The 57,671-nt window shown below is 55.0% G+C and carries 50 protein-coding genes, 3 pseudogenes and 1 riboswitch (2 of these 54 running past the window's edge); of the genes and pseudogenes, 21 read left to right on the top strand and 32 right to left on the bottom strand.

The features are described 5' to 3' along the window. From DFO57_RS03300 to DFO57_RS03270, 7 genes are all read right to left on the bottom strand, one after another. Positions 1-865: the 5' portion of a YchO/YchP family invasin gene (locus DFO57_RS03300; RefSeq protein WP_110015075.1), read on the bottom strand. 608 nt of this gene lie to the left of the window's left edge; the window shows 865 of its 1,473 coding nt (coding positions 1-865); it begins with the start codon at positions 863-865; its stop codon lies beyond the left edge, outside the window. A 138-nt stretch (positions 866-1,003) separates the two neighbouring features. After that, on the bottom strand, positions 1,004-1,798 hold the full coding sequence (locus DFO57_RS03295; protein WP_110015074.1) for a glucose 1-dehydrogenase: 795 nt from the start codon (positions 1,796-1,798) through the stop codon (positions 1,004-1,006). A gap of 12 nt (positions 1,799-1,810) precedes the next feature. Continuing rightward, a complete protein-coding gene (locus tag DFO57_RS03290; RefSeq protein WP_110015073.1) occupies positions 1,811-2,878 on the bottom strand; it encodes an ABC transporter permease in 1,068 nt (355 codons plus the stop codon). A 17-nt stretch (positions 2,879-2,895) separates the two neighbouring features. Next, complete coding sequence (locus tag DFO57_RS03285; protein WP_110015072.1) at positions 2,896-4,422, bottom strand: sugar ABC transporter ATP-binding protein; 1,527 nt, start codon at positions 4,420-4,422, stop codon at positions 2,896-2,898. Positions 4,423-4,432: 10 nt separating this feature from the next. Continuing rightward, entirely contained in the window at positions 4,433-5,044 is a 612-nt protein-coding gene (locus DFO57_RS03280; RefSeq protein WP_014605983.1) for a DUF2291 family protein, read from the bottom strand. Between the two features lie 45 nt (positions 5,045-5,089). Next, on the bottom strand, positions 5,090-6,025 hold the full coding sequence (locus tag DFO57_RS03275) for a D-ribose ABC transporter substrate-binding protein (protein WP_110015071.1): 936 nt from the start codon (positions 6,023-6,025) through the stop codon (positions 5,090-5,092). Between the two features lie 54 nt (positions 6,026-6,079). Then, positions 6,080-6,874: a GolD/DthD family dehydrogenase gene (locus DFO57_RS03270; protein WP_013025548.1), complete on the bottom strand. Its 795-nt coding sequence runs from the start codon at positions 6,872-6,874 to the stop codon at positions 6,080-6,082. A 342-nt stretch (positions 6,875-7,216) separates the two neighbouring features. Here DFO57_RS03270 and DFO57_RS03265 point away from each other — a divergent pair, with 342 nt between their 5' ends. Then, positions 7,217-8,029 (top strand): DeoR/GlpR family DNA-binding transcription regulator, encoded by an 813-nt coding sequence (locus tag DFO57_RS03265; protein ID WP_013025547.1) that lies wholly within the window; start codon positions 7,217-7,219, stop codon positions 8,027-8,029. Positions 8,030-8,059: 30 nt separating this feature from the next. Here DFO57_RS03265 and cobA read toward each other — a convergent pair whose 3' ends face one another. The 7 genes from cobA to DFO57_RS03230 all read right to left on the bottom strand — a co-directional run bounded on the left by cobA (position 8,060) and on the right by DFO57_RS03230 (position 19,994). Further along, complete coding sequence (gene cobA / locus DFO57_RS03260) at positions 8,060-8,881, bottom strand: uroporphyrinogen-III C-methyltransferase (RefSeq protein WP_014605984.1); 822 nt, start codon at positions 8,879-8,881, stop codon at positions 8,060-8,062. Continuing rightward, positions 8,878-11,499 (bottom strand): nitrate reductase, encoded by a 2,622-nt coding sequence (locus tag DFO57_RS03255; protein WP_110015070.1) that lies wholly within the window; start codon positions 11,497-11,499, stop codon positions 8,878-8,880. The genes cobA and DFO57_RS03255 overlap by 4 nt, the downstream gene beginning before the upstream one ends. Then, positions 11,496-15,569, bottom strand: a complete 4,074-nt coding sequence (nirB, locus tag DFO57_RS03250) for a nitrite reductase large subunit NirB (RefSeq protein WP_110015069.1) — start codon at positions 15,567-15,569, stop codon at positions 11,496-11,498. Before nirB ends, DFO57_RS03255 begins: the two co-directional genes overlap by 4 nt. A 10-nt stretch (positions 15,570-15,579) precedes the next feature. Continuing rightward, complete coding sequence (locus DFO57_RS03245) at positions 15,580-16,368, bottom strand: ABC transporter ATP-binding protein (protein ID WP_013025543.1); 789 nt, start codon at positions 16,366-16,368, stop codon at positions 15,580-15,582. A 10-nt stretch (positions 16,369-16,378) separates the two neighbouring features. Continuing rightward, positions 16,379-17,251 carry a nitrate ABC transporter permease gene (ntrB, locus tag DFO57_RS03240; RefSeq protein ID WP_014605988.1) on the bottom strand — a complete coding sequence of 291 codons (873 nt, stop codon included), beginning with the start codon at positions 17,249-17,251 and terminating at the stop codon, positions 16,379-16,381. Between the two features lie 11 nt (positions 17,252-17,262). After that, positions 17,263-18,513 (bottom strand): CmpA/NrtA family ABC transporter substrate-binding protein, encoded by a 1,251-nt coding sequence (locus DFO57_RS03235; protein WP_064352574.1) that lies wholly within the window; start codon positions 18,511-18,513, stop codon positions 17,263-17,265. Between the two features lie 257 nt (positions 18,514-18,770). Further along, positions 18,771-19,994 (bottom strand): nitrate regulatory protein, encoded by a 1,224-nt coding sequence (locus DFO57_RS03230; RefSeq protein WP_110015068.1) that lies wholly within the window; start codon positions 19,992-19,994, stop codon positions 18,771-18,773. 487 nt (positions 19,995-20,481) lie between these two features. Here DFO57_RS03230 and DFO57_RS03225 point away from each other — a divergent pair, with 487 nt between their 5' ends. The 8 genes from DFO57_RS03225 to DFO57_RS03190 all read left to right on the top strand — a co-directional run bounded on the left by DFO57_RS03225 (position 20,482) and on the right by DFO57_RS03190 (position 29,431). Further along, positions 20,482-20,970 (top strand): SH3 domain-containing protein, encoded by a 489-nt coding sequence (locus tag DFO57_RS03225; protein ID WP_015700446.1) that lies wholly within the window; start codon positions 20,482-20,484, stop codon positions 20,968-20,970. A gap of 70 nt (positions 20,971-21,040) precedes the next feature. Continuing rightward, positions 21,041-22,258 carry a type IVB secretion system protein IcmH/DotU gene (gene icmH / locus DFO57_RS03220; RefSeq protein WP_014593565.1) on the top strand — a complete coding sequence of 406 codons (1,218 nt, stop codon included), beginning with the start codon at positions 21,041-21,043 and terminating at the stop codon, positions 22,256-22,258. Beyond that, positions 22,258-24,366, top strand: a complete 2,109-nt coding sequence (tssM, locus tag DFO57_RS03215; protein ID WP_110015067.1) for a type VI secretion system membrane subunit TssM — start codon at positions 22,258-22,260, stop codon at positions 24,364-24,366. Before icmH ends, tssM begins: the two co-directional genes overlap by 1 nt. A gap of 13 nt (positions 24,367-24,379) precedes the next feature. After that, a complete protein-coding gene (gene tagF, locus DFO57_RS03210) occupies positions 24,380-25,078 on the top strand; it encodes a type VI secretion system-associated protein TagF (protein WP_110015066.1) in 699 nt (232 codons plus the stop codon). A 34-nt stretch (positions 25,079-25,112) separates the two neighbouring features. Beyond that, positions 25,113-26,240: a type VI secretion system-associated FHA domain protein TagH gene (tagH, locus tag DFO57_RS03205; RefSeq protein ID WP_013025535.1), complete on the top strand. Its 1,128-nt coding sequence runs from the start codon at positions 25,113-25,115 to the stop codon at positions 26,238-26,240. Beyond that, on the top strand, positions 26,237-27,013 hold the full coding sequence (locus tag DFO57_RS03200; protein WP_013025534.1) for a PP2C family serine/threonine-protein phosphatase: 777 nt from the start codon (positions 26,237-26,239) through the stop codon (positions 27,011-27,013). The genes tagH and DFO57_RS03200 overlap by 4 nt, the downstream gene beginning before the upstream one ends. A 13-nt stretch (positions 27,014-27,026) precedes the next feature. Then, the gene (locus DFO57_RS03195; protein ID WP_110015065.1) at positions 27,027-27,974 is read left to right on the top strand and encodes a hypothetical protein; all 948 of its coding nucleotides are present in this window, start codon (positions 27,027-27,029) and stop codon (positions 27,972-27,974) included. A gap of 44 nt (positions 27,975-28,018) precedes the next feature. Next, entirely contained in the window at positions 28,019-29,431 is a 1,413-nt protein-coding gene (locus DFO57_RS03190; protein ID WP_013025532.1) for a serine/threonine-protein kinase, read from the top strand. A gap of 60 nt (positions 29,432-29,491) precedes the next feature. Here DFO57_RS03190 and DFO57_RS03185 read toward each other — a convergent pair whose 3' ends face one another. Both DFO57_RS03185 and chaB read right to left on the bottom strand, forming a co-directional pair. After that, positions 29,492-30,166, bottom strand: a complete 675-nt coding sequence (locus DFO57_RS03185) for a gamma-glutamylcyclotransferase (protein WP_024472169.1) — start codon at positions 30,164-30,166, stop codon at positions 29,492-29,494. A gap of 452 nt (positions 30,167-30,618) precedes the next feature. Next, complete coding sequence (gene chaB, locus DFO57_RS03180) at positions 30,619-30,849, bottom strand: putative cation transport regulator ChaB (protein ID WP_014605995.1); 231 nt, start codon at positions 30,847-30,849, stop codon at positions 30,619-30,621. 365 nt (positions 30,850-31,214) lie between these two features. On the opposite strand from chaB, the gene chaA reads away from it, so the two are divergent. After that, positions 31,215-32,306 (top strand): sodium-potassium/proton antiporter ChaA, encoded by a 1,092-nt coding sequence (gene chaA / locus DFO57_RS03175; protein ID WP_013025529.1) that lies wholly within the window; start codon positions 31,215-31,217, stop codon positions 32,304-32,306. Between the two features lie 62 nt (positions 32,307-32,368). On the opposite strand, the gene kdsA is transcribed toward chaA, so the two are convergent. Genes kdsA through hemA form a run of 6 tightly spaced genes read right to left on the bottom strand, consistent with a single transcriptional unit; the run spans position 32,369 to position 37,718 of the window. Continuing rightward, positions 32,369-33,223: a 3-deoxy-8-phosphooctulonate synthase gene (gene kdsA, locus DFO57_RS03170; protein ID WP_013025528.1), complete on the bottom strand. Its 855-nt coding sequence runs from the start codon at positions 33,221-33,223 to the stop codon at positions 32,369-32,371. 25 nt (positions 33,224-33,248) lie between these two features. After that, entirely contained in the window at positions 33,249-34,058 is an 810-nt protein-coding gene (gene sirB1, locus DFO57_RS03165) for an invasion regulator SirB1 (RefSeq protein WP_014593560.1), read from the bottom strand. Further along, on the bottom strand, positions 34,055-34,453 hold the full coding sequence (locus tag DFO57_RS03160) for a SirB2 family protein (RefSeq protein ID WP_013025526.1): 399 nt from the start codon (positions 34,451-34,453) through the stop codon (positions 34,055-34,057). Before DFO57_RS03160 ends, sirB1 begins: the two co-directional genes overlap by 4 nt. 41 nt (positions 34,454-34,494) lie before the next feature. Next, positions 34,495-35,337: a peptide chain release factor N(5)-glutamine methyltransferase gene (prmC, locus tag DFO57_RS03155; protein WP_064352580.1), complete on the bottom strand. Its 843-nt coding sequence runs from the start codon at positions 35,335-35,337 to the stop codon at positions 34,495-34,497. Further along, a complete protein-coding gene (gene prfA, locus DFO57_RS03150; protein WP_013025524.1) occupies positions 35,337-36,419 on the bottom strand; it encodes a peptide chain release factor 1 in 1,083 nt (360 codons plus the stop codon). Before prfA ends, prmC begins: the two co-directional genes overlap by 1 nt. A gap of 42 nt (positions 36,420-36,461) precedes the next feature. Continuing rightward, positions 36,462-37,718: a glutamyl-tRNA reductase gene (gene hemA, locus DFO57_RS03145; protein WP_110015064.1), complete on the bottom strand. Its 1,257-nt coding sequence runs from the start codon at positions 37,716-37,718 to the stop codon at positions 36,462-36,464. A 217-nt stretch (positions 37,719-37,935) separates the two neighbouring features. Here hemA and lolB point away from each other — a divergent pair, with 217 nt between their 5' ends. The 4 genes from lolB (at position 37,936) to DFO57_RS03125 (ending at position 41,872) form a co-directional block, all read left to right on the top strand. Then, a complete protein-coding gene (gene lolB, locus DFO57_RS03140) occupies positions 37,936-38,559 on the top strand; it encodes a lipoprotein insertase outer membrane protein LolB (RefSeq protein ID WP_014605999.1) in 624 nt (207 codons plus the stop codon). Next, positions 38,556-39,413, top strand: a complete 858-nt coding sequence (gene ispE, locus DFO57_RS03135; protein ID WP_029568703.1) for a 4-(cytidine 5'-diphospho)-2-C-methyl-D-erythritol kinase — start codon at positions 38,556-38,558, stop codon at positions 39,411-39,413. Before lolB ends, ispE begins: the two co-directional genes overlap by 4 nt. Positions 39,414-39,549: 136 nt before the next feature. After that, the gene (gene prs / locus DFO57_RS03130) at positions 39,550-40,497 is read left to right on the top strand and encodes a ribose-phosphate diphosphokinase (protein ID WP_006118899.1); all 948 of its coding nucleotides are present in this window, start codon (positions 39,550-39,552) and stop codon (positions 40,495-40,497) included. 220 nt (positions 40,498-40,717) lie between these two features. After that, entirely contained in the window at positions 40,718-41,872 is a 1,155-nt protein-coding gene (locus DFO57_RS03125) for a GGDEF domain-containing protein (protein ID WP_110015063.1), read from the top strand. On the opposite strand, the gene ychH is transcribed toward DFO57_RS03125, so the two are convergent. Then, positions 41,864-42,142, bottom strand: coding sequence for a stress-induced protein YchH (gene ychH / locus DFO57_RS03120; protein WP_013025519.1), 279 nt, complete (start codon positions 42,140-42,142; stop codon positions 41,864-41,866). The two genes, DFO57_RS03125 and ychH, sit on opposite strands and share 9 nt — an antisense overlap. 260 nt (positions 42,143-42,402) lie before the next feature. Between ychH and pth the strand changes: the two genes are divergently transcribed. Together pth and ychF are read left to right on the top strand one after the other, a co-directional pair. Then, complete coding sequence (gene pth, locus DFO57_RS03115; RefSeq protein WP_014606001.1) at positions 42,403-42,990, top strand: aminoacyl-tRNA hydrolase; 588 nt, start codon at positions 42,403-42,405, stop codon at positions 42,988-42,990. Positions 42,991-43,096: 106 nt separating this feature from the next. Continuing rightward, a complete protein-coding gene (ychF, locus tag DFO57_RS03110; protein ID WP_013025517.1) occupies positions 43,097-44,188 on the top strand; it encodes a redox-regulated ATPase YchF in 1,092 nt (363 codons plus the stop codon). 364 nt (positions 44,189-44,552) lie between these two features. On the opposite strand, the gene DFO57_RS03105 is transcribed toward ychF, so the two are convergent. Together DFO57_RS03105 and DFO57_RS03100 are read right to left on the bottom strand one after the other, a co-directional pair. Then, positions 44,553-44,945 (bottom strand): hypothetical protein, encoded by a 393-nt coding sequence (locus tag DFO57_RS03105; RefSeq protein WP_110015062.1) that lies wholly within the window; start codon positions 44,943-44,945, stop codon positions 44,553-44,555. A 129-nt stretch (positions 44,946-45,074) separates the two neighbouring features. Continuing rightward, on the bottom strand, positions 45,075-46,094 hold the full coding sequence (locus tag DFO57_RS03100; protein WP_024472142.1) for a magnesium transporter: 1,020 nt from the start codon (positions 46,092-46,094) through the stop codon (positions 45,075-45,077). 73 nt (positions 46,095-46,167) lie between these two features. Continuing rightward, positions 46,168-46,341: riboswitch (M-box (ykoK) riboswitch) on the bottom strand. Positions 46,342-46,911: 570 nt separating this feature from the next. Here DFO57_RS03100 and DFO57_RS03095 point away from each other — a divergent pair. After that, the gene (locus DFO57_RS03095; protein ID WP_110015061.1) at positions 46,912-47,463 is read left to right on the top strand and encodes a GNAT family N-acetyltransferase; all 552 of its coding nucleotides are present in this window, start codon (positions 46,912-46,914) and stop codon (positions 47,461-47,463) included. A 111-nt stretch (positions 47,464-47,574) separates the two neighbouring features. Further along, entirely contained in the window at positions 47,575-48,999 is a 1,425-nt protein-coding gene (locus DFO57_RS03090) for a trehalose-6-phosphate synthase (protein ID WP_015700467.1), read from the top strand. A gap of 173 nt (positions 49,000-49,172) precedes the next feature. On the opposite strand, the gene DFO57_RS03085 is transcribed toward DFO57_RS03090, so the two are convergent. Further along, on the bottom strand, positions 49,173-51,137 hold the full coding sequence (locus DFO57_RS03085) for a methyl-accepting chemotaxis protein (RefSeq protein WP_199226562.1): 1,965 nt from the start codon (positions 51,135-51,137) through the stop codon (positions 49,173-49,175). Positions 51,138-51,495: 358 nt separating this feature from the next. On the opposite strand from DFO57_RS03085, the gene DFO57_RS03080 reads away from it, so the two are divergent. Continuing rightward, positions 51,496-51,792, top strand: a complete 297-nt coding sequence (locus DFO57_RS03080; protein ID WP_078828623.1) for a hypothetical protein — start codon at positions 51,496-51,498, stop codon at positions 51,790-51,792. A 129-nt stretch (positions 51,793-51,921) separates the two neighbouring features. Here the strand turns inward: DFO57_RS03080 and DFO57_RS23045 are convergent. From DFO57_RS23045 to DFO57_RS22845, 6 genes and pseudogenes are all read right to left on the bottom strand, one after another. Further along, positions 51,922-52,317, bottom strand: a pseudogene (locus tag DFO57_RS23045) (IS30 family transposase); the annotation flags it as partial. 83 nt (positions 52,318-52,400) lie between these two features. Next, positions 52,401-53,579, bottom strand: coding sequence for a Gfo/Idh/MocA family protein (locus DFO57_RS03075; protein ID WP_024471205.1), 1,179 nt, complete (start codon positions 53,577-53,579; stop codon positions 52,401-52,403). A gap of 14 nt (positions 53,580-53,593) precedes the next feature. Next, complete coding sequence (locus tag DFO57_RS03070) at positions 53,594-54,517, bottom strand: sugar phosphate isomerase/epimerase (RefSeq protein WP_015700472.1); 924 nt, start codon at positions 54,515-54,517, stop codon at positions 53,594-53,596. A gap of 18 nt (positions 54,518-54,535) precedes the next feature. Beyond that, positions 54,536-55,981, bottom strand: coding sequence for a sugar porter family MFS transporter (locus DFO57_RS03065; protein ID WP_014593545.1), 1,446 nt, complete (start codon positions 55,979-55,981; stop codon positions 54,536-54,538). A 195-nt stretch (positions 55,982-56,176) separates the two neighbouring features. Then, a pseudogene (locus tag DFO57_RS03060) lies at positions 56,177-56,612 on the bottom strand (hypothetical protein). A gap of 163 nt (positions 56,613-56,775) precedes the next feature. Beyond that, positions 56,776-56,937, bottom strand: a complete 162-nt coding sequence (locus DFO57_RS22845) for a hypothetical protein (protein WP_233255847.1) — start codon at positions 56,935-56,937, stop codon at positions 56,776-56,778. 402 nt (positions 56,938-57,339) lie between these two features. Here DFO57_RS22845 and DFO57_RS22840 point away from each other — a divergent pair. Together DFO57_RS22840 and DFO57_RS03045 are read left to right on the top strand one after the other, a co-directional pair. Beyond that, positions 57,340-57,522 (top strand): annotated as a pseudogene (locus tag DFO57_RS22840) (hypothetical protein); the annotation flags it as partial. 90 nt (positions 57,523-57,612) lie between these two features. Next, positions 57,613-57,671, top strand: the beginning of a protein-coding gene (locus DFO57_RS03045) for an MFS transporter (protein ID WP_110015058.1). Its footprint extends 1,120 nt past the window's final position; only the first 59 of its 1,179 coding nucleotides appear in the window; it begins with the start codon at positions 57,613-57,615; its stop codon lies off the right edge, out of view.

The following is a 57,671-nucleotide window of genomic DNA, read 5'->3' as shown; positions in this document are numbered from 1 at the left end:
CCAGCGAGAGCGCCGCCGGGTTATGGTAACGGTTGCCGCTGTTAAACAGGTCAACCTTTTCCCCCAGATATTGCTGATAGCTGAATGATACGCCCAGCTGACGATAGAACGGCAAATAGCTTTGGGTGGTGATGTCGTAACCTTCGGCCATGCGGGACTGCTGGCTGTCACCGCGATTACGCCATCCGGACAAGGGATGATAGTAGTTAGCAGAAAAGCGCAGATTGTTGCTCCAGGCCTCAGTGCCCACCGAGGCGCGCTGAAGTCCAGTGCGAAAGCTACGATCGATAAAACTGTTGTACCCCAACAGCCAGTTGCCTGCGTCCCAGCGCTGACCCAGTCCGGCATTACCTACCACGCCTTCAACAGAGTCGTGCAGCCCAAGCTGACTGAACGTAAGGTAGCGATTCTCATCAGCCAGCGGGCTAAACAGATTGCCGCCGGTGCCGTCAAAGTTGCCGGCCATGTCCACGTTTAAGTTGAACTCGGCGTTGCCATAAGGCGACAGTAAAGACTGCCCTTCACTCTCAACCCGCGTCGCCACTTCGTCGCGCAGTCGGTCAAAAGCCCACTGCCCGGCCTGCTCGCCCAGGGTCAGATCACTGCTGCTTTCATTGGCTTCCGCAATACTTTTAGCCGCCTTCGCCAGCTTTTTGCTCCAGTCATGGTTATCTTCGACGTTGCCAAGAGAAGGAAGATCGTCCAGTGACTGGCGAAAACGCGTGGGATCGCTAAAAGGGGTTTCCGACACCTGATGATCCGTTTGCAGCGCACCGGCGGGCAGCGCCAGAAGCGCAGTCAGAGCAGCGAGAGAGAAAGTCACAGGTCTAAACATCAAATCATTACGTCCGGGCATAAAAATCATCAGGTGGTTTCTCAATGAGAATGATAAAACCAGCGCTAATTATTTTAGCATAATGTGACCCAGATTCATGACTTAACTCGATATTTGTGCATCTGCGAGCCGCCTGGCCGCATGTCGCGGCCAGACAACCCGCTTGTTTCAGGAAAAAATTAGCCCGCCATCAACATTAACGGTTTGTCCGGTAATGTAGCGCGCATCATCCGATGCCAGAAAGGCGACCAGCCCGGCAACGTCCTGTGGCTGCCCGGCCCGTTTAAGAGGAATGTTCTCTACCCACTCCGCCATCAGCTCGCCTTTACCATAGGTTTTTTGTTGCGTGCTCAGAATTTCGCCCCAGACGCGATCGTTGTAATCCCACATTTCGCTTTCGATGATGCCAGGGCAAAACGCATTAACCGTGATATTCCAGCGGGCCAGCTCCAGCGCGAGACTTTGCGTGATGCCAATGACGCCCATTTTGCTGGCAGCATAGTGCGGCGTGTAGATAAATCCTTTACGCCCCTGCCCTGAAGACGTGTTAATCAGGCTGCCGCCGTTTTGCTGCACCATGTATTTAGCGGCTTCACGACAGCACAGCCAGACGCCCGTGGTGTTCACCGCCAGCACGCGTTCGAAATCGCTTTTGGGCATATTCCCGAAGCTATCAATCGTAATAATGCCCGCGTTCTGAACCGAAACGTCAATGCGGCCAAAGCGCTCAAATGCCTGCTGATACACCTGCTGCACATCGTTCTCATCGGTTACATCCGCCTGCAGGGCCAGAATCGCGTTGGCGATGGGCCGCAGGCTGTCCGCCGTAGCAAAAACACGTTCAGAATTGGATACCATCACCAGGTTTGCGCCGTCTTGGGCAAACCTGGCGGCAATGCCTGCGCCGATACCGCGACAGGCGCCGGTGATGACGACCGTTTTCCCACTAAAATCCCGGTTCATTGTGTTCTCCTGTTATCCATGACGAATGTCAGCATGGGGCACCGCCGGCGGCTGCTTATCATGGCGGCGCAGTAGTATCACTTTGCTTTGTAAACGCTGCTGGAACTGGTCAATCACCACGGCGGTGACAATCACCACGCCCTTGATCACCATCTGCCAGAAATCACTGACGCCCATCATCACCATGCCATCGGCCAGAAAAACAATCACGAAGGCACCGATAATGGAGCCCGACACGCGGCCACGGCCGCCTGCCAGCGCCGTGCCACCCAGCACCGTGGCACCGATGGCATCCATCTCAAACATGTTGCCTGTCATGGGGTGCGCGGTCTGCAGCTGAGAAGCCACCACCAGCCCGACTAATCCGGCACACAGCCCGGAAAAAGCGTAAACAAACACTTTGACTTTGATGATGGGCACCCCCGCCAGCCGCGCCGCCGACTCATTGCCGCCGGTGGCATAGATATAGCGCCCAAGCGGCGTTTTCCGTGTCAGGTACAGGCCAAGGAGTAAAAAGCCGATCATCAGCCAGATCGGAATAAAAACCCCCAGTACGGTGCCGGAACCCAGCAGTGCGAAACCGGTATTGCCCAGCGCGGGCATGCCAACCAGATTGGCGTAGGTGGCGCCATCGTTAAACAGCAGCGCTGCGCCACGGGCCACATACATCATGCCCAGCGTACAGATGAAAGGGGCAACGCCGAGGCGAGTAATTATCGTGCCGTTGACGATGCCCACCAGCGTGCCAAACAGCGCGACCGTGGGGATCACCTCCGGCACATTAAGAAACAGTCGCGCGCCATTCCACAGCGGCACGCCCGACGTCAGTAACGCGCCCGCCACCATGCCGCAGATCCCGGCGACGGCACCGACAGACAGATCGATACCTCCGGTCAGGATCACCAGGGTCATGCCGATGGCCAGCAGCCCGGTAATCGCCACGTGCTGGGTCATAATCAGCATGTTCGACGGCGTGAGGAAATTAGGCACCATCACGCTAAAAAAGCCGACCACGATCAGCAGCGCAATAAAGGTACGCGCCTTGAGTAAGTACATGTACAGCAGATATTTTTGATTCATCTTATTCTCCGGCAACCTCAGGCTTGCGGGGTGGATGCACTAATCAGTTTTTCGCGCGTGGCAGCGGCACGGGGCAAATCGGCAGTAATACGGCCATCGGCCATGACCAGAATCCGATCGGCGAGCGCCATGACCTCATCCAGTTCGGACGACGAAAACATCACCGCCAGCCCCTGCTGCGCCAGTTTGCCAATCAGGTGATACACATCGGTTTTGGCCCCGACATCAATGCCGCGGGTGGGCTCATCCAGCAACACCACCGCAGGTCCGGTCATCAGCGCTTTTCCCAGCACCACCTTCTGCTGATTGCCGCCGCTTAACGCGCTGATAGGCAACTCGCTGTCGCTGATTTTAATCGCCAGGTGCTGAATCATTTCATTGACACGCTGCCGTTCTTTGTCAGGGTGCACGATGCCCAGCGCCCGGCGAAAGCCGCGCAGGCTGAGATTCGACAAGGTCATATTGGCGCTAATCGACATCAGCTCGATCACGCCTTCACCTTTACGATCCTCCGGCACCAGCGTGATGCCGCGCTTCAGTCGCTGCTGGAAACTGCAGTTGTCCAGCCGCTGTCCACCTAACTGAATCTCCCCACGCTGACAAGGCAGTAACCCGGTTAATCCCTTAAACAGCTCTGTTCGTCCGGCGCCCAGCAGGCCATAAATACCAATCACTTCGCCTTTGCGCAGGCTGAAACTCACCGCATTGAGCCGGTAGCCACCGTTCTGATGCAGTGCGGTGAGCCCCGCCACCTGCAGCACCGTCTCCCCCTGCGGCGCGGGTTGATAGTCGAAGTGCTTTTTCTTGTCGCCAACCATTTGTTCAATGATCCAGGGCACGCTGACGTCGCGCACCTCACGCGCGGCGATGAAACGCCCGTCCCGGAAAACCGTAATGTGGTCGCCGATCTCCATTAGCTCTTCCAGCCGATGGGAGATATAGATAATGGTGACGCCGCGTCGCTTGAGCTGTTCAATGACGTTGAACAGCACTTTAACTTCCGACTGACTCAGGGCGCTGGTCGGTTCATCCATAATCAGCACGCGCGTATCCTTCGACAGCGCGCGGGCGATCTCGACCAGCTGTTGATGACCAATGCCCAGCGCATCCAGCGCAGCATAGGGATCGACGTCCAGTTCCAGCCGTTCCAGCAGTGCTTTGGCCAGCTGATACTGATACTTTTCGTTGATGACGCCGCGCTGGAAGAACTCATTGGCGATAAAGATGTTGTCCATCACGTTCATATTCGGGAACAGGTTCAGCTCCTGAAAGATAATGCTGATGCCCAATTTTTCGGCCTGTTGGGTGGAGTGAAGCGTCACAGGTTTGCCATCCAGCAGAATCACGCCTGACGATGGGGTTTCCACCCCGGCCAGCATCTTCATCATGGTGGATTTGCCGGCACCGTTTTCCCCGATGAGCACATTGACCTTGTTGCGATAAACCCGGTAGTTAACCTGATCCAGGGCGGTCACGCCGGGATAAACCCGCGACAGGCCGCGCGTCTCAATAATGACGTCGTCTTGCTGTTCAGTAACATGCATGATCACCTCCTCACTGACGCGTGATCTGGGCGGGCGTAATATCGGGTAGCGCGTGGGAAATGTCCCAGCTGCTAAAAACGCCGACCACGTCAACCCGGTCGCCCGGTTTTACGGCGGCGTTATGTATCATGGTGACCGCCTGCTGATTGATGGCTTTACCAAAGTCGCTAAACATCACCTGATCGTTAAAATCCTGATAGCTGGCCCCTTTGTAAGCATCCCGCAGCGCCGTCCCACGAATGATGGGCCCGATCTGAATAGTGACAGTGTCACCTGATGCCGCTTTAACTTTCATTTTGCCGTTGCGTGAGGTGGTATCCAGCGCCGTGACTTCCCCACTCACGCTGACGCTGAATATGCAGGGATTCTCGCTCTGCGCCCGGTAGCCCAGGGCGCGACAGGCGCTGTCCAGATCCTTCTCTGACTGCAGGCGCTGAGTGAGCTCGCCCAACGGCTTTGCCTGCGCCACGATCTGTGGCACCAGCTTCTGCTGCCAGAGTTGCCCGATATTGGCCATGTGAGGATTCGGGGGATTCTTGAGGTCGGCCAGTTCCTGCTGCGACACAATACGACAGCTACCCAGTGCTATCACGATCGGTATCAGCCAGAGTCGGTTGTACATGACATTCTCCCTGGCGCCCGTCAGTACGGGCGCGACAACAATGGATTACGACTTGTAGTTAAAGTCCTGTACGTTTTTTGCATTGTCCGGTGTGATCAAAATGCCGCGAAACATCACGCGCTGCTTCTCAGGCTTCACGCCTTTCTGAATGTAATTATCAAGATCGGTTACGCCCTGAGCGGCAATGGCCTGCGCCTGGAGCATCACGGTGGCTTTTAACGTTCCGGCCTGCACCGCATCGCGTTCATCGTTACTGCCATCAATGCCGACGACCACGACATCATTGCGTCCGGCTGCTTTCAGGGCGGCAATGGCGCCTAACGCCACCGGGCCGTTACCACAGATAACGCCTTTTACATCCGGGTGAGCCTGCAGAATACTGTCCATGATGCGCTTGCCGTCGATCAACATGCCTTTGGCATCCTGACGCGCGACGCTTTGCATATCCGGATACTGTTCCAGCACCTGATGGAAGGATTTCGAACGGGTGACGCAGTTATTGTCGGCGAGGTTGCAGGTCAGCTCGGCGTATTTCCCTTTCTCTCCCATTTTCTCAACAAACACGTTGGCCACATCAGAGCCCGCCTGGAAGTTATTGTGGGTAATCTGTTCCAGCGCCACGTCATCTACCGGAATTTCACGGTTGATCAGCACCACCGGAATACCGGCCTGTTTGGCTTTTTGGATGGCCGCCACGCTGGCCGTGGAATCCGCGTTGTCCAGGATAATGCCCTGCACTTTTTTGCCGATAGCCGCATCAATCAACTCGTTCTGCTTCTTAACGTCTTCACCGTGAGAGAGCACCGAGGTTTTGTAGCCCAGCGCCTGAGCTTTCACGTTGGCGCCCTTGGCCTCCGAGGCGTAATAAGGGTTATCCAGTGAGTTAACCAAAATCATAATGGTGCCTTTCTCAACCGCCAGCGCGGTGTGAGAAAACAAACAGGCCGCAAGCGTGGTGCAGAGCAACGTCGTTTTTTTCATGGTGTGTCTCGCTATTAGGGTGTTGGCAGAGGAAAACGAAGCCTGGCGGTGGCCTTACCAGATGGTAAAGCCACCGTCGATCATCAGGTCGGCCCCGGTAATCATGTCGCTGCCGTTGCTGGCAAAAAACAGCACGGCGGCGGCGATCTCGTCGGTGTAGGCAAAGCGGCCTAACGGGATCAGTTTTTTCATTTCGGTGCCCTTCTCACCGCGCCAGGCTTTTTCCCCCATCGGGGTCAGCACCACAGTGGGCGACAGGGTATTCACGTTAATGCGGTGCGGAGCAAACTCTTTCGCCATCACTTTGGTCATGCCCAGTAACCCGGCTTTGGCGGAGGTATAAGCGACGTGGTTGTCGATAGCGATGGACGCCGCCTGAGAGGCGATATTGATGATCTTGCCGCCGTTGCCCGCCTTGACCATCTGCTTGCCCGCAGCCTGTGAGCACAGAAAAGGCCCGGTCAGGTTCACGGCGATCTGCTTTTGCCACTCGGCAAAATCGGTTTCCAGCACGGGCTGAAGCATCACGTAGCCGGCACAGTTCACCAGAATGTCGATATGACCGTAGTGATCAACAATGGCGTCGAACGCCTGCTCAACGTCGGCAGGATCGGTTACATCGCAGCAAATAAACTGCACCTGTCCGGCCAGGGCTGCGCGCGCACTGTCGACCTTATCCGCTTCAAAGGGCGGATAAAGCAGCGCCAGGCTCGCCCCTTTCTCCAGCAGCATCTGATTACTGGCCATGGCGATGCCGCCCAGCCCGCCCGTCACCACGGCCACTTTGCCGCTCAGATTCATTGTGGTGTCTACGCCATAGCGCAGGTTAACGTCATATTCACCGCTCATCCGACTGTCCTCTCTGGTATTTTATTTGCCGCATTCATTTTCGAACAAAAATATAAGCTATCGAATTGATGGTTAATGTGGCTAAGATCAAATTTCACAACACTGCGTGCCTGGCGGCGTGATTCGCTTCAAAGCGCGTGATCCCGGTTGCAAAACGCCTGAGTAATATGGATTGTGTTGCTGTCGCGAAGGTGAAAGGGATAAAGCATGGCGCATATTGACTTTCGAACGAAAATAAACATCTTTTCATGCTGACTCGCAAAGGCGAAATCTGCGGGTTAAACTCTGCGACAACGCGTTATCGCTATAAGCCCGATGCGATTAAAAGAGGGAGCGTTTCGATTGAAAAGCAAGACTGAGCAGCTAGCTGAAATGCAGCAGCGTCGTGACAAGATCCTGGAGATGATTCGGGAGGACGGGACGGTGACGGTGAAAGCGCTGACGAAAACGTTCGGGCTGACCGAGGCCACGCTGCGAACCGACCTGCGGATGTTGCAAAAACAGGGTTTCGTGCAGCGCTACCACGGCGGCGCGACCCTGATGACCGGCAAACAGAATACCGGCCTGCTGCAGCTGGAACGTCAGACCCACATGGAAGAAAAAGACGCGATTGGGCGCCTGGCTGCCCAGCATATCGAAAACGGTGATACGGTGATTTTCGATTCTGGCACCACCACCACGGCTATCGCGGATGCCATCAGCCACATCCGGCGTTTATCGGTAGTGACCACCGCCGTGAATATCGCCCTGAAGTTGGGCGGCGAGCCCGGGATCAATGTGCTGCTGACGGGCGGGACCTTTAAATTTCCGACGCTTTCAACGTCCGGAGACAAGGCCGCCAGCTTCTTTGAAAACGTGCTGTCAGAAAAACTGTTTCTCGCCACCGCCTGTATCTCGCCACGGCTCGGCCTGAGCTTTCCCAGCGAAACCGACATCAAAGTAAAAATGGCGATGATCAAATCCGCCAGCACCGTCTACGTCGTGGCCGACTCCAGCAAGATTGATAAGGTCTCGATGTTTGCGCTGCCCTGCGACTGGAGCCACATCCACTACCTGATTACCGACAGCGGGATCAGCCAGGCGCATATCTCCGCGTTTGAGGCATTGGGCGTTAAGGTGCTGGTTGCGCCCTTACCCGCTCGCCGCGCCCCCTGATGTTAACGCGTGGCCTTGGCAACCTGATTATCACGCCTGGCAAATGGCCGCCTCTGCGCCCAGCCTGACAAGCAGGTCGGCTCGATAGTAGCGAACCACGTCTCCGACGATCAGCAACGACGGCGACACCGGTTTATGCTGCGCGATCGTCTCTGGCAGCCCTGCCAGCGTGGTCACCAACACCCGCTGATCCTGGCGCGTGCCGTTTTCGATAATGGCGACCGGCGTATCCTCCCTGCGGCCATACTCACGCAGACGGCTGCTAATGATGCTGCTCCAGCTCAGCCCCATGTAAAACACCAGCGTCTGATTACTGGCTGCCAGCGCGGCGGCATCCAACTGAGGCTCACCGCTGCGCCCGTGTCCGGTAATAAAGCGCAGGGACTGGGCGCAATCCCGGTGCGTCAGCGGAATCCCGCTTGCGGCGGCACAGCCGACGGCAGCCGTAATGCCGGGCACGACCTCACAGACAATGTCAGCCTGCTGCAGGCACACCATCTCTTCGCCACCGCGACCAAAGATAAAGGGATCGCCGCCTTTCAGGCGCACGACGTTGCGCCCGCTGAGCGCCAGATCCACCAGCAGTTGATTGATCTGCGCCTGTTTCAGGCCGTGGTGACCGGGCCGTTTACCCACGTCGATGCAGAGCGCGCTGTCCGGCACTTCCGCCATGACCGCCTCACTCACCAGGCGATCGTAAACCACCACTTCAGCGCCGTGCAGTAAACGCAGCGCTTTTACCGTCAGCAGGTCGACATCGCCCGGCCCGGCGCCCACTAACCAGACGCGGCCGGGGCGGGACGCGTTTTCGGGCGCCAGCAGTTTATCTAAGGTGTGAATAGCCAGCGTCATAATTCCTCCGGGACAGAGACGGAAAGCAGAAGGTGTTTTAGCTCCGGCAGGCAGGAGCCACAGTTGGTGCCACATTTGAGCGCTTTGCCCAGTGCCTGGGTGCTGTGGCAGCCCTGACGAATAGCATCAAGAATCGTTTGTTCGCCCACGCCATAGCAACTACAGATAATGCGACCGGTCGCCGGGGCCTGCGCCGCCTGGCCTGCAAGCAGCGCGTGGCGTTCAGCGGCGTCCGCCGGTGCCTGACGAAAGGCCTGAGCGACCCTGTCGTGCTGGATTTCAGGTAAGCGCTGGTCAGCATAGAAGGCCAGCTGCAGTTCACCGTCGCGCCATGCCAGAAGTCGATAGCTGTGGCCGCCATCGCTGGCGGTTTGCAGTTGCAACCCTTCAACGCTGAACTGAGACGCCAGCCAGCGCTGCGGCTGGTCCTCTCCGGCCAGCGCAAAGCGATGCGCGCCCTCATGCGGGGTGCGCGCCCAGTAACGCAGCCCGGCCGGTGGCGCACTGTTTCTCTGCCAGAGCCAGCCCTGCCAGCGGGGTTGTAATAACTGAATTCGCACCGCTGTCTGTTTAAAGGCGGGCTGAGCCGAAACCGGGCAGCGGGTCGCGGCCACTAAACCCCCGACGTTACCCTGCAGGCTGAACTGACGGTTCCAGTGCATCGGCACAAACAGCTCCCCGCGCCGCAGACCGCTGTCCAGCGTCACGCGCACCACCATCCATCCCCATTCAGACTGCACGCGCGCCAGCGCGCCGGCAAACAGGCCATAACGGCGCGCCTCTTCCGGATGCAAGGCGGCAAAAGGTTCGTCACAGTGCTGCATCAGGCGAGGCACCAGGCCGGTGCGCGTCATGGTGTGCCACTGATCGCGTACGCGCCCGCTGTTCATCAATAAGGGATAACGAGCACTGCGCTCTAAAGGCGGCGGCGTGGCCGGTGGCAGCAGCCGTGCCTTGCCATCGGGATGATAAAAACGCCGGTCGCTGAACAGCCGGGCACAGCCTTGTGGGTGACGGGCATTGACGGGCCACTGAACAGGCGTCAGCGCATCCCACTCGGCATCGCTGAGCTGTGCCAGGCCGCTGATATCAAAAGCGCGTTCGCCGTGGTTCTCAAAGCCGGACAGCGCCGCATGCTCGCGGAAAATCGCCGCCGGATGGGTCCAGTTAAATGCCTGCCCGAAGCCCAGCCGCTGCGCCACCTGCGCCAGCAGCCACCAGTCGGGTTTGGCTTCCCCGGCGGGTGCAACAAACGCACGCTGACGGGAAATACGGCGTTCAGAATTGGTCACGGTGCCGTTTTTTTCGCCCCAGCCCTGGGCGGGGAGCAGAATATGGGCAAAGGCTGTGGTATCCGTGTGCGCCAGCACGTCGGAGACGATCACCAGCGGACAGTTGGCCAGCGCCCGGGCCACGCGATTGCCTTCCGGCATTGACACAGCCGGATTGGTGCCCATGATCCAGACGGCTTTAACCTCTCCCCGATCGATGGCGTCAAACAGCGCCACGGCGGTTAGTCCGGGCTGGCGGGCAATGGTCGGGCTGTGCCAGAAACGCTGTAAACGATCGCAGTCCGCTTCGTTAAAGCTCATGTGTGCCGCCAGCTGGTTGGCTAAGCCGCCCACTTCACGTCCGCCCATGGCATTGGGCTGGCCGGTGAGTGAAAACGGCCCACAGCCGGGACGGCCTATTTTTCCGCTGAGAAGATGCGCATTAATTATCGCATTGTTATTGTCACTGCCGCTTTGTGACTGGTTGATGCCCATGCACCACAAGGTCAGGACCCGATCACGCTGGGCAAACAGCTGATAAAAGGCCACCACCTGCGCATCGCTGAGATCGCAGTGTTCCGCAACTTCAGCTATTCCCCACTGGCTGGCTGCCTGCAGGGTGGCTTCAACGCCGTCCAGGTGCGGCAGCATTGTCGCCTCAATGCCCTGATTCTGGGCCAGCCAGTGCAGCAGGCCTGAAAACAGAGCCGGATCGCTGCCCGGCCGCACTGCCAGGTGGAGATCGGCGATATCACAGCTGGCGGTGCGGCGCGGATCGATCACCACCACCTGCATCTCCGGCCGCTGCTGTTTCGCCTGTCTGAGTCGCTGAAAGATGACCGGATGGGCCCAGGCCGCGTTGGAGCCGACCATCACAATCAGATCCGCCTGCTCCAGATCCTCATAGCAGCAGGGTACCGCATCCGCCCCGAGCGCCCGCTTATAGCCCACCACCGCTGAAGCCATGCAGAGGCGCGAGTTGGTATCGATATTGGCGACGCCAAGAAAGCCTTTCATCAGCTTGTTGGCCACGTAGTAATCTTCCGTGAGCAACTGGCCTGAGCCATAAAAGGCCACGGCCTCAGGGCCGTGCTCTGCGATAATCTTCCGGAGCCCGTCAGCGGCGGCATCCAGCGCCGCCGCCATGCTGACCTGCTGTTGATGAATACAGGGATGCAGCAGGCGTCCCGTCCGGGTCAGCGTTTCACCCAGCGCGGCCCCTTTAACGCACAGTCGCCCGCCGTTGGCCGGATGCAGCGGATCGCCACTCACCTGTGCAGATTCGCTGTGTTGCAGGGTCACCTCGACGCCACAGCCCACGCCGCAATAGGCACAGGTGGTTTTCATGATGCCTGCGCCATCAGGTTAAGCGGACGGTTAGCGACCCAGACCTGGCCATCCTCCAGCTTCACCGGCCAGCAGCGCAGCTGATGCTGCGGATCATCCAGACTTTGGCCGTCGCGCAGGCGCACGCGCTGTTTGTAGAGCGGTGAAATAACGACGGGTTCACCGGCCACATCGCCGAGAATGCCCCGCGACAGCACGCTGGCGTCGCTGCCCGGCTCGCGATCTTCCAGTGCATAACAGTCGTCGCCGAAACGGAACAGCGCAATGCGCACGCTGCCGAGGCGCGCACCGATCCCCGCTTCGGCCGGAATGGCATCCAGCGAACAGACTTCGCTCCAGGTTTCGGCGGGCAGGTGCATCAGCGGAATACTGCTGGCGGCGTGCGGCTGACGCTGACCGCGTACGCGCGCATAGTGCAGCGTTTCATCCGGCTGATCGCTGTTCACGGTGGCGGTAAACAGCGCCCGGCGCGATGGCTCTGCCAGCGTGGTCTGCCATTCACACTGATACGTTTCCACAACCTGCTGCATTTCCTGCTCCAGCACTGCGGCAATACCGAGGCTGTCATTGATCACGACGTCGCGCAGGTAATCCAGGCCGCCTTCCATGTTATCCATCCAGACGCTGGTGCGCTGTAAGCGCTCCGCCGTGCGCACGTAGAACATCAGAATGCGATCGACATAGCGGATCAGGGTTTCATCATCCAGATCGCTGGCAAACAGCTCGGCATGGCGCGGTTTCATGCCGCCATTGCCGCACACGTACAGGTTCCAGCCCTTTTCTGTGGCGATCACCCCAATATCTTTGCTCTGCGCTTCCGCACATTCGCGAGTACAACCCGAGACGGCCATTTTGATTTTGTGCGGCGCGCGCAGGCCTTTGTAGCGATTCTCCAGATCGATGGCGAAGGCGGTGGAATCCTGCACGCCGTAGCGACACCAGGTCGAGCCCACACAGGATTTCACCGTACGCAGCGACTTCCCGTAGGCATGGCCGGTTTCAAAGCCTGCTGCCAGCAGGGTTTCCCAGATCTCAGGCAGTTGATCCAGCCGTGCGCCAAACAGGTCGATGCGCTGACCGCCGGTAATCTTGGTGTAGAGATCGTAACGTGCCGCCACTTCGCCAATGGCGATCAGCCCCTGCGGCGTGATCTCCCCGCCCGGCACGCGCGGCACGACGGAATAGGTGCCGTCTTTCTGGATATTGGCAAAGTAGCGATCGTTGGTATCCTGAAGCGGCAGATGGGCCGGTTTCAGCAAATAGTCATTCCAGCACGAGGCCAGCAGAGAACCGACCAGCGGTTTACAAATCTCGCAGCCGCAGCCGCGCCCGTGGCGCGCCAGCAAGTCATCAAAAGTTTTGATTTCATGGATGCGAATCAGGTGGTAAAGCGCCTGGCGTGAATAGGCAAAATGTTCGCAGATGTCTTTTTTCACCTCAACGCCAAGGTTTTCCAACTGACATTCCATCACCTGTTTTACCAGTGCCGAGCAGCCGCCACAGCCCGTCGCGGCTTTGGTGCAGCTTTTAATGCTGGCCATATCGCCACAGCCACTCTGCACCGCCTGGCAGATATCGCCTTTGCTGACGTTGTGGCAGGAGCAGATCTGGGCGCTGTCGGGCAGCATGGCAACGCCCAGACCTTTGGCTGGCGCACCCTGCAGCGCAGGCAGAATCAGCCCTTCCGGCGCCTCCGGCAGCGGCATCGCGTTTAACATCATCTGCAGCAGCGTGGCATAGTCGCTGCTGTCACCGACCAGCACACCGCCCAGCAACCGCTTACCGTCAGCGCTGACCACAATTTTCTTATAAATGCCTTTCGGACCATCGGCCCAGTAGTAGCTCAGGCTGCCTGCCGTTTTCGCGTGCGCATCACCAAAAGAGGCCACTTCCACGCCCAGCAGCTTCAGTTTGGTGCTCATATCGGCCCCGCTGAACCGGGCTGGCTCGGCGGCCAGATGCCCGGCCAGCACGCGCGCCATCTGATAGCCCGGCGCCACCAGGCCAAAAATTTGTCCGTTCCACAGGGCACATTCGCCGATAGCGTAGATATCGTCATCGCTGGTCTGGCAGACGTCATTGATCGTAATGCCGCCGCGTGGGCCAACGCTGATATCGGCGGTGCGGGCCAGCTCGTCACGCGGCCGGATGCCCGCAGAGAACAGCACCAGATCGGTGGCCAGTTCGCCACCATCGGCAAAGTGCAGCACCAGGCTTCCGTCTGGCTGGGTCGCAATCTGTTCAGTCTGCCTGGAGGTGTGAACCGTCACGCCCAGTGAATCAATTTTCTGCCGCAGCATCAGCGCGCCGCCTTCGTCCAGTTGCACGGCCATCAGGCGCGGCGCAAACTCAACGACGTGGGTTTCCAACCCCAACTGCTTCAGCGCATTGGCGGCTTCCAGCCCCAACAGGCCACCGCCGATGACCACACCGCGCTGGCTTTTACCGGCACAGGCGGCGATCGCATCCAGATCGTCCAGCGTGCGGTACACAAAGCAGCGTTCGCCCTCATGTCCCGGCACCGGTGGCACAAACGCGCGCGAACCGGTCGCCAGCACCAGTTTATCCCAGCACAGTGCTTTGCCGTCGCTGTCGTGCAGGCTACGCTGCTGACGATCGATCGCCTCCACCCGACAGCCGCTGCGCAGTTCAATGCCGTGTTGGGCAAAAAAGTCCTCGCCAACCAGCGAGAGCTGCGCGGCCTCTTTGCCGGTGAAGTACTCAGACAGGTGCACGCGATCGTAGGCCGGATGGCGCTCTTCGCCGTACACCACGACGTGATACTGCTGATGCAGATCACGCGCTACCAGCTGTTCCAGAAAATGGTGGCTGACCATGCCGTGACCCACGACGGCTAATACAGGTTTAGAGTGATTCATCACGGGGTTTCCTGCAGCCTGCGGCTGCGTTTCAGGTTCATCAAGGCCAAACAGCGTATTGACAGAAACCTGCCTGGCGTTATGCAGTTGGTTCAGCAACGCGGCACCCTGCTGGCAGTCGCCATACAGCAGCACACCGTTGAGCCGCCCCTGTTTGAGAAAAAGACGTCGATAGTGACCGGAAAGCGGATCGAAACTGGTGACGGAAGGGGCTTCACGGATATCACCCGCGCTGAACAGCGCGATCCCGCTCACCTTAAGACGCGTGCCGGTGGCTTCACTGTAGAAATCAGCCTGAGGACATCCCGCCAGCTGAGCGGCCAGCACCGCCGCCTGCGCCAGGCAAGGCGCAACCAGGCCAAAGGTTTCTCCGCTAATTTCACAGCATTCGCCGACCGCATAAATCCCGGCATGGGCGGTGCGTAACTGCCGATCTACCAGAACGCCGCGCTGACAGGGAATGCCTGAGGCCTGGGCCAGGGCGATGTCTGGCTGCACGCCCGTTGCGATAACGACCTGCGCCGCCGCCAGCTTTCGGCCATCGTTGAGAGTCAGTGACTGCGGGCCGATTTCTGCGACGCTGCAATTCAGTTCACAGCGGATACCGCGTGCGCTGAGCTGGGCAAGCAGTAATTCCCCTGCCATGGCGTCCAGTTGCCGGTCCAGTAAGCGCGACTGACGATGTACCAGCGTGACATCGCGCCCTTGCGCCTGAAGGGCTGCCGCGGCCTCAATGCCCAGAAAACCGCCGCCGGCGACCACGACCGGCCCGCTACCGGCCAGCAGTAAATCCACATCCTCCAGCGTGCGGAAAGCCGTTACGTGCGGCAGATCGATGCCTGCCACCTGCGGCATGCGCGGTTGCGCTCCGGTCGCCAGAATCAGACGATCCCAGTGCAGCAGGCGCTGGCAGGTGCGCAACGTGCGCGCCGCCACATCGATCTGCTCAGCCGTTTCCCCGGCCAGCAAGGTGATGCCCTGGCGCGCGTACCAGTCACGATCGTGAATCTGGATTTGCTCCACGGTTTTTTCGCCAGCCAGCAGCGGCGACAACAGCACGCGGTTGTAGTTACCGTGTGGTTCACGGCCAATGACCGTAATGTCATAACGCTCCGGCGCCAGCTGCAACAGCGTTTCCACGGTGTGCATGCCCGCCATCCCGTTACCGACCACCAGCAGCCGTTGTCTCATGGTGTTTTCCTTACGCCGCCGAGGTCTGTTTTTCGTAGAGAAAATGCAGCACTTTTTGGCGCAGCTGGTGATAGCGCGCATCCTCAGCCAGCGCCACGCGCGAACGCGGTCGGGGTAAATCGACGGTAAGTATGTCCCCCACCTGGGCGGCGGGGCCGTTGGTCATCATCAGGACCCGATCAGAGAGCAGCACGGCCTCATCCACGTCGTGGGTGATCAGCACAATGGTGGTATTTAACTCCTGTTGAATACGCATCACGCTGTCCTGCAGGTGCGCGCGGGTTAACGCATCCAGCGCGCCGAACGGCTCGTCGAGCAGTAAAACGCGCGGCTTCATTGCCAGGGCGCGGGCGATGCCGACGCGCTGCTTCATCCCGCCAGAGATCTCGCCGGGACGCTTGTGCAGGGCATGGCTCATTTGCACCCGGTTGAGGTTGTGCTCGATCCAGTCGTGCATCTCCGCCTTGTTCATCTTGCCTTTAAAAACCTGCTGCACCGCCAGTTCGACATTCTGAAACGCCGTCAGCCACGGCAGCAGAGAGTGGTTTTGAAACACCACCGCCCGCTCAGGGCCGGGACCGGTGACCTCGCGGTTATCGCACAGCAGCACGCCGCTGGTGGGTCGGGTCAGGCCGGCAATCAGGTTAAGCAGCGTGGATTTACCGCAGCCGGAGTGACCGATCAGACTCAGGGTTTCGCCCTGATGAATATCGAAACTGACGTTGTCCAGCGCCAGAAAATCGCCGCCCGAGGTGGTAAAGCGCTGGCTGACCTGTTGTACGCGAATGATAGGTTGCATGATGTTCCCCTTATTTATCCCAGCTAAAACGACGCGCCAGCAGCATCAGTCCCTGCTCAAGCAGCAGGCCGACCACACCAATCAGCAGAATGGCAATCAGGATGTTTTCAACGTTCAGGTTGTTCCATTCGTTCCAGATCCAGAAGCCAATGCCCAGACCGCCCGTCAGCATCTCCGCCGCGACAATCACCAGCCAGGCGATGCCAATCGAGAGGCGAACGCCGGTGAGGACGGCAGGCAGCACGGCGGGAAACAGGATGCGGCGCATAATGGTCCATTCAGAGAGCTGCAGCACGCGCGCCACGTTGAGATAATCCTGAGGAATGCGCTGCACGCCTTCTGCGGTGTTGATGATCATCGGCCAGATCGAACAGATAAAAATGGTCCAGCTTGAGGCCGGTTCCGCCCGCTGGAACAGCAGCAGACCGATAGGTAACCAGGCCAGCGGACTGACCGGACGCAGCAAGGCGATAATGGGATTGAACATGCGCGCCACAAAGGTGAAACGCCCCAACAGAAAGCCGGCGGGAATGCCCACCAGCGCCGCCAGACCGAACCCGATGGCCACGCGCTGCAGCGAGGCCAGAACGTTCCAGCCAATGCCCTGATCGTTAGGGCCGTTGTTATAAAACGGATCGGCAAACAGGACTTTCGCCGCCGCCCAGGTCGCGTAAGGCCCCGGAAAGCCCTGGCTGTACAGCGCCGCGATCTGCCATACCAGAAGCAGGAGCAGGACACCGCACAGCGCCGGAATACAGCGCTGTAGCAGCGGACGCAGGCGCGCAGGCGGGCGCACTTTTTTAGGCGTAACCTGGAGGGAAACCACCGTTGCCTGAGTGGGCGTATTGACCGGCTGCGCCAGTGGACGAGTCTGGGTTTTCATCAGGGCCTCTCTTAACGTTTGATCGCGAAGCTGGCGGCGTAGGCGGCGGGATCGGTGCCATCCCATACTTTGCCGTCCAGTAAAGTGCTGCTGCGCATGTCGCTGCCGGGCAGCGTGACGTTGCCGACCGCGCTGGCAGCCTGTTTGTAGATATCAATACGGTTAATCTGCCTGGCGACTGCCAGATAATCGGGATCGCTGTTGAGCATGCCCCAACGCTTAAGCTGGGTCAGGAACCACATGCCATCGGAGAGATAAGGAAAGCTGACGCTGCCGTCGTGAAAGAAACGCATCGCATGGGGATCCTGCCATTTTTGACCCAGTCCGTTTTCGTACTGGCCCAGCATGCGCCCTTCCAGCGTCTCGGGTTTGGTGTTGATCCAGGCGCGTCCGGACAGTACCTGCGCCGTTTCACGTCGGTTATCGTCTGACGCATCGATCCAGCGCGCGGCTTCCAGCACCGCAGACGTGAGCGCGCGGGCCGTATTCGGGTTCTCTTTGACCCACTCTGCGCGGGTGCCCAGAATTTTTTCCGGATGATCCGGCCAAATCTGCTGGCTGGTGGCGGCGGTGAAACCAATATTGTCGCTGATCGCCCGCTGGTTCCACGGCTCTCCCACGCAGAAGCCGCTCATGTTACCAATCTTCATATTCATCACCATTTGCGGTGGCGGAACCACGACGGTGCGCACGTCCTCAAACGGGTTGATACCGGCGTTAGCCAGCCAGTAATAGAGCCACATGGCATGGGTGCTGGTAGGAAAGGTATGCGCGAAGGTCATGCTGCCCTTCGCCTGGCTGTCGATAGCCTTTTTCAGGCTGGCGCCATCGGTTACCTTCTGCGCCTTGAGCTGGTTTGACAGTGAGATGGCCTGACCGTTGTTGTTTAACGTCATCAGGTTCGCCATATCGTGCTGAGGACCGGCGACGCCCAGCTGCAGGCCATAGATCAGGCTGTAAAGTACGTGTGCTGCATCCAGTTCACCCGAGGTGAGTTTATCGCGTACCGCCGCCCAACTCGCTTCTTTGCTGGCCTGCAGCGTCAGGCCGTATTTCTTGTCAAACCCCTTTACCGAGGCCATAACTACCGGCGCGCAGTCGGTCAGTGGAATAAAGCCGACGCGCACGGTCGGTTTTTCTGGCGCGTCGGAACCTGCCGCCCATACCGCGTTGCGCAATCCCGGCAGCAGCCAGAGTCCACCGACGGCGGCGCCGGATAACAGCAGTTGACGACGAGAGAGTGAAACTGGCGATTTGCTCATCTTTACCACCCTGAAGAAATAAAAAAAGGCGTCCTCCCCACTGCTCTCGCAAGGGGACGGACGCCTTTATCCAAAGCACTCGCTCTACCGCCGTTGGCAAAGCAAATACGTACACTCTTTAAGGTAAAGCAAACCGCGTGCCAGAATTATTTGCCGTCACGTCTGCCCTGCGCGGCGAGAGGTGGCGGATTTTTAATCGTTTTTGCACGTTGGTGACGCAGGTCACGCACAAGCGTTGTGCAGCTAACCCTTTCGGGTTAGCGCTTCACTGTGGCCGCGACCGTCACGATCGCCTGGGCGATTTCCGGCAGCCGTTTGTTTTGATCCATCGCGCTTTTGCGCAGCGTCTGCCAGGCCTTTTCTTCGCTCAGGCCATGCTGCTGCATCAGCCAGTTTTTAGCCTGATCGAGCAGCTTGCGCTCTTCGAGCGTGGCGCGCATGGCGGCCAGCTCATTGGCCTGGCGCTGCAGATGCTGAGACTGCTCACCAATCAACGACAGTAACGATCGCCCCAGCTGTGGGGCGAGGCCCTCGCTGTTAAGCGCGGTGGGCCGGGTAGCCAGCCAGTCTGCGCCAGACACATAGAGCGTGAAGTCACAGCCTGACGGCGCCACGCTCAGGGGCGCGCCAGCCTGATGCTGCGCCAGGGCGATAGCGTCCCGGCAGTGCGCCATCAGCACAGCAGACAGTTGGTCCTCCAGCGACTTCATTTGATCGATGCGCTCAGATAGCAGCGAGAACCAGTGCAGCGCCCCGCTGTCGTCGCGCCTGCCGTCGGTACAGGCGATGCGCCTCAGCCGCTCAATTTCCCGGCTGGGCTGCGCCAGCGGCTGCCAGTTGCGCAGCACGGTCTCATCGGCAAACTGCTGAAAGGTAGTAAAGCTCTGTTCCTGCGCCTCAATAAGCGCCACCATCGTGCTGCGCTGTTCGGCCGTAAACTCCCCGGCCGCAAATCCGGCCGCGCCCTGGGCCCGCTCCTGTCCCGTCAGCTCTTTGCCCTGCATAAAGCTGAACAGGGCGATAAGTGCCCGGGTAATTTCCGGATGGCTGGCGGTGTCGGCCGCTTCAAACACCAGATTAAGCAGGCTACGAATAATCGCATTGAACGCCGCCATCGCCTGCGCATGTGTGACGTCCTGACGGGCGATCTTCTGGCGCAGAACCGGCAAGTCTGCCAGTGCCTGTAACGCTGTCGCGATCAGGTTGCAAAAGCGGCTGTATCCGGGTTGAGCCTCCGCTCTGGGTAATGCCCGGCTGAACGCAAGCTGGCTCCGGCTGACATCCTGCTCACTTGCACTGCGCTCCTCGCCATACAGCCGCCCTTGCGAACAGATCCACAGGTTGCTGGCCCCCCGTTCGCGCTGCAACTGATGAACCAGCTCGCTGACCGTAGTAATTAATTTACCGGTCTGCCGAAGTCGCTCCAGACTGGCAATATCGCTTTGCCGTGAGGCCTGCAACCAGCTCAGTGCGTCATCCATTGCTCAACCCTCTGAATGCAAAAAAAGAGTCAAGCAAAAGCCGTGCCGCTTCCGATCGCAGGGCCATAAGGATGAGGGTGCCTGAACAATGACCGCCAGGATCGCAGTCCAGGCAATGCGTGCTGTTAAATTGTTATTGGCGCTTAGGCTTTTTTTTGCCTGTCATCTGACTGTGCCACTATCCAGCCCGACGTGTCTGGCTGGCCTCGGCATGTCTGCTTTGCCCTGTGCGCGACAAGGTGAAACCGACACGACAACGCGGTGTGATAAGAAGGTGATGAACGCGCTTTACCATGCTATATCATTGGGTGCAATGGTTTGAATTCTCAAAAGTCTTAGGTAGACTGAGCGCTGTACAGGATAAATGTCATTTACCGCATTATCTTAACGGCTTACCTACCCGACTGCGCTTCCTCCCCAGTGAAGGTGAACAGCCGTGTTCTGATAAACAACATGCAGGTATATTGATAATATCGTGAGGAAAAAGGTGAAAAAAAATTTAGCGTTTATCCTGTTAGCGGGACTTTTATTGTCCGGCTGTAAAACGCCACCGCCTGCGGTGAATGATGACACCCTGGTCACCAGTGATGTGAACGGTGTGAAACTGGTACACCGTCATGCCGTGGCGGCACCAACAACCTTTACGCCCATAAATCAAACCTGGCGCGCCCTGTACAAGGCGTCGGTGATGACCCAACCCGATTACGGCGGCAAGGTTGTTCGTTACCTGGAGGCGGGCAAGTCTTTTGAGGTTCTTGGCAGCGTTGAGAACCACTGGCTGGCCATTGCTGATAAGCCGGATGGCATGTTAACCGGTTACGTGCCGCTGAAGGCGGGCGTAGAAAGTCATCGTTATGATGACACGTTACGCAATGACCGTCCGCGTCCGCGAAAAACTAAACAAGTGTGCGTTGACGTCGGAGGCGACAGCAAAGCCTGTCGTAATACCGCGACGGCGACCTGGATTCTGAACTAATGAAATTAACTACCTGCCGTGCTGGTCACGTTGCCAGAAACGCTATCTGTCGCGGGAAGAACACACAGTAATGAGCGTGGAATCCTCACCGCGAGAGGTCACGACCTCGGGTACCGAAAATCTTTTGCTTAAAGCGGCCGCGCCACTGCTGAATGCGGTGGTGCAGATTCGTCAGGCCGCCACGCACGACGATCCTGCGGGTTTACGTCAGTCACTGATTGATGAAGTGCGCGTCTTTGAACAGCGCTGCAAGCAGGCGGGTTTGCCGTTTGAAATGATCATTGGCGCACGTTACTGCGTCTGTAGCGCGCTGGATGAGGCGGCCGCGCAAACGCCCTGGGGCACGCGCGGCGTCTGGTCCGGTAACGGCATGCTGGTCACCTTTCACAATGAAAGCTGGGGCGGTGAAAAATTCTTTCAGCTGCTGTCTCGCATCTCGCAAAGCCCTCAGCAACATCTCTGGCTGCTTGAAATCATCCATTACTGTCTGTTACTGGGTTATGAAGGTCGTTATCGGGGCAGTGAAAAAGGCCGGGCGCAGTGCGACAGCCTGCGGGCACGACTCAAGGCCCTGATTGATGAAACCCGCGCTCAGCAAAGTACCGATTCCGCCCCGCTGGTGCAGGTGCATCCGCTGGTCAGCACGCTCGCGCGGCCGATGGTGCCGCTCTGGGCCTGTGCGATGCTCGTCGCCCTGATCGGCTGTCTGATTTACAGCGGGCTGAACTGGCGACTGGGCAATGCGGCCGAACCGCTGCTGCGCAGCCTCTACAACATGCCGCTGCCGCAAATCACGGTAAATCGCCGCCCTTCCTCGCCGCAGGCCCTGCTGGATTTACGCCAGCGGCTCAATGACGTGATCGCCGCCGGTCAGCTGGAGGTCAGTGATGGCGCGTTTGGCAGCAAGGTGATTATTCCTGCTGACAAGCTGTTTGCCGAGCAGGGAACGGTCATCAACCCGGTTGGACGGGCCATCCTGGCGCGGGTTTCCAGCGCGATGAAAGATGTGAAGGGCACGATTCTGGTGTCGGTGTTTACCGACGACAAGCCCGTGGACGGCAGCCGCTTTGCCTCCAGCTACGAATTTTCTTTTGCCCGGGCGCGTTCCGTCAGCCAACTGCTGCAGGTGCAGCTCGCTGACACCCACGTTATCCGCTCTGAAGGACGCGGTGACAGCGATCCCCTGCTGCCGAACGACAGCAGCGAGAACCGAACCCGCAACCGCCGTGTTGAAATTACGCTGTTCGCCGCACCTGAAACACTGAGCACTCACCAAGGAACACACTGATGCGCGCTTCTTTTCGCTTATTTTTAACGCATCGACTGCTGTGGAGCTTTATCGGTGTAACAGCACTGAGTTGCCTGTTGTGGATGCTGGGGCCGCTTATCACCTGGAATGAAACCCGTCCGCTTGAACCCGCCCTGCACCGCGAAATCGCCGTGAGCACGCTTTATCTGCTTTGGATCGTGCTTCAGTTAATCCCTGCGGTTTACCGTGCCTGGTATAACAGTCGTCTGCTGGATCGGCTGCAGGTGGTTGAAAGCGACGATCCCGCCGAGCGTCAGGCGACGGAAGCCCTGCTGAGTCAGCGTTTTAGCGAAGCGGCCATGCGCCTGAAACGCACCCATTTTGGCCGGCGTCAGGGCAGCCTGTGGGCACGCATCAACGCGAATTATCTTTACCAGCTTCCCTGGTACCTGATGATTGGCGCGCCGGGTGCCGGAAAAACCACCGCGTTGCTGAACGCCGGACTGAAGTTTCCCCTTACCGATACTTTTGGTAACGAGGCTGTGCGCGGCGTCGGCGGAACACGCAACTGCGACTGGTGGTTCACCGACAGTGCGGTATTGATCGACACAGCCGGACGTTATGCGTTACAGGAGAGTCAACGCGCCCGTGATGCCAGCGAGTGGCAGAGCTTTATTAATCTGCTGAAGCGCTATCGTGCCCGACAGCCGATCAATGGCGTTATCATGAGCATCAGCGTCGCAGATTTGCTGAGCGACTCGGCCGAGGCGCGTTTTGAGCAGGCTAACGCCCTGCGCGACCGCCTGAACGAACTGCATCAGCACACCGGTATTCACTTTCCCGTGTATATCATGGTGACCAAGACCGACCTGCTGAAAGGCTTTATGAGCTATCACGGCTCGCTGGATAAAGCCCGACGCGATGCCATCTGGGGATTCACCTTTCCCTGGGATGCCGGTAAACCCAATAAGCAGGACTGGCATCCGCACTTTGACCTGCAGTTTACCCAGTTAGAGCAGAAGCTGCAGCTACAGCTGGCCGATCAGATGACCCACGAGCGCGATCTCAATGAGCGGGCAGAGTGTTTCCTGTTTCCTCAGGAGTTCTCGTCTCTGCGCCCGCTGCTCAGCGAATACCTGGATATTGTTTTTTCACCCCGCGCTGAAACCGTCGCCTGGAATCCGCGCGGGCTGTTCTTTACCAGCGGCACCCAGGAGGGCTTACCTTTCGACAGGGTGATGGGTGAGCTCAGCCGCAAACTGCAACTGCGCCAGGCCGGTTCCCATTCGATTGCCGCCTGGGACCGCGTGAACCGCAGCAGCCCTATTCCCGGAAATAAAGGCCAGAGCTTTTTTATTCGCGATCTGCTGAGCAATCTGGTGTTCAGGGAGAGTGGTCTGGCGGGCAGCAACCGTCGCTGGGAGTACCGCAATCAGCTGCTGCACTGGATTGGCTACGGCATGCTGGCCGGCGCGCTGGTGATCATGAGCGGCTTATGGCTGACGAGTTACTATCAGAACCAACACTATCTGCAGCAGGTTACGGCGCGATTGCCGGTTATCTCACAACAAAGTCAGCAGGTGATACATCAGCCCGCTGATAATATTTTTGATCTGCTACCCTTTCTGAATAACCTGGTGAAGTTACCCGTGTCCGACCAGTTTTCTCTCGATAATCCGCCGCTTACTATGCGAGCCGGTTTATATCGTGGAAACCAGGTCAGCGATGCAGCCTGGGCGCTTTATCAAAATGCGCTTAAGTCTTTATTGCTGCCCCGCGTGGCGCAACAGATCACCAACCTGCTGCGTAATGACCCGGGGGATGATAACGAGTACAGCCGAAATGCGCTGCGTGCTTATCAGATGCTGTATCAGCCGAGAAATTATGATGGGGAATTCCTCCGCGCCTGGCTGCTGCAGAATCTGCAGCATTCGTTACCGGAGAAGGTCAGCGCCCGGGATTTGCAGCAGCTGGACTGGCACCTGAGTCAGTTGCTCGATCAGCAAATTCAGTCGTCACCCTATGCGCGCGACAATGCGCTGATGATGCGCAAGCTGGCTGATAACTTAAATAATGCGGGTCGCGACAGTACCCTGCTGGCCACTGCGCCGCGCAAAGCTCAGCGCCTGACGACGCATAACCCATAATAGCGAGGTGAACATGCCTGTCTCTCTGGCCCCTGGCTGGTACGGTAAATTACCCTCCACGGGGGACTTTTTGCATCATCGGTTAACCGAGCAGCTGATTGCGCCCTGGAACCACTGGTTTCAGCAAGGTCTGGTGCACTGGCATCTTCAGGATGATGCGGTGAGCGCCGACTTCCTGCGCGCCCCGGTCTGGAATTTTGTGTTACCGATCACCCCAATACGCAATCAGGTGCAAATGGGTTGCCTGCTGCCCTCCTGCGATCGGGTAGGCCGTGCCTGGCCACTGCTGGCGCTGCTGAGTTTCCCCCTGGCCCAGTGGCATCCGGCACAGTTAACGATTTCGGGCGACTGGTATCGGGATCTGGGCGCGACACTGTTGAACGCCGTGACGCAGCAGCAGAGTCCGGCACAGCTGGAACAGGCGATCCAGACCATGACGCCGCTGATGATCCCGGTACAGCAGCACTCCGATATCATGGATGTAATCGGTTTCCAGGATTTACCTTGCACCCTGAGCTGGCAGGACGTTGCTGAACGTTTCGACCCTCAGCAACATATTAGTTACTGGTGGAGCAATCGCAGTGACGGTTTCGTTCATGCCACGCACAAGCATAGCGGCAACCTCACCCCCGAACTGTTCTCATTACTGTTTAATCCGGCGGCAGGTGCACAGCCGGGTCGCAATGGCCTCTATCCACCGATGTTTGAGTGAGGCGTTGCTACTGTCCTCACTGACGGGATAACTCATGCAATTTACCATCGTTCAATGCACGTCTGATGTTCCGGTGAAAACCGTCACCTTTCATCCCCCCGGCGGCACGATTGGCCGCAGCCAGGATAACGACCTGGTGCTACCGGATGAAGCCCGTTCTATTTCCCGCCTGCAGGCGCTGGTGCACCTGTCAGGCGAAGGCGAATGCCGTCTGACCAATCAGGGCAGCGTCACGCCTGTTGAACATAACGGTGTGGCGCTGAAGCGCGGCGTGCAGGTGCGCCTGAAGCACGGCGACGCCCTGCGCATTGGTGACTACGCCATCGACGTGCGCGATCCGGCAGTTCACGGCGTAAACAGCGATCCCCTGGCGTTTTTTACCGATGCCGCGACGCGAACGAATCCGCTGGATATTCCCGACCATGCCGACGTAGAGGAAGTGGTGGAAGAGCCTGTCGTGAAGCGGCCGGAACGGCGCGGCGACGCGAGGCTGGCCATTGATCCCCAGACCAGCGAAACTTTTCACGTACCCTTCGCCGCTGGAGTGGAGCAGGACAAACTGGTGGCGGCCCTGCTCGACGGCATGGGCCTTAATAACGGCCATAATACGGCTATCAGCGAAGAGCAAATGCGCACCACGGGCAGAATGTTGAGCCTGTTCTCGCAGGGGACGGTTGCCCTGCTGTCATCACGTTCCATTCTGAAACGTGGCGTGAAAGCCGAAATGACGATGATCCTGAACGAGGCAAATAATCCGTTCAAAATCCTGCCTTCAGGCAAAACGGTTCTGATGCAGATGTACCAGAGCCAGATGCCGGGTTTTATGCAGCCCGAGCAGGCCGTGCGCGATGCGCTGGTCGATCTGCAGGCGCACCAGCTGGGCATGATTGCCGGGATCCGCGCGATTATCGCCGCGATGCTGCAGTCGTTTAATCCTCAGGGACTGGAGGAGCAGGCGCGCGCTGACGGTGCCGTATCCAAAACCCCGTTCTCGTCCTTTAAGAAAGCCGCCCTGTGGGACTATTTTACTCGTCGCTACCAGCGCACCGCCGGCGAGATCGAAGACGATTTTCATACGCTATTTGGGGAAGCCTTCCTGCATGCCTACGACATGGAGGTCAATCAGTATAAAGACTCCCAGACGCGCACGGACGACGCATGAATATTGCCTTTGCCAGTCATTGTCAGCAGGGGCTGCGCGATGAGAATCAGGATCGAACCGGTGTGATACTGGATGCGCGCAAAGCCTGCTTTGTCGTGTGTGACGGCGTGGCTGGCCTGCCCGGCGGCGATCAGGCCGCACAGCTGGTATGCGATGTGCTGATTGAACAATTGCAGGATTGCGAGCAGGTTACCCCCGCCGTGACGCATCAGGCGGTGGAAAAGTGCCGTTCAATACTTGAAATGGCCCAGGGTAATAATCCGAATTTTTCCACCATGTGCACCACGCTTGCGGGCCTGTTTATCGACCGCACCCGACAGCGCGCATGGTGGGCGCACGCAGGTGACAGCAGGGTTTATCACTTTCGTCATGGGGTGCTGAATGAGGTGACCCGCGACCACAGCCTGGCGCAAAAGTTGAGCGATGCGGGCTATGAAAATACCGGAATTAACAGTAATTTACTCTATAATGCGCTCGGCATAGAACCCGCTCATCCTGTGACCTTCGCTGACGAAATTTTGCTGGAAGATGGGGATGCGTTTTTAGTCTGTAGCGACGGTTTCTGGCTGAATCTGACCACCACGGAAATGGAACAGGCTCTGCGCATGGTCAATGACTGTGATGAGTGGCTGACGTTAATGGCGCAGGCGGTGAGCCGCGACGTAAAGAAAGACAACCTCAGCGCCCTGGCGGTGTGGATCGGTGAGCCGCAGGATGCCACCCTGCTCTACACGCTGGCTGATTCAGCACGTTTTCTGCCCTCAGGCTATTGATTAAAGGAACTCTATGAAATTGTGGTTGCCCGCTATAGCCACGTTGTTTATGGCCTTTGCTGCGCAGGCGGAAAATTATCGTGTGGTGTATTCACCCAGTCTTGAACTGGAAGTGTACATTGACAATGTTGCGGGCAAAACGCCTGATGACTGGTGCCAGGAAACGCTACCGATCCGTATAGTATCGGGCAAAGACCAGGATTCAGCGATTTTAAAATCCTTTCTGCCGCGCGTGGGCACGCTATTAGCCAACCAGTGTAACGAGCTGGACGTCTTGCCCTGGCAGATGATGGACGGTGAGGGCAAGGTGCTGGCGACCGGCAGCGCCAGCAAGCTGCAGAACTGGCGAATGATCGTGAATACCGATGCAGCCGCTCCGGCACCACGGGCCAGCGCAGCCAGTCCGTCGCGTCCGGCAGACAACACGCCGCTGCAGCATTTCTCTTTACCGAACGGCTGCCGTTTCCGCACCGCGTGGGACGAGCGTGGACTGTCGATATTTGTGCCCGACAAAGGTAAACAGCAGTGCTCATCGGAGGGCTGGCTGGAAGGCAAAAGTGAAATAACCCTGAGCGGTGGCGCGCAGTCACAGACGGTTGCGGTCAGTTTTTACCAGGGTTATCCCCTTGCCAACCTGACGCTCACCGACCAACGCCTGCAAATTGTGGATGTGAATAAACAGCGTATGATTCTGGCCCGATCCGATGCGCCAGACAGTTGGATTGTATTGCCCTTTGATGAACAGCAGCATCTGTGGCGCTTTGACGGAACCTTATTGATCAAAGCCGATCAGGCGACGACACAGCAGGATACTACCGCGCTGGCCTCGCGCATCAGCACCCTGCGCAGCCGCTGGGCAACCGGTTTTACGTCGTCGCAAAAAGTGAATGTGTTACTTGTCGATGCCTTGCGCGCGGATCGGGTCGATCCTGGCGCAGGTGCATGGCGTAACATCAATTAATTACCGCGTAGCCTGACAAGCAGGCCCCGTTCAGAGAGTCTATTATGTCGGCTAATGACAGTCAGAAAACAATACCGAATGCCTTACCTGACGGATATCGTTTTAACGAGTTCGAAATTAAAGAGGTGATTGGCGGCGGCGGTTTCGGCATTGTCTATCGCGCATGGGATCATCAACTTGAACGCACCATTGCGATCAAAGAGTACATGCCTGTGTCGCTGGCGGTCAGAACACAAGACTTATCGCTGGAGCTGCGCGGTGAACGCTTTCAAAAGCTGTTTAACGCCGGTCTGAACAGTTTTATTCAGGAAGCCCGGCTGCTGGCGCGCTTTAATCATCCCGGCCTGCTGCACGTTCTGCGTTTCTGGGAACAGAACGGAACCGCCTACATGGGAACGCTCTACTACAACGGCATGACGTTGAAAGAGTGGCAGATCACCAGCCATGAGGCGATTTCAGAAGCCTGGATTCGCCGCCTGCTGCCGCCGCTGTTAGGGGCGATTAACACCATTCATCAGGCTGGCTATCTGCATCGCGATATCTCGCTGGACAACATCCAGATTCAGGAGAATCAGCTGCCGGTCCTGCTCGACTTTGGCTCCGCCCGTAAAGAAATTGGCAACCTGTCCGACGAAACCGAAATCATGCTCAAGCCGGGGTTTGCACCGATTGAGCAGTACAGCGAAGAAGGTGAAAGCGAACAAGGGCCGTGGACGGATATTTATGCCCTGGGCGCCGTATTACATACGCTGATTACAGGCGCCCCACCGCCGGTCAGCGTGGTGCGCTGCATTGAAGATAACTACCTGCCGCTGGTCACGCGCAAACCGGCAGGTTACTCGCTGCCGCTGCTGCACGCGATTGACTGCGCGCTGATGATGAAGCCCCACGATCGCCCGCAGAATATCGATGAGTTTGCCGCGTTAATTGATTTGCCGGTTAGCGACGTTGAGGCGGTGGTAAACAGCCTGCAACAGCGTAACGACGAGCAGAATAACAGCGAGGCCGCCTCAGCAGATACCGCGCCACCGGTCGTGTTAGCAATGAATCATGGTGCCACGGCGGCAGAACCCGTGACCGGACGTAACGTCCGTCGTCTGTCGCCAGGATTAGTGGCACTGGCCGCTGTGGCGCTGATTGCCGTTGCGGTGGTGGTCTGGATTGAGAATTCGCGCGCGCCAGCGGCGTCCCTCGTTAATAAGGGCCCGTCATCATCGGGCGCCGTAACGGGCACGGTGCCTGCCGGGCTGGCGATGGTTTACCTTAAGCTCACCAACGACGAGCAGGTGGTACTGAACGGCCAGCCCGTTGCAGTACGTGCCAGCAGCAACGGTTTTGCGGTGCTAAACCTGGCCGCCGGGCAGTACCGCATTGACGTACGCGCCGGTAACAGGCTGCGCAGTCAGTCACTGGTGATCGATAAACCCGGCACTTGGCTGATTAATCCCACCAATTAGTGCGCGGCAATACAGGATAAGGGCAGCCTGGCTGCCCGTTTTGCTCAAGGATTTGCTGGCTCAGGCCTGTTTCAGCCAGTCTTGTTGCAACGCACGTACCTGGTGCGCCAGACGGATCAGGTCTTCCTCCTCCATCCCGCGCCGGGTCAGCTCGGCTTCCAGCGAGAACAAATACTGGGCATTCGACCCCAACGGCCCGGTAGCCGCGGCAATCAATGGCGCAACGGCCTGCGGACAGGTGTCATCCTCATACAGCGGGTGACGCGGATCCATAATAAACACCAGCGCGGTCACGCGGCGGCCATCTTCCAGTGAAAGTTCACACCAGGTCGGCAGGTAGCAGCCGGTAATCATTTCTCGCTTCCACAGCAGCGCCAGCTCGTCGTGCAGGCGCGCTTCCGGCAGACGAAAGGCCAGCCCTTGGGTCATTCCGCCCTCTTTCAGCGCCAGCATGCGGCCCGGATGTGCAGCCGTGCCGCGTCCTGCCGTGAGGCGTAAACAGAATGCCCGATGCCAGCCGTCCAGTGACGCCGATGCCACCTCGTCTGCCTCAAATACCGGGTTCCACATCAGCGAACCGTAGCCGAAGATCCATACCGGGCTGTGATCGGGCCGACACGCCAGGGTTGCTGCCAGCGATGCTGCACGCTGTTCACAACTCCACAGGAGTGTTTCCTCGATATCACCAAATGACGTTTTACAATCTGCTTTTAATAAGAATTCCCGGGTTAGCAATGCGACCTCCTCAACGTTCATCACATCCTGTGCAAGTGGCTCCTCTGCTCTGTGACGTTCAACATTCACTGATTCACGCTCTGTTCATTTAACTGACATTAATTATTAACACAATGAGTTGCAAGCAAGAGTCGGAGTAGAAAGTAAAAATCTACTTATATTCCGTTATTAAAAGAAAGGTTAATTACATACCAAAATCTTATTTTAAAAAAATGCTGAGATGTAACAGCTCGTTATCGTGGATTATGGACACTATAATAACGGCTTTTTATTAATAACAAATACGAAACAAATGCGACAGGTCGTTAATATCGGATTGGGCGCATGAGGGACAACGGCGGAGGCTGCCGCGCCCGCGTTGGCAGGCGACATCATTATTGGGGCAGGCGTTGAAGCAGAAACACAGCATCCCGTTCGGGGCGGGATGGGTGAGCGCGTCGGCTGAGCGGATGTTATTTTTTAGGATGCCATTTATCATCATCCCCTTTTTGATATTCATGTTTCACCGCGGCCCAGGCCACCTTATGTGCAACCTCTTCACGGGATTCATCCCCACGGCGATCGTCAGGGTCTTTGTACTCTGTCCATGCGTGGTTAAAAGCCTGCTGGTAGATGTCCTGCGCGTGGGCAGGCAGAACACGTTTAACAGGCTCCGGAAGATCGCTTCGCTTATCGTAGGGCATAGCCACTCCTCAGTTAACAGGGGAATGAATAAGCCTGGCGCAGATGGCCATAAATGCAAACCGGGTTTTATTGTGCCTTCCGCGATTTTTCTCTTCAATGGCAGGTTAATGCCCCCCTTTCACTACCTTTTATGGGGCTAAATGCCAGGATAACCCTGGTAATTGCATCTTCTTCCCCCTGATTTAACAGAGGAAACGTGCGATAAGCGAAAGTTATTCGCCCTTCAAACAAAAAAAGCCTGAAAGTAAAAAGCGGTAAATTTTTACCTTCATTGTGATTGAAAAGTTAAACTGCGTAACCTATAAGTTTCAATGTAATGGTGGGTAAATGAATTACCCCTTTTATTCAGCAGAGAGGATGGTGAATGCCTTCACATGAAAAAACACGTCACAAAGAGTTTTCACTAATACTTCCCCTTATTGCCTTGGGCATACTCTATTTTTTTAGCGCACAAACCTCACTGCCTGTTGTGGTCGGTATTAACTTACTGGCGCTGTTGGCGATCCTCAGCAGCGCCTTCAGCGTCGTGCGCCATGCGGACGTTCTGGCTCACCGTCTGGGTGAACCCTATGGCTCGCTGATTCTCAGTCTTTCGGTGGTGATCCTCGAGGTCAGCCTGATTTCGGCGCTGATGGCCACCGGCGATGCGGCACCGGCGCTGATGCGCGATACGCTTTATTCCATCATCATGATTGTGACCGGCGGTCTGGTGGGCTTCGCGCTGTTGCTGGGTGGAAATAAATTTGCCACTCAGTATGTGAATCTGGCTGGGGTAAAACAGTATCTGATTGCCATTTTCCCGTTGGCGATTCTGGTTCTGGTGTTTCCGAATGCCCTGCCGGGTGGAAACTTCACCACGGCGCAGGCGCTGCTGATCGCTGCGATTTCTGCCGCAATGTATGGCGTTTTCTTGTTGATTCAGACTAAAACGCACCAGAGCCTGTTTATCTACGAGCACGAAGATGAAAGCGATGATGGCGATCCCCATCACGGTAAGCCTTCTGCCCACAGCAGCGTCTGGCACGCTATCTGGCTGATTATCCATCTGATTGCGGTCATTGCCGTAACCAAGATGAATGCCAACCCGCTGGAGCATTTGCTGAGCGAGATGAACGCACCTAAGCAGTTCACCGGTTTCCTGGTAGCCTTATTGATTCTTTCGCCGGAAGGGCTGGGCGCGATAAGGGCTGTATTGATGAATCAGGTTCAGCGCGCCATGAACCTGTTCTTTGGCTCGGTGCTGGCGACCATTTCACTGACGGTGCCCGCAGTCTCCATCATCGCCACCCTGACCGGACAGGAACTGATCTTTGGCCTGGAGCCGCCGCAGATGGTGATTATGATTGCGTCACTGATTCTGTGCCAGATCAGCTTCTCAACCGGCAGGACCAACGTACTGAATGGCGCGGCCCATCTGGCACTGTTTATTGGTTACCTGATGACGATAATGCTGTAATCCACTGATACAAGAAAAAAAGAGCGACTATTCGCTCTTTTTTCTTATCGGCAGCCGCTGGCTTAGTTGCTGGTATCCAGCGCCGGGAAGCTTTTGACCAAATCATCAATCGCTTTCATCTGCACCAGGAAAGGCTCCAGCTTGTCCAGTGGCAACGCCGACGGGCCATCGCACTTAGCACTGTTGGGTTCCGGATGCGCTTCGATAAACAGACCCGCAATGCCCACGGCCATACCGGCACGGGCCAGCTCTGCCACCTGCGCACGGCGCCCGCCCGAGGCGGCACCAAAAGGATCGCGGGTTTGCAGCGCGTGCGTCACGTCGAAAATGACCGGAGAGTTATTGGTCACCTTCTTCATCACGTTGAAACCCAGCATATCCACAACCAGGTTGTCATAGCCGAAGTTACTGCCGCGATCGCAGAGAATGACTTTGTCATTTCCGCCTTCGGCAAACTTATCCACGATATTGCCCATCTGGCCGGGGCTGACAAACTGCGGCTTCTTGACGTTAATCACCGCGCCGGTTTTTGCCATTGCTTCGACCAGATCGGTCTGACGCGCCAGGAAAGCCGGCAGCTGAATCACATCCACGACGTCGGCAACCGGCTGGGCCTGGGATGCTTCGTGAACGTCGGTAATGATTTTCACGCCAAACGCCTGCTTCAGCGCCTGAAAAATCTTCATGCCTTCTTCCAGGCCGGGACCACGGTAAGAGTGAATTGAGGAACGATTGGCTTTGTCAAAAGACGCTTTGAACACGTAAGGAATGCCGAGTTTGTCGGTCACTTTTACATAGTGCTCGCAGATGCGCATGGCGAGATCGTAAGATTCCAGCACGTTCATGCCGCCGAAGAGAACAAATGGCAGATCGTTTGCGACCTTGATATCACCGATACTGACGACTTTCTGTGTCATGCCCTTTCCTTATCTGGGGTGACGCTTAATGCAGCGTCACGCGTTTTTGTTCGATTGCGTGAATCTGAACTTTGATCATCTCGCTGACCGGGTCTTCAGGACACTGTTCAACGAAGTAGGTTAAGTCATTTAACGCGATATGTTCGCACTCAAGCTGAGCGTAAATTAAACCACGATCGCGAATTTCATAGGGATCGTCCGGATCAATTCGCAGAAGTACCTGACTGACGTTCAGGGCCAGCTCCATCTGCTTCTCTTCCATCAGGGCCGCTTTCAGCGTATCCAGCATCTTGCGCATGACGCTCTCGGTTTTGGCTTCGTCCAGATCGTCATCATACAGACGCGCCAGCGGACTGATATTGCCCTTCAGCCACACTTCCAGCGTGTGCGTGTCCAGGGTTTCCCCGTTAAAGGGATTAATCAGCCACTTGTCGCCGTCGAGCCAGTCGGCGCGCAGAATCAGCTGCGTCGGGAAAATCACCGGCATCAGGGGTAATTCCAGTTCAGCCGCGATATGCAGCAGGATCACGCCCAGCGACACCGCCGTGCCCTGACGGGTTTTCAACACTTTATCCAGCCAGAGCGCATCTGACAGGTTATAGACGCCGCTGGCACCGCCAAATTTCCACTGCTTGTAAAACAGCTCCAGCAGCTTTTCGAGCTTTAAATCGGCATCCTGTTCATGACTGACGTAGTCACGGGCTTCAGCCACTAACGCAGCTAACTGTTCTTCAACCGACAACGCCGGGAAATCAGTGCGGATGGCCATCGTGGCACCAATCACTGCCTCACACAGCGGTGTCTCACTGTAATCGAGTTGTTCGGTGGAGCTCATACTATCCCCAGTAACGGCATTTTACTCAGTGCCAGCTTAATGATCGTCACCAGCGCAATCAATGCCACGATAAAGGCGATCCAGCGGGTGCGGTCAGAACGTGGGCGACGGCTTAACGCAACCGACCCAAGGGCAATATAGATAATAACGCCTAACAGCTTCTCAGTCAGCCAGCTTCCCTGAGGCGAAAACGGATAGAAATGGGTGATCATCACCAGCGATGCACCGCTCAGCAGCAACAGCGTGTCATTGACATGAGGCAGGATGCGTACCCAGCGGCGTTGCAGCATCGCAGAGCCTGTGCGCTGCCAGTAAAATCGCAGCAAAAACAGCAAAATAGTTACTGCCACGGTCAGCAGGTGCAGATTCTTGATTAGCGGATAGTAAGCAAACATCGTTCATCCATGTTGTTCTTGAGTATTCTTCAATAGCGCGCTCAGGCCGGGTGCGGGGCTGCCTGCCCAAACGTGACCCGGGGGTTACCGCCATAATCATTCGCCGTCGCCACCGACAGGTAATGATGCTGCTGCATCAAGTGGCGCACGGCTTCGTCCTGCTGCCAGCCATGCTCCAGCAGCAGCCAGCCGCCTGGCTGTAACCAGTTTATCGCCTGCTCGATCAGCAGCCGTAAATCCGCCAGGCCCGCCTCTTCCGCCACCAGCGCACTGCGTGGCTCAAAACGCACATCGCCCTCGTTAAGGTGGCGATCGTTTGCGTCGATATAGGGCGGATTACTAACAATCAGGTCGAGTCTGGCTGGCGTAATCTGCGCAAACCAGTGGCTTTGTATGAAGGTGGCGTTAGGTATGGCCAGATGCGCGGCGTTGCGCTGAGCCAGCGCGACCGCGGCAGGAATGCGATCGACACCGATGACGTCGCAATCCGGACGTTCGCTGGCAATCGCCAGGGCTATCGCCCCGCTTCCGGTGCCCATATCCAGGACGCGTGCGGGTGACTCAGGCAGATGCGCCAGCGCCTGCTCCACCAGTATTTCGGTGTCAGGACGGGGGATCAGCGTCGCGTCGTTCACCTGCAGCGGCAGCGACCAGAACTCCCGCTCGCCGATCAGATGCGCAACAGGTTCGCCCCGGGCGCGACGCGCCAGCAGCACATCTAACTGTTGCAGCTGCGCTTCCGTCAGGAGAGTTTCATCAAACGCCACCAGCCAGCTGCGGGATTTACCGGTCACAAACCCCAGCAAAATCTCTGCGTCTCGTTTCGGACTGTCGCCCCCACACAAGGTGGCGACCGCCTGTTTAAGCCAGTGACGGATATCCATCAATCCTGACCGGCCAGCGCGGCCAGTTGGTCAGCCTGATATTCCTGCACAATAGGTTCAATCAGACTGTCCAGCTTGCCTTCCATGGTTTCATCCAGACGGTAGATCGTCAGGTTGATACGATGGTCGGTGACGCGGCCCTGCGGGAAGTTATAGGTCCGAATACGGTCAGAACGGTCGCCGCTGCCCAGCAGGTTGCGGCGCGTACTGGCCTCAGCTTCGTGGCGTTTTGCCATTTCGGCCGCATGGATACGCGCGCCCAGTACGGACAGGGCTTTGGCTTTGTTTTTGTGCTGAGAACGTTCGTCCTGGCACTCCACCACAATACCGGTTGGCAGGTGGGTAATACGAATCGCAGAGTCGGTGGTGTTGACGTGCTGGCCACCGGCCCCTGAGGAGCGGAACGTATCAATTTTCAAATCAGACGGGTTAATCTCCGGCAGCTCGGCCTCCGGCAGTTCCGGCATCACCGCCACCGTACAGGCGGAAGTGTGGATGCGTCCCTGAGATTCGGTTTCTGGCACACGCTGAACGCGATGGCCGCCTGATTCGAATTTAAAGCGGCCGTAGGCGCCTTCACCCATCACGCGGGCGATCACTTCTTTGTAGCCGCCATGTTCGCCCTCGTTGGCGCTGACGATTTCAACGCGCCAGCGACGTGACTCGGCGTAACGGCTGTACATCCGGAACAGATCGCCGGCAAAAATTGCCGCTTCGTCGCCGCCGGTGCCGGCCCGCACTTCCACAAAGCAGTCGCGCTCATCGTCCGGATCTTTCGGCAGCAGTAACAGCTGCAGCTGTTGCTCCAGGGACTCACTTTTTTCCCGTGCTTCAAGAAGCTCTTCCTGCGCCATATCGCGCATCTCAGGATCGTCGAGCAACATTTTGGCGGTTTCGATATCGTCCTGGTTCTGCTGCCAGTCGCGGAAGCAGCGCGTGACATCGGTCAACTGAGCATATTCACGCGACAAAGCACGAAAGCGGTCCTGATCGGCAATCACGCCGGCATCGCCCAGCATCGCTTCCACTTCTTCGTGGCGCTCCTGCAGCGCTTCCAGTTTAGCAACAATAGAGGTTTTCATTTAACTGTGGGATTCCCGTAACAGATGACGACAGCAGTGTGCCTAATCGAGACCCAGGCTGTCGCGTAAAATCTGCAGGCGTTCGCTATCGCCGTCGCGGGCGGCCTGCTGAAGAGATTTGGTTGGAGCATGAATCAAACGGTTGGTCAGCTTATGGGCCAGTTCCTGCATGACTTTCTGCGGATCTGCCCCCTGCTGCAGCGCCTGGAGCGCACGGCCTTCCAGCTCAGCGCGAATATCGTCTGCCTGCGAGCGGTACTCACGAATGGAGTTAACCGCGCCTTGCGAACGCAGCCAGGCCATAAAATCGCTGCATTCCTGCACCACAATGCTTTCGGCCTGCACCGCAGCGGCTTTACGCTGGGCAAGGTTTTGCTCAATGATGGCCTGCAGATCGTCAACGCTGTAAAGATAGGCGTTGGCTAATTTGCCCACTTCCGGCTCCACATCGCGGGGAACCGCAATATCCACCAGCAGCATCGGCTGATTACGACGCGCTTTTAACGCGCGCTCCATCATGCCTTTACCGATGATCGGCAGCGGGCTGGAGGTGGAGGTAATCACGATGTCGGCATCGGCCAGGCGGGAATCAATATCGGCCAGGCTAATCACTTCCGCACCGACTTCGTTAGCCAGCAGTTCCGCACGTTCACGGGTACGGTTCGCAATGATCAGCTTTTTCACCTGATGCTCGCTGAGATGACGGGCCACCAGTTCGATGGTTTCTCCCGCGCCCACCAGCAGCACGTTCACCGTGGACAGCGACTCGAAGATTTGACGAGCCAGCGTACAGGCGGCAAAGGCCACGGAGACAGCATTGGCGCCAATTTCGGTTTCGGTACGGACGCGTTTGGCCACCGAGAAGGTTTTCTGGAACATGCGTTCCAGCTCGCTGCTCAGCGCATGACCACGCTGAGAGTCGGCAAAGGCTTTTTTGACCTGCCCCAGAATCTGGGGTTCACCCAACACCAGCGAGTCCAGCCCGCTGGCTACGCGCATCAGGTGGCTGACCGCCTCATTATCCTGATGCCAGTAGAGGCTGTTGCGCACGTCCGCTTCATCAAGCTGATGGTATTCACACAGCCAGCACACCAGACGTTCCTGAAGATCGACCTGTTGCTCTACACTGAGGTACAGCTCGGTTCGGTTACAGGTAGAGAGCACGACGCCGCTCTGCACCATAGGCTGGGATAACAGGCTGTTTAAGGCCTGCTCCAGCGACTCCGGCCCGAACGCAACGCGTTCGCGCAGAGCAATGGGTGCAGTTTTGTGATTGATTCCGAGTGCGAGCAGCGTCATAGCGTTTTAGGTTGGGTTATCCCAATAAATGTCAGGGTTTTGTGAAGCGCATTCTACAAGATGCAGCAGATCAAGAAAAGCCATACAAAGGCTATGACTGTAATAAGATTAAGCCGATCATAGCGTTTTTGCCGTATAAGAGCATTGACGGTTAAAACGCGGATGGTTAGCGTTACCTGTTATCAATTAAAAATGTGTCCGAGGAGATGACCACTTGATGCTGACTTCTACACGCAACCTGTTGCGCCTTTTACCCCTTGCCAGTGTTCTGCTGGCTGCCTGTAGCATCAATAAACCACAAGGTCCTGGCCCGAGCGTCACCGCGCCACAGTGGCAACAGCATCAGCAAGCCGTCAGCCACGTGACCCAGTATCAGACGCGCGGCGCGTTCGCCTATCTGTCGGATAAACAAAAAGTCTATGCCCGCTTTAACTGGCAGCAGACCGCGGCCGACCGCTATCGCCTGCTGTTAACCAACCCGTTAGGCAGCACCGAGCTTCAGCTGGATGCTCAGGGTTCAGTGGTGCAGATTGTGGACAACAAAGGCAAACGTTATGTAAGCAACGATGCGCAGAAGATGATTTCGCAGCTGACCGGCATGGATATCCCGCTGACCAACCTGCGCCAGTGGATGATGGGCCTGCCGGGCGATGCGACCGATTACCAGCTCAACGATCAGTACCAGCTAAGCAGCCTGACCTACAAGCATGACGGCCAGACCTGGCAGGTGACCATTGCTGACTATGACAACAAGGTCAATCCACCGCTTCCGGCCAGCCTGGAGTTAAAAGAAGGCGATCAGCGTATTAAATTACGTATGGATAACTGGACGCTGAAATGATGACCACCTGGCCTGCTCCGGCAAAACTGAATCTGTTTTTGTACATCACCGGTCGTCGGCCTGATGGTTACCATAATCTGCAAACCCTGTTTCAGTTTCTTGATTATGGCGACAGCCTGACAATCACGCCCGACACGAGCGATGAGATCAGGCTGTTAACGCCGGTGCCTGGCGTGCCGGATGCGCAAAACCTGATTGTCCGGGCGGCAGAGAGCCTCAAGGCGGCGGCGCGTGAAAACGGCAGCCTGCCTGCCAGGGCTGGTGCGCGCATTGCCATTGAAAAGCGTTTGCCCATGGGCGGCGGGCTGGGCGGCGGCTCGTCGAATGCCGCCACCGTGCTGGTTGCGCTAAACCACCTGTGGCAGACCGGCTTTTCCCCTGAGGCGCTGGCGGAGCTGGGCGTGAAACTGGGTGCCGACGTCCCGGTTTTTGTTAAAGGCTATGCCGCCTTTGCCGAAGGCGTCGGTGAGGTGCTTTCTCCAGCATCGCCTGCAGAAAAATGGTATCTTGTTGCCCATCCAGGCGTCAGCGTGGCCACGCCGGTGGTCTTCAACGATCCGGCGCTTACCCGTGACACGCCCGTGCGCAGTTTATCAGCACTTTTACAGGCTCCGTTCGTCAACGATTGCGAATCAGTAGTAAGAAAACGTTTTCGTGAGGTTGATGAGCTTGTTTCATGGCTGCTAGAATACGCGCCGTCGCGCCTGACGGGAACAGGTGCTTGTGTGTTTGCTGAATTTGACACCGAGCATGCTGCTCGCCAGGTGCTGGAACTTGCCCCACCATGGGTGCGCGGTTTTGTAGCTCGAGGCCTTAACGTCTCGCCGTTACAGCGTACTCTGCAAGGCGATTAGCGATAGCGTGACTGTGTCACCCTGTTCCAGACACAGCACGTTTCGCACTCACATACCCGTGTGAACGTTCACGACAGTATTCGCCGGTTACTGTCATGACGTTCATTCTCTGGACGCAAAGCCTGAGGTTCTTCTCGTGCCTGATATGAAGCTTTTTGCTGGTAACGCCACCCCGGAACTAGCACAACGTATTGCCAACCGCCTTTACACCAGCCTGGGAGACGCCGCCGTTGGCCGTTTCAGTGATGGCGAAGTAAGCGTACAGATTAATGAAAATGTACGCGGTGGTGATATTTTCATCATCCAGTCCACCTGTGCTCCCACCAATGATAATTTGATGGAACTGGTCGTGATGGTCGACGCGCTGCGTCGTGCTTCAGCTGGTCGTATTACCGCTGTTATCCCCTACTTTGGTTATGCCCGCCAGGACCGCCGCGTGCGCTCCGCCCGCGTGCCTATTACGGCTAAAGTAGTGGCTGACTTCCTTTCCAGCGTCGGTGTTGACCGTGTTCTGACGGTTGACCTGCACGCCGAGCAGATCCAGGGCTTCTTTGACGTCCCGGTTGATAACGTATTCGGCAGCCCGATTCTGCTGGAAGATATGTTACAAATCGGTCTGGAAAACCCGATTGTTGTGTCTCCGGACATTGGTGGCGTAGTGCGCGCTCGTGCCATTGCCAAACTGCTGAACGACACCGATATGGCAATCATCGATAAACGTCGCCCGCGTGCGAACGTTTCTCAGGTCATGCATATCATTGGTGACGTTGCGGGCCGTGACTGTGTGCTGGTCGACGACATGATCGACACCGGCGGCACACTGTGCAAAGCCGCAGAAGCGTTAAAAGAGCGCGGTGCCAAGCGCGTGTTCGCTTACGCTACGCACCCTATCTTCTCTGGCAATGCGGTGGAAAACCTGCGTAAATCTGTTATCGATCAGGTTATCGTCTGTGACACCATCCCGTTATCAGAAGAGATGAAGTCGCTGCCAAACGTCCGTACCCTGACGCTGTCAGGTATGCTGGCCGAAGCGATTCGCCGCATCAGTAACGAAGAGTCCATTTCGGCAATGTTCGAACATTAATCTTCGCAGGCCGGGCATTATGCCCGGCCTTTTCTTTTGTCTCCTTCTTATTCCCTCCGACAAAGCTGCTTGGTTTTCAGAAATTTTCATTATGAGTGACCTCAGTTATTGTCACGATCACTACGAAAAACTCTTTCGCTGAAATTATGTTATCTGGCCTTTTGCCTTTTTGAGTTGAGTGGTAATTTGCCCGCACTTTTTATTGCGATCGCCGCCCACTATGAACCTCGACGTCTTTACGTTATTTATTTGCGAACTCTACGTACTGGGGTTTATGAGCCTGATTATGATCTTTGCCTGGGTCGGATCTCACTATGACCGCATTCTGGGCTATGTCTGTGTCGCCATCGTGCTCACGCTTGTTGCCTTTTTTCTCAGCAGTTTGCGCAGCAGGGGCGACCAGTTCTTACCGGTGGCCGTAAGCAACGTATTAGTGATGCTGGCCTACGGGGGGTTATTTAGCGCTTTTCGCACATTCTGTGGTAAATCCCCAGGCATGACCGGCTTAGCAGGAGCGGCACTGTGGTCTCTGCTCTGCCTGTTTCCGACCTTTTATTACAGCTTATCACTGCGTGTTTTGGTGCTCTGCCTGCTTTGCATCGCCTATACCGCCGCACTCATTTATCTGCTCTGGCTGGCACGCCGTGATATGAATACCACCTTTTGGCCCGCACAATTATTGCTCTGGACTCACCTGCTTTTTCACGTCGCCCGGTTATTTCTGGATAACACCCGTCCTGTTGGCATACAGGGGGCGATCAGCGGTTCTGACTTTTCGATCTACGTGATTCTGGAATCCATGCTTTTCGTGATTGGCTTCACCGTCACCATATTAGCTATGGTGAATGAACGCACCCGTAATGCACTTAAGGACGCCTCGCTTCATGACCCGCTAACCAATATCTGGAATCGTCGTGCACTGTTTTCCGGCGCGGACGCTATGATCCGGTTTTGCCTGAAGCAAAACAAAGCGCTGACGGTGGTGTTATTCGACCTTGATCATTTTAAAGGGATCAATGACCGCTACGGGCACCAGCAAGGGGATCGGGTGTTAATTGATTTTTGTAACAGGGTCTCGGGAACGCTGCCACAGGATGGCCGCTTTGCAAGACTGGGCGGTGAGGAGTTTGCAGCGCTGCTGCCGCTCAGCTTTGAGCAAGCCCGCGTGTGGTGCGAACAGGTACGCCAGACCGTTCAGCATTCGCGTCCCGGTCAGATCGCCTATTCAGTCAGTATCGGTTTTGCGACTGTAGATAACGGCGAAATAGATTTTGGTCAACTGATGGCTCTGGCGGATAAAGCACTCTATCGCGCCAAAGCCAAGGGCAGAAATCGGACAGAACCTTACCTGGTTATGTCAGAAAATCTAATGTGACGAATGATGGGTGCGGCGACAGCGTTTATCGCCATAATGGCGCACCCAGTAATAGCGATCTTCTACTTTTTCACGACCGCTAATACAGGCGCCTACCAGCCATAACAGTGCGCCAAAGAAAATGCCGAACATCGCGCCCTGAGCCAGCATCTGTGGTAAATCAAGCGAAGGCAGCTGGTTGATAATCGAAAAACCGATGCCGAGAAGCATGGTCACGAGTCCAATTCCCATCAAGGCATTACCTGCCATGCGTGAGTGATGACGTTTCATCTTTCACCTCCTTTATGCGCGGTCGGATGAGCGCACACAATGTTAAACTGATAGTAGTGTAGGCAATGCCCTCAGGCTAATTTGTGCACTAACTCACATAAAGGCCAGATGATTTGTGACCAATACGTTATTCCAGTTTATTGATTTAGATGAAAAATAATTAATCACTGACACTAATAATTTCCCCTGCGCGGTCTTTGTGATCCGCGTCGCGGCACAGTAAACTATCGCCCTTGAGTTATTACAGCAGGATATTCCTTGTGAGCAGCATAAAACTGATTGTGGGCCTGGCGAATCCCGGCGCGGAATATGCCGCCACGCGCCACAATGCGGGTGCCTGGTATCTGGACTTGCTGGCTGAGCGTCACAATCAGTCGTTGAAAGAAGAAGCCAAATTTTATGGCTATACGGCACGACTGGCTTTAGCCGGTGAAGACGTGCGCTTGCTGGTGCCGACCACGTTTATGAATCTCAGCGGCAAAGCCGTGGCAGCCATGGCGACCTTCTATCGCATCGCGCCGGAAGAGATCCTGGTGGCCCATGATGAACTGGACCTTCCCCCTGGCATCGCCAAATTTAAACAAGGCGGCGGACATGGCGGGCATAACGGCCTGAAAGACATTATCAGCAAGCTCGGCAACAACAATAACTTTCACCGCCTGCGGATTGGCATCGGCCATCCCGGCGATCGCAATAAGGTCACCGGCTTTGTTTTGGGCAAGCCCCCAGCCAGCGAGCAAAAACTGATTGATGATGCCATTGACGAGGCGGCGCGCTGCACCGAACTGTGGCTAAAGGAAGACCGCATCAAGGCGATGAACCGCCTGCATGCCTTTAAGCCTGTCTAATCGCCCAGATTGTCGCGAATCTGTGTATAATGCGCGAAAATTATCTTACGTTTCCGGCGGAGCCTGCTAATGGCTCTGCCCATACAGCTATAAAGGGTACTAAACCATGGGATTCAAATGCGGTATCGTGGGCCTGCCAAATGTCGGTAAATCCACTCTTTTTAACGCGCTGACTAAAGCGGGTATTGAAGCGGCTAACTTCCCCTTCTGCACGATTGAACCCAATACTGGCGTCGTCCCTATGCCAGACCTGCGTCTGGATCAGCTGTCTGAGATCGTTAAGCCGCAGCGCGTAGTGCCCACCACCATGGAATTCGTTGATATCGCCGGCCTGGTAAAAGGCGCCTCCAAAGGTGAAGGCCTGGGCAACCAGTTCCTGACCAACATCCGTGAGACCGAAGCGATTGGTCACGTGGTGCGCTGCTTCGAGAACGACAATATCATTCACGTGAATAACAAAGTCGATCCGGCTGATGATATTGAAACCATCAACACCGAGCTGGCGCTGGCGGATCTGGACACCTGTGAACGTGCTCTGCAGCGCGTACAGAAGAAAGCCAAAGGCGGCGATAAAGACGCTAAAGCAGAACAGGCCGCACTGGAAAAATGCCTGCCGCATTTAGAAAATGCGGGCATGCTGCGCGCGCTGGATCTGACGGAAGAAGACAAGGCCGCCCTGCGTTACCTGAGTTTCCTGACGCTGAAGCCCACCATGTACATCGCCAACGTCAACGAAGACGGTTTTGAGAACAACCCCTATCTGGATAAAGTGCGCGAAATTGCGGCTAAAGAAGGTTCTGTTGTGGTGCCCGTCTGCGCCGCCGTTGAGTCCGACATCGCCGAGCTGGAAGATGAAGATCGTGATGAGTTTATGGCCGAGTTGGGCATTGAAGAGCCAGGCCTGAACCGCGTGATCCGCGCCGGTTACTCCCTGTTAAACCTGCAAACCTATTTCACCGCTGGCGTGAAAGAAGTTCGCGCATGGACTATCCCTGTCGGTGCCACCGCGCCACAGGCAGCCGGTAAAATCCATACCGACTTCGAGAAGGGCTTTATCCGCGCGCAAACTATCGCGTTTGAAGACTTTATTGCCTATAAGGGCGAGCAAGGCGCGAAAGAAGCAGGCAAGATGCGTTCAGAAGGCAAAGAGTACATTGTTAAAGATGGCGATGTGATGAACTTCTTGTTTAACGTCTAAATAAAATTGGTTGTCTCATGAGATGTCAGAAAATCTCATGAAACTCTCAAAACCCTCTAAAATCCACGCAACTGCGTGGATTTTTCATAGTATCTTAAATTGATTTTACAAACGCATGATAAAGAAAAAGCGTAAGTAACTTCCTCCACACGATCTACCTCCTCCCAAGAGAAACACCGAAATGATAGCGACCGTAGCAAGTTATAAGTAAGCATTTATAGAAATCCTGAAAGGATTCTTTAAGGTGTAGAGTTCAATACGGTTGCTCCAATAAGAGAGGTCAGAAGTGGTATTCGCCATGCTGCTATCCTACTACGCTTAACGAATACGACTGTTTCTTCGCATTCGCAACAACCATCTGGCATTACTCAGCCTGGTAAAGACGTCCCTCGCCCGACCTCGCCTTCCGCCACACTTCATCATCCGTCAGTTCAGTCTGGATGAGTTCAATCGGCACGCCAGCATCGTTGTTAATCATCGCAACAAAAAAGCCGTCTATCGGCTCATATGGCCCAAGTATAACTTCCTCATCGCGAATGGCCTCCAGGAGATCGGCCACCTTAAATGCCACATGTGGCACAGTACGGATCAGATGATGCAAAGGTGAATCGGCTTCAAAACGGTGCCACTGCACCCGGAACAGGCCTGGGTTGTCGGCGGTGTACATGCCGGCACGTTGACTGTAACTGCCGTCTTGCAGGCCATCACTGACTGGAATCCCTAAGTGGTGAAAATCATACTGCAGGTGTTTTTTCAACGTTGTACTCCTGAGGGTTAATGTCTGTCAGACGGATAGGGTAACAAGCCAGTAATGATCAGCTGCATTTTCGCGCCATCAGACTCACCTAATGGCGCGTCAGCCCCGTTTATTGAGGCAGAGCCCGAATCAAATTCCCATCACATACTGCGCGATTTTGAAATAAATGATGAGTCCTGTACCGTCGATGAAGGTGGCGATAAAGGGCGCTGAAACCACCGCCGGATCTACCCCCGCCTTTTTCAGTAACATCGGTATGATTGACGACACAATCGCGCTCCACACAGTAATGGCCACCAGCGAAAGACTGACAACCAGCGTGACCTCTGCGCCAACGCCCATCATCCATGCCCGTATCCATGCCGCAAGGCCGATAGTGGCCGCGATCAGCAGGGACGTGGTGATTTCTTTGCGCAGCACTGCGCCAAGCCTTGCCAGACTAACCTCCCCTAACGCCATGGCCCGCACCAGGGTGGAGGTGATCTGTGTGCCGCTATTGCCGCCGGTGCCAATCAACAGAGGAATAAAAAAGGCGAGCGCAATTGCCGCCTCCAGCTGATCTTCAAAGGCTTTCAGGACATTGCCTGTATAGGCCTCAGCCACAAAAAGCATCAGCAACCAGACGGCTCTTTTTCGCCAGAGCGTCCACGGACTGGTTTCAAGATAAGGTTTGTCCAGCGGCAGACTGGCACCCTGACGCTGTGCATCTGCGGTGTTCTCATCCGCAATCAGGCGTGCAATCTCCCGTTCACCCAGCACACCAACCAGCGTATGGTTGGCGACGACGGGCAGGATATCGATATTCTCCTCCATCAGAATATGAGCAATATCACCGCGACTGTCATCCGGCGTCACTTTCGTGAAAGCATGACGCATCATGACACCAACCGGTTTATCTTCATCATGGCATTGCAATAATGTTTTAACCGCAAGCGTGCCGCGTAAATGGTAATCGCGTGCGGTAATAAAGACTAACGAAGGGATCTCATTTGTTTTTAACTGCGACAGAAAATAAAGCTTCGCTTCTTTTACCGTCAGTGTGTAGGGGAGCGTAATAAAATTCGGGTTCATATACTGCGCAACGGAGGCGTCATTTACGCCGTCAGCATTGAGGCGCGAACCGGTAGAAAGATGCTGTATTTTTTGCATTGAAGTGTCCCTATATCGGCTAAAACGTCATCAGCGAATCGTACAGGGGCGTAACCAAAGAGGGAGTGAACGTAGGCTATCTCCGCGTCCAGGTTTTAGCACTATACAACGTATCTGATTCATTAATCAGAAGTTACCTTGGGCTGAACCTTAATCCGATAAAGCCTGTCTTAACCTTGGGCATCTCTCGATGTCGTCAGATCAGTAACCTGTGTTTGTATAGGAGCCTCGCCAAACGAGATACTGTGTACTTAAAACGCGGCTAATATAGAGGGAGAATGCTGATATAAAAAGAAACAATCCATCCTTATTGAGAATACGTTTAAGGAATTACAAAAATATAAATAAAATTACTTTCCATTAATATTCTTGGTGGACAACCATAGAAATCACCCCTTTCTGAATCGTTCAGCGTAATCAGTGACGCTTCCTGTGCCACTTCATTTCCCAACCCAATGAACATTCGTCAATAATCGTTCGTAAAATGTGGGAGCCTGTACCTGTGTTTACCCAGATACTGTATTAGCCGTTTATCGGTGACGTCATTTAACGCATATAAGTCTCCATTCTGCAGGGATGAATCTTTGCTAAAAAGGCTCAGGAGACATTTCAGGTACACAGTCAGCTTTCAGACACAGTCGCTATGTTTAAGACCGCCCCCCTTAACACCTGATAATGGGTACAGCCAGCCCATATCACCGCTTTTCCTTTGCACCCTTTTTACACCTCGCCATTTCTTTTTTACGCCACTTTTACACGCCGGGCGTTTTAATCAACGGCACCGGGTACTCATGGCCCATGCATAAGGAAGTCGTTGATGAAATGCGTTAATGCGCCCTTTTCTCTGCCTGTCAGTGGCAATGCCGCCTTAGTCGAGCTGGCTGAGCAGCAACGTCTTCGGCTGATGTCACCCCGTAAATGGTTCAGAGACGCAATTGAGGTCAACACCGATCCGGCCAGGCTTAACCCGCGGCTGATTGCTCAATGGCTGGGGACGACGATCCCCGATGCGCGCCTTCTGACGCTGGCGTTGAACAGCAGTCTCTGTTTTGGCGTCTACCGCAATGCACGACAAATCGGCTTTGCACGCGTCATAACCGATATGGCCGAAACCTGGGTAATCCAGGATCTGTTTATTTCGCCAGAATATCGCTTTATCGGTCTGGGATCCTGGCTATTGCGCTGCTGTCTGTCGCATCCAGGTGCCTGCGGCTGCCATCGTATTATCGCCCTGAGTGAATCCGCCCCGGAGTTTCTTCAACACAACGGCTTCATCTGTCATCCCTCACTGCCGGGTATTTACGTGACGCCGCCTCAGTATCACGGCGTTGACTACCCAGCAGGCTCCGATATCACACGTAGACATTAAGCGACTATAACGATGAGCAGCCTGCTTCAGTTTCTCATTCGGCCTCAATTATCCAGCTGTTGGTCGTTAAGCAATGCGACTGACGAACCTCTGTCTCACAAGGAAAACACCATGTCAGGTCTTATCCTGGTATCACATAATCATTCTCAACGTTCCACGCTTACTGCGATTTACGAAGGCATTCTCGCCCATCAAGGTGGGCTCTGGGTGAGCTGGGATGGCCAGACCGCAGTTCTGCCATCGGATACGGCAAGACCTCTGTCATCTCAGCAGAAAGATCACTATGAAACCCTGACCTTTCCCCTGACACCCGGCGAGGCGAATGAGGGTTATCACAATTACGTACATAAAGGACTCTGGCCTGTTTTCCACCAGCGCCCGGATCTGGCCCGTTTTTCCGCTGACGGCTATCGGGAATATAAAAATATTAATGAGGCTTATGCGCGTGCTATTTGTGAGCACGCCCTGCCCGAGGACAGAATCTGGATACAGGATTATCATCTGCTGGGTTGCGCCCGCTATCTTCGCGAAGCCGGTTTGACCAATCCAGTGGGCTTTTTTCTGCATCAGCCTTTCCCATCGGGCAAGATGTTTGAGGCCATTCCCGACTGGCGCTGGCTCACCGAATCCCTGCTGTGCTGTGACGTGATCGGTTTTCAAACGGTACAGGACATGAACAACTTTATTGTCTGGCTGGAAAGTGAATTCCGTACAGAGCATTTGGCTGGCGACAGCTTTCGGGTACAAGGCCGTATTGTCCGCCTCGGCGTCTTTCCTGTGGGGATTGACCTTGACGATGCCCGCTGCCTGCGAGACAGCAATAGCTGTGCCTTCATGGAAATGCAGTGCCGCGAAAACTTGCCAGAAAATACCGTACTGAGTGGTGGCCATCTTGATGACAGTGCCGGGCTGCCTTACCGAATCAGCGCCGTGGAAGTGCTGCTGCGCAAACATGCTGTTTACCAAAAAAATATTACCCTGTTGCAGCTGGCTCCGCCCTCTGCCGGGTATGCGCATCGCGCGCCGGAAATCAGTCACACCTTAGAAACCCTGTGCGGCGAGTTTAACGGCGTGCACGGCATGATGAACTGGTATCCAGTGAACTGTCTGACGCATGCTTACAGTCGGGAAGAGCAGGCGGGAATCTATCGCGCTTCCCGTGTTGCGCTGGTGACCCCACTGATGGCGGGCATGAGCCTGATGGCGAAGATGTATGTTGCACTTCAGGATCCCGATAACCCTGGCGTGCTGATCCTGTCACAATTTGCAGGCGCAGCAGAGCAGATGGACGGCGCGATAATCGTCAATCCTTACGATCCCGATGCGATGGCCGATGCCATTCATAGCGCACTGCTGATGCCGGTAAGGGAACGGCGTCATCTTCACGCGCGTCTGATGAAGGGATTGCATTTGCACAGCAGTCATCGCTGGTCTCAGGCATTTTTGTCCATGCTGAGCGATCAGCCCGTGATGCCCGGGCCGGTCGTCGCAACCGCCCCCTCTTTGCGTCTGAACAGTAGTCGGGCCCGATACTGACGTTACCGTCCTCAGTAAGCGGCAGGTCTGCATCGCCTCTGCTTTGCGGACCGGGCTTTTAGCTGCAACACAACGATGAAATAGCCTGAAAACGGCTCAGCCCTGAGCCATTTTCATCAAACTATTGAATCGCAGCCGCTGGTACAGCGTTGTGATAACGGCTGAGGCGTGCGTTAACGAGAAGCCGAAAGGGTTTGCAGCACTTTCAGCTCGGCCACCGCTTCCTGCATGGCATCCATTCCCGCCGTTAAGGTGCGCAGGCTATCCAGCTGTTTCGCCATACCTGCCCGCTCATGGCGGGTGCGGTCGCTCATCGCCGCTATGGCATCGGCTGCGTGAATACTGCGCTCTGCCATGTCCGTGGCAGTTTGCACGGTGTTTGTCGCCACATTGCGAATGCGGGAAATCGTGCTGACCGCATCGTTGATATTGCTTGCCGTGGCTTCCGCCTGCTCTTTGGAGGATTGCGCCAGACGACGCACTTCTCCGGCGACAACCGCAAACCCCCTGCCCGCCTCACCCGCACGGGCGGCTTCAACAGCCGCATTAAGCGCCAGAATATTGGTCTGGAACGCGATATTGCTGATGCCATGCGTAATGACGTTGATGCCATTGGAGATCGCCTCCAGATCGTCCAACCCGTCGCCTAAGCGGCTCTGTGCCTGCTGGCTCTCTTTGGCGATATCGCTGATAGCGCGGATGCTGCTCTCGGCCATCGTCAACGCCTCGCTCTGGCTCTGGGTTGCCGCCTCAAGCACCGGCAGTGCCTGGACGATAGGCGCTAATTCCTGCTGATAATTCACCACGCGCGCCAGCACGCCGGACTGCACCCTGTTCAGCGCCTCCCAGCGACGCAGGGCGCGCTGAGCGTAGTGAGCCGCATAGCTGGCATATTCCACCGGGAATTGCGCCATCGCATTGACGCTGTGATTAAAGAACACCAGCGCAGAGAGCGTCTGGTTGATAGGCACGCCGAGAATCTCACCAAAACTGGAGAAGCCGGCGGCCGGGATCCCTTTAAAGAAATGCGCATCGTGCAGCTTATCGGCATTCCCTACGCGACGCAGTATGCAATCGTTCATCAGAATCGCTGCCGGTTTGCCGTGGCGTTGGGTAAAGGCCTGCCAGTCACGCTGCGTGGCCTGTTTAAAATCGGTTTCACGCATTAAGTAAAGCCGATCGCCAAATTCCAGGTCGCAGAAAAACTGTACGCTCTGGCTGTCCATTTTCGCCACGGAACGAATAAAGAAGGCTTCGCCTACCTTGACGGCAAATGTCAGACCTTTAAGCCGCTCGCTGAGATGCTGTTCGTTGCAGCCAAGATGTTCAGCCAGCGCCTGGGTGAATGACTGCTGCTGTCCCTGCGCGTTGAACACCGACGTCAACGTACGCTTTACCGGATCGGCCTCTGCAATCAGCCAGCTTTTATTAAGCGGTTCGAAATTCTGGCTTTTGAAGGGTGCGAAGGATTTACCCGCTGCCATTTTGCAGAACACGATAACGGCCTTGCCCTGCAGCACACGACCGCCGACACCCATCCATGTGCCGTCAAAGGTTGCACGTCCTCCTGCGGAGCCACCAATCGCCAGGCACGGAAAGCGCCCGGTGTTATACCAGGCCTGCATCAGAAAGCCTTCTGATGCGGACAGTCCATCGCAGTAAATCATAGCGAAGGTGCGATCGGCAGAAAGCGGCATGCGCAGCTTCAGTGCGGCCAGTTCATGCTGAATGGCGCTGATGCGATCGGTCGCCGTGTGCGTGTCGTGAAGATGCAGATCGACAATGTGCGTTTCATGCTCCGCTATCATGTTGCGAGGCAGCCAGAGCCAGCTGCCCTCTTGTCCGTCTCCCTTGCAGTAAGTTGTCTGCTTGCCGCTGGCGCTGAGCGCCCCGTTCGAGGAGAGCGTAATGACGGTCAGATCCGCCGATGTTAAACGTTGCCATGCCTGACTGACCTTCTGAAAATCTGCCTCTGGCGGTACAAACGTCAGCAAAATACCCGCAGCACGTTTGCTAAGGCCTGCAGCAGAGAGCGATGCAGGTAAGCTTTCACAGTGAAAGATCCCGTCCGCGGGCCGAGCGGCCCCTGCAAAACGGGAACCGGTTAAGCTTCTGGTCATTGTCTTAATGACAGACATATTGTTATTTCCATTGTAATTAAAAGGAATGCACGTACTGGTGTTGTAAAAAAGAGGGCCAAATGCTGCGCCGGTATGACCAGAACGCATGAGCCCTCTTCAGCCCCAAAAATGAGCTGAGCATGCGTTATCGACTCACGCGGCCATAGCTTCAGCGATTACCGGGATTATTATTAGCGATGCGTGCGGGTAAGCGTTTGCGTTTGATGTCCGTCAGGTACAGAGAAAGTTTGCGCCAGTTTAAAAGAATGAACGTCGGCTCAGAGCGAGAAGTGGTCTTTTGTTAATTTTCCAGAAATGAAGTGGGTATGCTTTGACTTTCCGCCTTGATGAACACCTTCACAACAGGATGGACAAGATGAAACAGGTCAGGATTTATACACTCAAAGACAGCCAGTCAGCAGAAATTTATTTTCACATACACTGGCCCCGACACAGGGTTTCTCTTTCTGCTTTTGATATTTATGTCAATGATGTCTATCTGGGAGAAAACTGTCAGGTCATTGCAACAGTGACCTATCAGGAGGGAGCCGATATACAGGCTATCAATCAGAAATACATGAGCAGCGAGGCGTTCATGTCAGACATGAAAGGTTTCGACATGTCTTCAATCCTCCGGGTGGACGAAATCACCATTAAAGAAACACTTTTCTGACCACGCGACGTTCTCAGTCAACTGAGGCGTTCCCTTTTTAGCCTCTGAAATTTGTACACCGCAACTCAGTCGCCCTTATCGCGGTGTTCAGACAGAAAGCAATTGATCGGTTCACTTCCGGCTGTGAGTTCAATCAACGGATGAAACACATTGGTCAAAACGCTCTCCGGGAGATTCAGAGCCTGGCGCATTTCCCGGCCTTTCGCTGAGCTGCCTGACAACAGGGTTTAATCTTTGCCAGGGGTGAACAGATGCGTCGCTTCCTTTTGGAAAGTGTTGTCTGAGCGATCTGTTCGTCATTTCATTTGAGCCACATCGCGCGGGAGCTTAGGGATCACAGGCATAAATCTGGGTGTCTGTTTCTACAGTAAATCGGGTGCGGCGGGTTGGTTCGGCGCGCCGATCCCGTGTTTATGTTTTATAACGCTCGAAAGCTCATTTCCGGGCTTGTTTGATGAGGGCAGATATCACCGTTAAGGCCTTGTTGTCTCTGATACAGGTGGGGATTACTAAGCGGGAGTGGCGTTATGAAAGGGTAAGAATACTGGTGGTTTTAAGCCCTCACCCATTACCTGGCCACTTGCCACAGTGGCCAGGTACGTTAATGATTACTTAATATTGAAATCAATCCATTCACCGCCCGCATCAGCAGATTTGACGCAGTGCTCTACCCAGTTCACACCGATCTGACCGGCGTGCACATCGGGATACCAGAATGATTCCAGGAATTTCGCGTCGCCACGATCGGTTGCATCCATTGCAATCGCAAAGCGGCGATAAAGATTAGACCATGCTTCAAACAATCCTTCCGGGTGTCCACCCCCGATGCGATCGTCAGCCAGAGCCTGCGAACTGAGATAAGGCATTCCGCGTTCAAGGATCCGAACAGGCTCCCCCTGGATTTCATAGCGAAGCTGGTTAGGTTGCTCATCCCACCACTCCAGGCTTGCCTTCGAACCCACAACACGAATTTTCTGACCATGCATAGAACCGCAGTTCACCGCTGAGCACCACATAGAACCCACCGCACCGTTGTCATATTCCATCAGCACATAGGCGTTATCTTCCAGCGGTGCGCGGGATTTGACAAAGCTTTGCCGCGAGCACAGCAACCGTGTGATGCTCAATTGAGGCAGCATCGTTTCAGCCAAAAACAGCGGATGGGTAGCCAGATCGCCCAGAACATAACCTGGCCCGACATATTTAGGGTCCACGCGCCAGCGGGTGGAAGGATTGTCCAGTTCTACTGCTTCTGCATGAAAACCGTGTGCGAAGGACATGTTAATGATACGGATATCACCGAGCAGCCCTTCCTCGATCATCTGCCGCGCCTGCAAAATTAATTGATGCCCTGCATATCCATATGTGACACCAATGATTTTTGTATGGGTTCTGCATAACGCCGCAAGAATGCTTGCTTCCTCGCCGGTAAAACAGAGCGGCTTTTCGCAAATCACATGCAAACCGGCTTCCAGTGCAGCTTTGCATATAGCAAAGTGTGTATTGTTTGGGGTGGCAATTGAGACAGCTTCAATGCCATCTTCACGACTCGCCTCTTCCCGGAACAGGGTTGCATAATCGGGATAGCATCGATCTTCTGCAATACCGAGTTGAACACCAAAGGCTTTACCTCGTTCAGCATCAATATCTAATACGCCTGCCAGTAAAGTGAATGCGTTGTCTCTTAAGGCTGCAGAACGATGAATATAACCAATCTGGCTTGTGCCACCTCCCCCAACCATTCCCCAACGAACAGATCTGTTAAGCGGTTTTAGTCCGTTAATCATAATGTTATCTCCGGTTAGAAGCCGACTGATTTTAGCCACTTAAGACTTTCGGTCACATCGTGTAGACTGCCATCAGCCTGGCGTGGATCGCGTTCCTGCTCAATCGTGATCCAGCCTTGATAATTCAAGTCGTTAAGGAGTTTCTTAATTGCGGGATAATCAATTGCCCCTTTGCCAATGGGGCACATTACGCCTTCTGCGCATGCGGCAAAGAAATCCAGTCCACGCTTGAGTACATCTTTATGGACACTTTCGTTCACATCTTTGAAATGAATATAATCAAGGCGATCGAAATAACTCTCAAGCCAGCTTACAGGGTCCATGCCAGAATAATAAAGGTGCCCTGTGTCCAGACATAACCCAGCAACTGAATGCGGTATATCCTCAGCAATTTTGATAATTTCATCTGAGAACTCAATACATCCCCCCGCATGCGGATGAATTACCGGACGAACACCGTATTCATTCCAGGCCAGAGAACTTATTTCTTTAATATGCGAGACCATGCGCTGCCAGTCATCAGCACTCAGGCGAGGTGCTTTATCTGAATGTCCGGCATAACGAGCGCGTTCTGCATTACCAAAATCAATAATCACCAGATATGGCGCGGGATAATTAGAGCTGTGATCTTTCACCGCAGTGGGTATTTTAGAAAGATTTCGACACAGATTATGCGTCAACTCAATCATGTTATCAAAATTACTGTCACTGACTAAATCATCAAAAATTGTACCCGCCACGATTGAAAGCGAGGCCTTATTTAAGGCTTCCGTCAGTTTGACCGGATCCGTTGGTAAATATGTCCACGGTCCGAGTTCAATACTTTTATAACCCGCCTGATTTGCCTCACTGAGAACTTTTTGCCAGGGCGGCAGAAACGGATTTTTTGGATCATCAACCCCCCAACTGCAAGGTGCATTAGCAATATGAATAGTCATAATTACGTCCTTACTATATTAATGTTTTATATCACTGGTCGTGACGGATACAGAATTTTTATTGATACGGGCATTCATGAGTTCTTCGACTTTCTCGAGTGCCACACCTTTTGTTTCCGGAATGTAGCGTTTTACGAACCACCAGGATATCAGGCAGGATACTGAGAACAGCAGCAGCGGGAATCCACCGTGGAATTTTTCACGCAGCCATGGATTATCATTGATAATCGGGAAAACCTGGCTAATGATAAAGTTGGATACCCACATCGAGGCATAAGCGATCCCCATGCCCATTGCGCGAAGACGGTTAGGCAGAATTTCGCCCACCACGGTCCAGGCGATTTGCGACCATGTTAAGCCAAAGATGAACATGAAGCCTAACAGGCCGATGATTGAGGCATAGCCTTTAATACCAAAATAGAAAGTCAGGAAGGTAAGCGCCAGACAGATGAAGGTGCCGAAAGAGCCAATCAGCAGTAAAATACGGCGCCCGACACGATCAACAAAGACAATACCGACAAGCACGCCCAGGAACTGCAACGCCGCTAGCCAGGTGACCATAAACATGGCTTCTTCCATGCTGCTTGTGACATTCATCAACAAGGTTGGCCCAAAGTACTGAATAACGTTGATGCCGGTGAACTGGTTGAATACGGCAATCATTGACGCAATGATGATGAACATCTTCGCGTTACGTGTTAACCCCTTAATCGAAGGTACATTTTTTACAGATGTCGTTACTGAATCAGTATTAAAAGATGCTTTAATTTCATTAAATAAATTCGAGGCATGCGTAGGGTTGGAGATGCGAGTCAAGGTTTTCATCGCTTCGGCATCACGATTTTTCATTATATTCCAGCGAGGAGACTCCGGAATAAAAGCCATAAACATTAAATACAGGAAGCAAGGAATAACACCAAATCCAAGCATATAACGCCAGCCAACCGTCACCAGCCAGGTTTCATCTGCTCCTTTGGCGATCAAATAATTGACGATCAGCACCAAAACCTGTCCACCAACGAAAAAGACCATATTCATTGCGACAACGCGGCCGCGATAATCCCTTGGTGCAACTTCCGTCATATAAATAGGTGACACAACCGATGCCAGTCCAATGCCGAATCCGCCCAGAATACGGAAGATAATAAACATCGTGAAGTCGGTGGCTAATGCCATACCCGCGACAGAAACCAGCATAAAGAATACTGTGATAGTCAGGGCTTTTTTTCTGCCATAATTATCGGCAAGTTTACCGGCGAGCCATGCGCCTAATACGCAGCCGATAACGATACTTGATACCGCCCAACCGGTCTGCGATGGCGTTAAACTAAAATGTCTGTTGAGAGGCTCAATAACACCTGAAATAACGGAAGTATCATACCCTTGTAACAGGCCACCCAATGCTGCCACGGTGCAGATCGCCATAACATAGGCGAGATTATATTTCTTCTCTTTCGTACTCATACGGTTACCTTTGCGTTTAATTCACACAGTTTGACTGAGTGAAGTCATATAATGACTGTTTTTAATTTGCGTAGATAATGAAATAGAAACGTAAAAGACAAACAATGTTAAACTGTCATTCTTAATATGTAGCCTCCAGAAAATCAGGCATGGATACGCCGCACACAAAAAACCCCTCCGGCGCTGATGTCATCTTTATGATTGACCTAAAAGTTCTCTTTCGATAATCCTGCGCGTTTCGACGGCCTGTGAGTTCATTTTTTCCGGATATCCAAATAGTGATGCGGTAATAATGGATTCACCGTCGAATTCGAATTTTCGATTTGCAAAATTCATTTCACGTAATACGCGAAAAATCCACTTTACCTTCGCCAATGCCCCTATGCTGGTGAATTATGGCATTAACATCTGGTGGATTAGCGATGAAGGAAGGGAGTTCCACCCCGTACTGATTCAGTGCACGTTTATACTCGCTCATCAACGCTCTGGAAGCTCGGGGATGTTTACAGAGCGGGTTGATACGCGGATGCGGGGATTGTTGAATATATTTATAATCCCACTCAGAAACCTGACGAATCATGCCGGTTATTGATAAATGCTTAATGACGTCAACATCAAAAGCGACTTTCATTATCCCTTTCTCCTTCTGAATAAATCAGTAGTGACAGGCCTGGCCATTTCTTTTCGCCAGCATATCGGCAATAGCGCGAATGCTCTCTTTTGCGATACCCGGCTTGGGCACCAGCGACATGCCATCTCCTCTCTTTTCGTGACTGACAGACAGCGATGCCCCCTCACTCTCCTCCAGGCGCCCGACCTGAACCCAACACATATCCCTGCCCAAAAATAGCGAAAATGCCTTTAACGAATGTCTTCGCATTGCCATCTACTTCAATGTATTGATTATCAATGAGCTGAACGCATGCCTGGGCCATAGTCAATCTGATGGTTTCCATTCGATCCGCCTGCCAGTTTCAAGGTTGTTCACCAGCGAACGCAGGTAAGGAATGGCATGCAGGTAATGGATTAATAGGATTATGAAACAAACAATCGAAACATCAACACATTTAAAATTCATCTTTCATTTTTGGGAAGACGATCTCAAAAAGGAACATTTAAGCCGTAAATTCCCTTTACATGAAATATTTATTTTGCAATCAAAAAAATTACATATGCATGATTTATAATGAATATAAACCAACAAAAAGGCAATCGCAGACGGGTAATGAGTGATTTCAATTACATGCAGCAGTAAAATTTTAAATCCATTTATGTTGAAAATGGAATTTTAAATCTCTAACATTCATGTTGAACATCGTGGCTTATCCCTCTTTTATACACAGTCAAGGTATCCCGTTATGGTCAGGAGACCAAAAAAATCAGATGTCATTTACCCTGGCCGTATCGCTGTAGATCCCGACGGACAGCTAACTGGCGCTTGTCTGGAAGACATAAGTACATTCTCTAACGCTTCAGGTGGCTCTTCAGGCAACGCCGCCTATGGCACAGCGATTCAAGGGCTGCGCTCAGGCATGCAAGCGATCGCCCTGCGACTCACACGTAAGCCTGTATTTGACCCTGATCTACATTCAGGGCCATTCAGTAAAAAATCATTTTTCTGGTGAATGCCAATGCGTTTATCTACGGCTGTATTCGACGATCGCCAGTCAACCTTGCACGTGTTACGTAT

It is taken from the genome of Pantoea sp. AG702, from assembly GCF_003182295.1.
GTDB lineage: Bacteria > Pseudomonadota > Gammaproteobacteria > Enterobacterales > Enterobacteriaceae > Pantoea > Pantoea ananatis.
Note: the sequence above shows the minus strand (reverse complement) of the source record. Positions and strands in the feature narration are given on the sequence as shown.

Bases quoted from the DNA above. Each gene is read 5' to 3' on its own strand.
- DFO57_RS03090 (WP_015700467.1), top strand. From the start codon at position 47,575: ATGTCAGGTCTTATCCTGGTATCACATAATCATTCTCAACGTTCCACG.
- DFO57_RS03200 (WP_013025534.1), top strand. From the start codon at position 26,237: ATGAATATTGCCTTTGCCAGTCATTGTCAGCAGGGGCTGCGCGATGAG.
- DFO57_RS03275 (WP_110015071.1), bottom strand. From the start codon at position 6,025: ATGAAAAAAACGACGTTGCTCTGCACCACGCTTGCGGCCTGTTTGTTT.
- DFO57_RS03280 (WP_014605983.1), bottom strand. From the start codon at position 5,044: ATGTACAACCGACTCTGGCTGATACCGATCGTGATAGCACTGGGTAGC.
- tagH (WP_013025535.1), top strand. From the start codon at position 25,113: ATGCAATTTACCATCGTTCAATGCACGTCTGATGTTCCGGTGAAAACC.
- prfA (WP_013025524.1), bottom strand. From the start codon at position 36,419: ATGAAAACCTCTATTGTTGCTAAACTGGAAGCGCTGCAGGAGCGCCAC.
- DFO57_RS03290 (WP_110015073.1), bottom strand. From the start codon at position 2,878: ATGAATCAAAAATATCTGCTGTACATGTACTTACTCAAGGCGCGTACC.
- ntrB (WP_014605988.1), bottom strand. From the start codon at position 17,251: ATGAAAACCCAGACTCGTCCACTGGCGCAGCCGGTCAATACGCCCACT.
- DFO57_RS03270 (WP_013025548.1), bottom strand. From the start codon at position 6,874: ATGAGCGGTGAATATGACGTTAACCTGCGCTATGGCGTAGACACCACA.
- tssM (WP_110015067.1), top strand. From the start codon at position 22,258: ATGCGCGCTTCTTTTCGCTTATTTTTAACGCATCGACTGCTGTGGAGC.
- DFO57_RS03065 (WP_014593545.1), bottom strand. From the start codon at position 55,981: ATGAGTACGAAAGAGAAGAAATATAATCTCGCCTATGTTATGGCGATC.
- icmH (WP_014593565.1), top strand. From the start codon at position 21,041: ATGAGCGTGGAATCCTCACCGCGAGAGGTCACGACCTCGGGTACCGAA.
- DFO57_RS03295 (WP_110015074.1), bottom strand. From the start codon at position 1,798: ATGAACCGGGATTTTAGTGGGAAAACGGTCGTCATCACCGGCGCCTGT.
- DFO57_RS03230 (WP_110015068.1), bottom strand. From the start codon at position 19,994: ATGGATGACGCACTGAGCTGGTTGCAGGCCTCACGGCAAAGCGATATT.
- kdsA (WP_013025528.1), bottom strand. From the start codon at position 33,223: ATGACACAGAAAGTCGTCAGTATCGGTGATATCAAGGTCGCAAACGAT.
- DFO57_RS03245 (WP_013025543.1), bottom strand. From the start codon at position 16,368: ATGCAACCTATCATTCGCGTACAACAGGTCAGCCAGCGCTTTACCACC.
- chaA (WP_013025529.1), top strand. From the start codon at position 31,215: ATGCCTTCACATGAAAAAACACGTCACAAAGAGTTTTCACTAATACTT.
- DFO57_RS03075 (WP_024471205.1), bottom strand. From the start codon at position 53,579: ATGATTAACGGACTAAAACCGCTTAACAGATCTGTTCGTTGGGGAATG.
- cobA (WP_014605984.1), bottom strand. From the start codon at position 8,881: ATGACGCTGGCTATTCACACCTTAGATAAACTGCTGGCGCCCGAAAAC.
- hemA (WP_110015064.1), bottom strand. From the start codon at position 37,718: ATGACGCTGCTCGCACTCGGAATCAATCACAAAACTGCACCCATTGCT.
- DFO57_RS03085 (WP_199226562.1), bottom strand. From the start codon at position 51,137: ATGTCTGTCATTAAGACAATGACCAGAAGCTTAACCGGTTCCCGTTTT.
- nirB (WP_110015069.1), bottom strand. From the start codon at position 15,569: ATGAGACAACGGCTGCTGGTGGTCGGTAACGGGATGGCGGGCATGCAC.
- sirB1 (WP_014593560.1), bottom strand. From the start codon at position 34,058: ATGAGCTCCACCGAACAACTCGATTACAGTGAGACACCGCTGTGTGAG.
- DFO57_RS22845 (WP_233255847.1), bottom strand. From the start codon at position 56,937: ATGGAAACCATCAGATTGACTATGGCCCAGGCATGCGTTCAGCTCATT.
- ychF (WP_013025517.1), top strand. From the start codon at position 43,097: ATGGGATTCAAATGCGGTATCGTGGGCCTGCCAAATGTCGGTAAATCC.
- DFO57_RS03125 (WP_110015063.1), top strand. From the start codon at position 40,718: ATGAACCTCGACGTCTTTACGTTATTTATTTGCGAACTCTACGTACTG.
- DFO57_RS03255 (WP_110015070.1), bottom strand. From the start codon at position 11,499: ATGAAAACCACCTGTGCCTATTGCGGCGTGGGCTGTGGCGTCGAGGTG.
- DFO57_RS03080 (WP_078828623.1), top strand. From the start codon at position 51,496: ATGAAACAGGTCAGGATTTATACACTCAAAGACAGCCAGTCAGCAGAA.
- prmC (WP_064352580.1), bottom strand. From the start codon at position 35,337: ATGGATATCCGTCACTGGCTTAAACAGGCGGTCGCCACCTTGTGTGGG.
- DFO57_RS03095 (WP_110015061.1), top strand. From the start codon at position 46,912: ATGAAATGCGTTAATGCGCCCTTTTCTCTGCCTGTCAGTGGCAATGCC.
- tagF (WP_110015066.1), top strand. From the start codon at position 24,380: ATGCCTGTCTCTCTGGCCCCTGGCTGGTACGGTAAATTACCCTCCACG.
- DFO57_RS03100 (WP_024472142.1), bottom strand. From the start codon at position 46,094: ATGCAAAAAATACAGCATCTTTCTACCGGTTCGCGCCTCAATGCTGAC.
- ispE (WP_029568703.1), top strand. From the start codon at position 38,556: ATGATGACCACCTGGCCTGCTCCGGCAAAACTGAATCTGTTTTTGTAC.
- DFO57_RS03195 (WP_110015065.1), top strand. From the start codon at position 27,027: ATGAAATTGTGGTTGCCCGCTATAGCCACGTTGTTTATGGCCTTTGCT.
- chaB (WP_014605995.1), bottom strand. From the start codon at position 30,849: ATGCCCTACGATAAGCGAAGCGATCTTCCGGAGCCTGTTAAACGTGTT.
- lolB (WP_014605999.1), top strand. From the start codon at position 37,936: ATGCTGACTTCTACACGCAACCTGTTGCGCCTTTTACCCCTTGCCAGT.
- DFO57_RS03160 (WP_013025526.1), bottom strand. From the start codon at position 34,453: ATGTTTGCTTACTATCCGCTAATCAAGAATCTGCACCTGCTGACCGTG.
- DFO57_RS03235 (WP_064352574.1), bottom strand. From the start codon at position 18,513: ATGAGCAAATCGCCAGTTTCACTCTCTCGTCGTCAACTGCTGTTATCC.
- DFO57_RS03285 (WP_110015072.1), bottom strand. From the start codon at position 4,422: ATGCATGTTACTGAACAGCAAGACGACGTCATTATTGAGACGCGCGGC.
- ychH (WP_013025519.1), bottom strand. From the start codon at position 42,142: ATGAAACGTCATCACTCACGCATGGCAGGTAATGCCTTGATGGGAATT.
- DFO57_RS03190 (WP_013025532.1), top strand. From the start codon at position 28,019: ATGTCGGCTAATGACAGTCAGAAAACAATACCGAATGCCTTACCTGAC.
- DFO57_RS03070 (WP_015700472.1), bottom strand. From the start codon at position 54,517: ATGACTATTCATATTGCTAATGCACCTTGCAGTTGGGGGGTTGATGAT.